Origin of the sequence: Mesorhizobium sp. M0496, assembly GCF_040321205.1 — a bacterium.
GTDB lineage: Bacteria > Pseudomonadota > Alphaproteobacteria > Rhizobiales > Rhizobiaceae > Mesorhizobium.
Window position 1 is genome coordinate 56,872 of sequence record NZ_JAMYRC010000010.1, and the last position, 56,051, is coordinate 112,922.

The 56,051-nt window shown below is 62.7% G+C and carries 55 protein-coding genes, 2 tRNA genes and 1 other RNA gene (2 of these 58 only partly in view); 31 read left to right on the plus strand and 27 right to left on the minus strand.

The window, feature by feature from the left end; genetic code table 11:
- From NKI73_RS12015 to NKI73_RS12035, 5 genes are all read right to left on the minus strand, one after another.
- Positions 1-414, minus strand: the 5' portion of a protein-coding gene (locus NKI73_RS12015; protein WP_352629771.1) for an imelysin family protein. It extends 666 nt beyond the left edge of the window; only the first 414 of its 1,080 coding nucleotides appear in the window; the start codon lies at positions 412-414; its stop codon lies off the left edge, out of view.
- Positions 414-2,015: a di-heme oxidoreductase family protein gene (locus tag NKI73_RS12020; protein ID WP_352629773.1), complete on the minus strand. Its 1,602-nt coding sequence runs from the start codon at positions 2,013-2,015 to the stop codon at positions 414-416. Before NKI73_RS12020 ends, NKI73_RS12015 begins: the two co-directional genes overlap by 1 nt.
- Before the next feature lie 12 nt (positions 2,016-2,027).
- Positions 2,028-2,513 carry a bacterioferritin gene (bfr, locus tag NKI73_RS12025; RefSeq protein WP_352629774.1) on the minus strand — a complete coding sequence of 162 codons (486 nt, stop codon included), beginning with the start codon at positions 2,511-2,513 and terminating at the stop codon, positions 2,028-2,030.
- The gene (locus NKI73_RS12030; RefSeq protein ID WP_352629776.1) at positions 2,479-2,790 is read right to left on the minus strand and encodes a (2Fe-2S)-binding protein; all 312 of its coding nucleotides are present in this window, start codon (positions 2,788-2,790) and stop codon (positions 2,479-2,481) included. Before NKI73_RS12030 ends, bfr begins: the two co-directional genes overlap by 35 nt.
- A 111-nt stretch (positions 2,791-2,901) precedes the next feature.
- Positions 2,902-4,191, minus strand: coding sequence for an imelysin family protein (locus tag NKI73_RS12035; RefSeq protein WP_352629777.1), 1,290 nt, complete (start codon positions 4,189-4,191; stop codon positions 2,902-2,904).
- Positions 4,192-4,626: 435 nt separating this feature from the next.
- Here NKI73_RS12035 and NKI73_RS12040 point away from each other — a divergent pair, with 435 nt between their 5' ends.
- Positions 4,627-5,880 (plus strand): NAD(P)/FAD-dependent oxidoreductase, encoded by a 1,254-nt coding sequence (locus NKI73_RS12040; protein WP_352629779.1) that lies wholly within the window; start codon positions 4,627-4,629, stop codon positions 5,878-5,880.
- 37 nt (positions 5,881-5,917) lie between these two features.
- On the plus strand, positions 5,918-6,148 hold the full coding sequence (locus NKI73_RS12045) for a ribbon-helix-helix domain-containing protein (RefSeq protein ID WP_352629782.1): 231 nt from the start codon (positions 5,918-5,920) through the stop codon (positions 6,146-6,148).
- A gap of 132 nt (positions 6,149-6,280) precedes the next feature.
- On the opposite strand, the gene NKI73_RS12050 is transcribed toward NKI73_RS12045, so the two are convergent.
- The gene (locus NKI73_RS12050; RefSeq protein ID WP_352629784.1) at positions 6,281-7,558 is read right to left on the minus strand and encodes a 4-aminobutyrate--2-oxoglutarate transaminase; all 1,278 of its coding nucleotides are present in this window, start codon (positions 7,556-7,558) and stop codon (positions 6,281-6,283) included.
- Between the two features lie 234 nt (positions 7,559-7,792).
- On the opposite strand from NKI73_RS12050, the gene NKI73_RS12055 reads away from it, so the two are divergent.
- From NKI73_RS12055 to NKI73_RS12065, 3 genes are read left to right on the plus strand one after another with little or no spacing between them, the layout of a single operon-like run.
- Positions 7,793-8,935 carry an efflux RND transporter periplasmic adaptor subunit gene (locus NKI73_RS12055; RefSeq protein WP_352629786.1) on the plus strand — a complete coding sequence of 381 codons (1,143 nt, stop codon included), beginning with the start codon at positions 7,793-7,795 and terminating at the stop codon, positions 8,933-8,935.
- Positions 8,932-10,005 carry an efflux RND transporter periplasmic adaptor subunit gene (locus tag NKI73_RS12060; RefSeq protein WP_352629788.1) on the plus strand — a complete coding sequence of 358 codons (1,074 nt, stop codon included), beginning with the start codon at positions 8,932-8,934 and terminating at the stop codon, positions 10,003-10,005. The genes NKI73_RS12055 and NKI73_RS12060 overlap by 4 nt, the downstream gene beginning before the upstream one ends.
- On the plus strand, positions 10,002-13,103 hold the full coding sequence (locus NKI73_RS12065; RefSeq protein WP_352629790.1) for an efflux RND transporter permease subunit: 3,102 nt from the start codon (positions 10,002-10,004) through the stop codon (positions 13,101-13,103). The genes NKI73_RS12060 and NKI73_RS12065 overlap by 4 nt, the downstream gene beginning before the upstream one ends.
- Positions 13,104-13,319: 216 nt before the next feature.
- On the opposite strand, the gene NKI73_RS12070 is transcribed toward NKI73_RS12065, so the two are convergent.
- The 12 genes from NKI73_RS12070 to ffs all read right to left on the minus strand — a co-directional run bounded on the left by NKI73_RS12070 (position 13,320) and on the right by ffs (position 25,169).
- Positions 13,320-14,066, minus strand: a complete 747-nt coding sequence (locus NKI73_RS12070; RefSeq protein WP_352629792.1) for an ABC transporter ATP-binding protein — start codon at positions 14,064-14,066, stop codon at positions 13,320-13,322.
- Positions 14,063-14,896 carry an ABC transporter ATP-binding protein gene (locus NKI73_RS12075; protein ID WP_352629794.1) on the minus strand — a complete coding sequence of 278 codons (834 nt, stop codon included), beginning with the start codon at positions 14,894-14,896 and terminating at the stop codon, positions 14,063-14,065. Before NKI73_RS12075 ends, NKI73_RS12070 begins: the two co-directional genes overlap by 4 nt.
- Positions 14,893-15,819, minus strand: a complete 927-nt coding sequence (gene nikC / locus NKI73_RS12080) for a nickel transporter permease (protein WP_352629795.1) — start codon at positions 15,817-15,819, stop codon at positions 14,893-14,895. Before nikC ends, NKI73_RS12075 begins: the two co-directional genes overlap by 4 nt.
- 196 nt (positions 15,820-16,015) lie before the next feature.
- Positions 16,016-17,077, minus strand: a complete 1,062-nt coding sequence (locus tag NKI73_RS12085) for an ABC transporter permease (protein WP_352629797.1) — start codon at positions 17,075-17,077, stop codon at positions 16,016-16,018.
- A gap of 18 nt (positions 17,078-17,095) precedes the next feature.
- Positions 17,096-18,739: an ABC transporter substrate-binding protein gene (locus NKI73_RS12090; RefSeq protein ID WP_352629800.1), complete on the minus strand. Its 1,644-nt coding sequence runs from the start codon at positions 18,737-18,739 to the stop codon at positions 17,096-17,098.
- Positions 18,740-19,001: 262 nt separating this feature from the next.
- Positions 19,002-20,279, minus strand: a complete 1,278-nt coding sequence (locus tag NKI73_RS12095; protein ID WP_352629802.1) for a lytic murein transglycosylase — start codon at positions 20,277-20,279, stop codon at positions 19,002-19,004.
- 194 nt (positions 20,280-20,473) lie between these two features.
- Entirely contained in the window at positions 20,474-21,079 is a 606-nt protein-coding gene (gene recR, locus NKI73_RS12100; protein WP_352629804.1) for a recombination mediator RecR, read from the minus strand.
- A 227-nt stretch (positions 21,080-21,306) separates the two neighbouring features.
- Positions 21,307-22,230: a cell wall hydrolase gene (locus NKI73_RS12105; RefSeq protein WP_352629806.1), complete on the minus strand. Its 924-nt coding sequence runs from the start codon at positions 22,228-22,230 to the stop codon at positions 21,307-21,309.
- Positions 22,231-22,364: 134 nt separating this feature from the next.
- Complete coding sequence (locus NKI73_RS12110) at positions 22,365-22,772, minus strand: hypothetical protein (protein ID WP_352629961.1); 408 nt, start codon at positions 22,770-22,772, stop codon at positions 22,365-22,367.
- A gap of 24 nt (positions 22,773-22,796) precedes the next feature.
- Positions 22,797-23,120, minus strand: coding sequence for a YbaB/EbfC family nucleoid-associated protein (locus NKI73_RS12115; protein WP_352629808.1), 324 nt, complete (start codon positions 23,118-23,120; stop codon positions 22,797-22,799).
- A 31-nt stretch (positions 23,121-23,151) separates the two neighbouring features.
- Positions 23,152-24,966 (minus strand): DNA polymerase III subunit gamma/tau, encoded by a 1,815-nt coding sequence (locus NKI73_RS12120; RefSeq protein WP_352629810.1) that lies wholly within the window; start codon positions 24,964-24,966, stop codon positions 23,152-23,154.
- Between the two features lie 106 nt (positions 24,967-25,072).
- Positions 25,073-25,169: signal recognition particle sRNA small type (gene ffs, locus NKI73_RS12125), an RNA gene on the minus strand.
- A gap of 172 nt (positions 25,170-25,341) precedes the next feature.
- Here ffs and NKI73_RS12130 point away from each other — a divergent pair.
- The 3 genes from NKI73_RS12130 to NKI73_RS12140 are packed head-to-tail and all read left to right on the plus strand — an operon-like array spanning position 25,342 to position 27,084.
- The gene (locus tag NKI73_RS12130; RefSeq protein ID WP_352629812.1) at positions 25,342-25,761 is read left to right on the plus strand and encodes an HIT family protein; all 420 of its coding nucleotides are present in this window, start codon (positions 25,342-25,344) and stop codon (positions 25,759-25,761) included.
- Between the two features lie 41 nt (positions 25,762-25,802).
- The gene (gene nudC / locus NKI73_RS12135; protein ID WP_352629814.1) at positions 25,803-26,747 is read left to right on the plus strand and encodes an NAD(+) diphosphatase; all 945 of its coding nucleotides are present in this window, start codon (positions 25,803-25,805) and stop codon (positions 26,745-26,747) included.
- A gap of 37 nt (positions 26,748-26,784) precedes the next feature.
- Positions 26,785-27,084 (plus strand): Dabb family protein, encoded by a 300-nt coding sequence (locus NKI73_RS12140; protein ID WP_352629817.1) that lies wholly within the window; start codon positions 26,785-26,787, stop codon positions 27,082-27,084.
- 1 nt (position 27,085) lies between these two features.
- Here the strand turns inward: NKI73_RS12140 and NKI73_RS12145 are convergent, their stop codons facing one another.
- A complete protein-coding gene (locus NKI73_RS12145) occupies positions 27,086-27,949 on the minus strand; it encodes a prephenate dehydratase (RefSeq protein WP_352629819.1) in 864 nt (287 codons plus the stop codon).
- A 43-nt stretch (positions 27,950-27,992) separates the two neighbouring features.
- Positions 27,993-28,745 carry a 3-deoxy-manno-octulosonate cytidylyltransferase gene (locus NKI73_RS12150; RefSeq protein ID WP_352629821.1) on the minus strand — a complete coding sequence of 251 codons (753 nt, stop codon included), beginning with the start codon at positions 28,743-28,745 and terminating at the stop codon, positions 27,993-27,995.
- Positions 28,746-28,938: 193 nt separating this feature from the next.
- Here NKI73_RS12150 and NKI73_RS12155 point away from each other — a divergent pair, with 193 nt between their 5' ends.
- The 9 genes from NKI73_RS12155 (at position 28,939) to NKI73_RS12195 (ending at position 39,400) form a co-directional block, all read left to right on the plus strand.
- Positions 28,939-29,637 carry a c-type cytochrome gene (locus NKI73_RS12155; RefSeq protein ID WP_352629823.1) on the plus strand — a complete coding sequence of 233 codons (699 nt, stop codon included), beginning with the start codon at positions 28,939-28,941 and terminating at the stop codon, positions 29,635-29,637.
- Between the two features lie 156 nt (positions 29,638-29,793).
- Positions 29,794-31,671 carry an extracellular solute-binding protein gene (locus NKI73_RS12160; protein ID WP_352629825.1) on the plus strand — a complete coding sequence of 626 codons (1,878 nt, stop codon included), beginning with the start codon at positions 29,794-29,796 and terminating at the stop codon, positions 31,669-31,671.
- Positions 31,671-33,539, plus strand: coding sequence for an extracellular solute-binding protein (locus NKI73_RS12165; RefSeq protein ID WP_352629826.1), 1,869 nt, complete (start codon positions 31,671-31,673; stop codon positions 33,537-33,539). The genes NKI73_RS12160 and NKI73_RS12165 overlap by 1 nt, the downstream gene beginning before the upstream one ends.
- A 30-nt stretch (positions 33,540-33,569) precedes the next feature.
- On the plus strand, positions 33,570-34,667 hold the full coding sequence (locus NKI73_RS12170) for a microcin C ABC transporter permease YejB (RefSeq protein WP_352629828.1): 1,098 nt from the start codon (positions 33,570-33,572) through the stop codon (positions 34,665-34,667).
- Positions 34,667-35,812, plus strand: a complete 1,146-nt coding sequence (locus NKI73_RS12175) for an ABC transporter permease (protein ID WP_352629829.1) — start codon at positions 34,667-34,669, stop codon at positions 35,810-35,812. The genes NKI73_RS12170 and NKI73_RS12175 overlap by 1 nt, the downstream gene beginning before the upstream one ends.
- A 157-nt stretch (positions 35,813-35,969) precedes the next feature.
- Positions 35,970-36,203 carry a hypothetical protein gene (locus NKI73_RS12180; protein ID WP_352629830.1) on the plus strand — a complete coding sequence of 78 codons (234 nt, stop codon included), beginning with the start codon at positions 35,970-35,972 and terminating at the stop codon, positions 36,201-36,203.
- The gene (locus NKI73_RS12185; protein WP_352629832.1) at positions 36,203-36,703 is read left to right on the plus strand and encodes a type II toxin-antitoxin system VapC family toxin; all 501 of its coding nucleotides are present in this window, start codon (positions 36,203-36,205) and stop codon (positions 36,701-36,703) included. The genes NKI73_RS12180 and NKI73_RS12185 overlap by 1 nt, the downstream gene beginning before the upstream one ends.
- Complete coding sequence (locus NKI73_RS12190) at positions 36,700-38,328, plus strand: ABC transporter ATP-binding protein (RefSeq protein WP_352629833.1); 1,629 nt, start codon at positions 36,700-36,702, stop codon at positions 38,326-38,328. The genes NKI73_RS12185 and NKI73_RS12190 overlap by 4 nt, the downstream gene beginning before the upstream one ends.
- Positions 38,329-38,458: 130 nt before the next feature.
- Entirely contained in the window at positions 38,459-39,400 is a 942-nt protein-coding gene (locus tag NKI73_RS12195; RefSeq protein ID WP_352629835.1) for a 2-hydroxyacid dehydrogenase, read from the plus strand.
- Here NKI73_RS12195 and NKI73_RS12200 read toward each other — a convergent pair.
- Together NKI73_RS12200 and NKI73_RS12205 are read right to left on the minus strand one after the other, a co-directional pair.
- Entirely contained in the window at positions 39,397-39,759 is a 363-nt protein-coding gene (locus tag NKI73_RS12200) for a hypothetical protein (RefSeq protein WP_352629837.1), read from the minus strand. The genes NKI73_RS12195 and NKI73_RS12200 overlap by 4 nt on opposite strands.
- Positions 39,760-39,878: 119 nt before the next feature.
- Positions 39,879-40,796 (minus strand): class I SAM-dependent DNA methyltransferase, encoded by a 918-nt coding sequence (locus tag NKI73_RS12205; protein WP_352629838.1) that lies wholly within the window; start codon positions 40,794-40,796, stop codon positions 39,879-39,881.
- A 106-nt stretch (positions 40,797-40,902) separates the two neighbouring features.
- Between NKI73_RS12205 and NKI73_RS12210 the strand changes: the two genes are divergently transcribed.
- Both NKI73_RS12210 and NKI73_RS12215 read left to right on the plus strand, forming a co-directional pair.
- Positions 40,903-41,913 carry a ligase-associated DNA damage response exonuclease gene (locus NKI73_RS12210; RefSeq protein ID WP_352629841.1) on the plus strand — a complete coding sequence of 337 codons (1,011 nt, stop codon included), beginning with the start codon at positions 40,903-40,905 and terminating at the stop codon, positions 41,911-41,913.
- Positions 41,914-41,917: 4 nt separating this feature from the next.
- Complete coding sequence (locus tag NKI73_RS12215; protein ID WP_352629843.1) at positions 41,918-43,519, plus strand: cisplatin damage response ATP-dependent DNA ligase; 1,602 nt, start codon at positions 41,918-41,920, stop codon at positions 43,517-43,519.
- 24 nt (positions 43,520-43,543) lie between these two features.
- Here NKI73_RS12215 and NKI73_RS12220 read toward each other — a convergent pair whose 3' ends face one another.
- Entirely contained in the window at positions 43,544-44,704 is a 1,161-nt protein-coding gene (locus tag NKI73_RS12220) for a hypothetical protein (protein ID WP_352629846.1), read from the minus strand.
- Between the two features lie 322 nt (positions 44,705-45,026).
- Between NKI73_RS12220 and NKI73_RS12225 the strand changes: the two genes are divergently transcribed.
- Positions 45,027-45,102 (plus strand) — tRNA-Thr (locus tag NKI73_RS12225).
- A 97-nt stretch (positions 45,103-45,199) separates the two neighbouring features.
- Here the strand turns inward: NKI73_RS12225 and NKI73_RS12230 are convergent.
- Positions 45,200-45,275: transfer RNA gene (locus NKI73_RS12230), tRNA-Cys, on the minus strand.
- 270 nt (positions 45,276-45,545) lie between these two features.
- Between NKI73_RS12230 and NKI73_RS12235 the strand changes: the two genes are divergently transcribed.
- From NKI73_RS12235 to NKI73_RS12275, 9 genes are all read left to right on the plus strand, one after another.
- Complete coding sequence (locus tag NKI73_RS12235; protein ID WP_352629848.1) at positions 45,546-45,734, plus strand: YodC family protein; 189 nt, start codon at positions 45,546-45,548, stop codon at positions 45,732-45,734.
- A gap of 174 nt (positions 45,735-45,908) precedes the next feature.
- Positions 45,909-46,343 (plus strand): EF-hand domain-containing protein, encoded by a 435-nt coding sequence (locus NKI73_RS12240; RefSeq protein WP_352629850.1) that lies wholly within the window; start codon positions 45,909-45,911, stop codon positions 46,341-46,343.
- A gap of 45 nt (positions 46,344-46,388) precedes the next feature.
- The gene (locus NKI73_RS12245) at positions 46,389-46,931 is read left to right on the plus strand and encodes an RNA polymerase sigma factor (RefSeq protein ID WP_352629852.1); all 543 of its coding nucleotides are present in this window, start codon (positions 46,389-46,391) and stop codon (positions 46,929-46,931) included.
- Positions 46,924-47,058, plus strand: a complete 135-nt coding sequence (locus tag NKI73_RS12250) for a hypothetical protein (protein WP_352629854.1) — start codon at positions 46,924-46,926, stop codon at positions 47,056-47,058. The genes NKI73_RS12245 and NKI73_RS12250 overlap by 8 nt, the downstream gene beginning before the upstream one ends.
- A gap of 22 nt (positions 47,059-47,080) precedes the next feature.
- The gene (locus NKI73_RS12255; protein ID WP_352629857.1) at positions 47,081-47,503 is read left to right on the plus strand and encodes a hypothetical protein; all 423 of its coding nucleotides are present in this window, start codon (positions 47,081-47,083) and stop codon (positions 47,501-47,503) included.
- Between the two features lie 35 nt (positions 47,504-47,538).
- Positions 47,539-47,961, plus strand: a complete 423-nt coding sequence (locus NKI73_RS12260; RefSeq protein WP_352629859.1) for a periplasmic heavy metal sensor — start codon at positions 47,539-47,541, stop codon at positions 47,959-47,961.
- Positions 47,962-48,074: 113 nt separating this feature from the next.
- Complete coding sequence (locus NKI73_RS12265) at positions 48,075-48,362, plus strand: GCG_CRPN prefix-to-repeats domain-containing protein (RefSeq protein WP_352629861.1); 288 nt, start codon at positions 48,075-48,077, stop codon at positions 48,360-48,362.
- Positions 48,363-48,516: 154 nt separating this feature from the next.
- A complete protein-coding gene (locus tag NKI73_RS12270; RefSeq protein ID WP_352629863.1) occupies positions 48,517-49,728 on the plus strand; it encodes an LTA synthase family protein in 1,212 nt (403 codons plus the stop codon).
- On the plus strand, positions 49,713-50,270 hold the full coding sequence (locus NKI73_RS12275; protein WP_352629865.1) for a hypothetical protein: 558 nt from the start codon (positions 49,713-49,715) through the stop codon (positions 50,268-50,270). Before NKI73_RS12270 ends, NKI73_RS12275 begins: the two co-directional genes overlap by 16 nt.
- A 72-nt stretch (positions 50,271-50,342) precedes the next feature.
- Here NKI73_RS12275 and pdxR read toward each other — a convergent pair whose 3' ends face one another.
- Positions 50,343-51,800 (minus strand): MocR-like pyridoxine biosynthesis transcription factor PdxR, encoded by a 1,458-nt coding sequence (pdxR, locus tag NKI73_RS12280; protein ID WP_352629867.1) that lies wholly within the window; start codon positions 51,798-51,800, stop codon positions 50,343-50,345.
- A gap of 75 nt (positions 51,801-51,875) precedes the next feature.
- Between pdxR and NKI73_RS12285 the strand changes: the two genes are divergently transcribed.
- Positions 51,876-52,499 carry an FMN-binding negative transcriptional regulator gene (locus NKI73_RS12285; protein ID WP_352439684.1) on the plus strand — a complete coding sequence of 208 codons (624 nt, stop codon included), beginning with the start codon at positions 51,876-51,878 and terminating at the stop codon, positions 52,497-52,499.
- Positions 52,500-52,544: 45 nt separating this feature from the next.
- Positions 52,545-53,231, plus strand: a complete 687-nt coding sequence (locus NKI73_RS12290) for a B3/B4 domain-containing protein (protein ID WP_352629870.1) — start codon at positions 52,545-52,547, stop codon at positions 53,229-53,231.
- Between the two features lie 115 nt (positions 53,232-53,346).
- Here NKI73_RS12290 and NKI73_RS12295 read toward each other — a convergent pair whose 3' ends face one another.
- Together NKI73_RS12295 and NKI73_RS12300 are read right to left on the minus strand one after the other, a co-directional pair.
- Positions 53,347-54,927, minus strand: a complete 1,581-nt coding sequence (locus tag NKI73_RS12295; RefSeq protein WP_352629872.1) for an indolepyruvate oxidoreductase subunit beta family protein — start codon at positions 54,925-54,927, stop codon at positions 53,347-53,349.
- Positions 54,920-56,051: the 3' portion of a thiamine pyrophosphate-dependent enzyme gene (locus NKI73_RS12300; RefSeq protein WP_352629874.1), read on the minus strand. It continues 1,022 nt past the right edge of the window; the window shows 1,132 of its 2,154 coding nt (coding positions 1,023-2,154); the start codon falls outside the window, past its right edge — the gene reads right to left on this strand; its stop codon occupies positions 54,920-54,922. Before NKI73_RS12300 ends, NKI73_RS12295 begins: the two co-directional genes overlap by 8 nt.

Genomic DNA, 56,051 nt, shown 5'->3' on the forward strand with positions numbered 1-56,051 from the left:
ACTCTTGCCGGCCAGCTGTGCCGGGTCGGTAGCGGTCGGATCCTTGGCCGCCAAGGCTGCCTGCACCTGCTTCAGGCCGATGCTCTTACGATCCGGCCAGAACAGCATGCGTTCCAGCCGGTTGTTCTCTTTGATCGGCCCGAAACCGATGATTTCGGCCGACGACCAGGCATAGATGGTGGCGGAAAATTCGGCGCGCGCCGCATCGAGTTCCCCTGGCGAGGGCGCTTCGCAGAGCTTGTGCATCGCTTTCGTCAGGGCTTCCGCATGCTCATGCAGGCCGGCATAGGCCGGGCGGACAAAGCCGTAGATCACCCTCTGGATGATTTCGGAGGCTTTGACCGCCGCAGACGCAGGGACGGCGCCCAGTAGAGCCAGTGGAAGAACGAGAAACAATGCAGAGCGCTTGAGCATCACAGAGACTCCAGGAATTTGAGCAGCGCATCGCGGTCGGCGACGTCGGCGGCGGCAAAGCGGTCGCGTGCCTTCCGCGCTTCGCCGCCATGCCACAGGATCGCCTCGGTCAGGCTGCGGGCACGCCCATCATGCAGGAAAAAGGAATTGCCGTTGACCGTCTCGGTCAGGCCGATGCCCCACAAAGGCGGCGTGCGCCATTCATTGCCCGCCGCTTCGCCCACGGCCTGGCCGTCGGCCAGATCGGGCCCCATGTCGTGCAGCAGGAAGTCGGAATAGGGCCAGATCAACTGGAAGGCCTGCGCCTTGTTGGGCGTGCCGCGACGGGTGACGAATTTCGGCGTGTGGCAGGCAATGCAGCCGATCTCATAGAAGACCTTCTTGCCGGTGAGCACATCTGGTTGGTCGAGGTCGCGGCGTGCCGGCACGGCCAGGTTCTGCGAATAGAAGGTGACGAGATCCATCACTGGCGGCGGCGCCTCGACCGGGCCGAGACGCTGCTGCACGCCGTTCGGCATGGTGAGGCATTTTTCCTGTGCGGCGGTGCAATCGCCCCAATGTTTCGGCACTTCCGGTGTCGAAATGCCGATATCGCCGCCAAAGGCATCCGCCGCCTGCTGGCGGATCGACGCGGTCTGCGCCTTCCAGCCGAAACGACCAAGCGTCAGTTCGCCGCTCGGGCCATCGCGCACGATGTTCGGCCGGCCAGAAATACCATCTCCGTCCCGGTCGTCCGGGTCGGCGTTGGCAAGAATGTCAGCTGGTGCGATCTGTTCGATCAGACCCAGACCGATCATCGGCGGCGTCAGGCGCGGCGACAGCGTGGTGCGCGGATCGAGTGGTCCATAGGCAGGATCGGCGACTGAATAGCTGGGTTTGCGCAAGGAAATCACGGTGTCGTCCGTCAGTTCTACCTTACGCTCCTGATAGTCGACATGCATCCGGCCTTCGCCGTGCAGGCCGGGCACCGCCAGTTCCTGCAATTGCGCACCATAGACCGGGTCGGGGAAGTTCAGCACCTTGTGATCGGCAAGCGCTGCTCTCTCTTCCGCTGTACCGGCATCGCGAGCCAGCCGCAGGAACATCGAGGTGGTGCCGGCATCGCCTTGCGGGGGACGGCCGCGACCGTCCTTCAGATGGCAGTTCTGGCAGGCGCGTTCGTTGAACAGCGGACCGAGCCCGTCCGAGGCCTGCGTCGAGGACGGCGACGAGACCCAGTTCTTGCGAAACAGGGCATTGCCGAGCTTGAAGTCGCCCTCTTCCTCGAAGGTGATGTTGGCGGAGGATTGCGAGAAGGAATCGCGGCTGACGTCCTTTCTTGACGTGCCGGCGCCGCCTTGCATCAATTCGAATTGCTCCGGCCTGGAGAAATCCGACGTCGGCCTGGTGATGGCGGTGACGCGCGCCTGATCGTTTGGATTGAGGTCGGTGCGCGTGGTGGCGAGGCCGGCAGGTTGAAGATCACCGGCCATCGCCGAAGAGGTGAGCGCCACCACGAGGACGATACAGCGCCGACGCGCCAATCTGGCTGGCGTCTTCCGAAGGAGCGGCGAGCCATGGGCCCGCCGCGAGCGGCGCACGAATTCTAGAAGGCGCCGCATTCCCGCATGCCCTTACTCCGCCTCGTCCGCCGATGCGGCGTTGAGCTGGCCGTATTTTTCCTCGCCAATCGAGGCAAGCAGGTCGAGCTGCGTCTCGAGGAAGTCGATGTGACCCTCTTCGTCGGCGAGCAATTCCTCGAACAGCTTCATCGTCACATAGTCACCGGCGTCGTTGCAGATCTCGCGTGAACGCTTGTAGGCGGTACGCGCGTCATATTCGCCGGCAAGGTCGGATTCGAGCACTTCCTTGACGTTCTGTCCGATGCGCAGCGGCGCCACGGACTGCAGGTTCGGATGGCCTTCAAGGAAGATGATGCGGGCCACGAGCTTATCGGCATGGTGCATCTCCTCGATCGATTCCGCCCGCTCCTTCTTTGCCAGCTTGGCGTATCCCCAGTCCTCCAGCAGACGGAAATGCACCCAGTACTGATTGACGGCCCCTAGCTCCAGAAAAAGGGCCTCGTTAAGCCGCTCGATGACCTGCGGGTCGCCTTTCATGATTTCTGCTCCCGTATTGGACGCGCAGGCTTCTGACGCGATCCAGGTGTGAAACGATATCCACGCCGCTCGCCTCCGAGCGGGCGTGGTAATTTTCGGTGACCCGAATGATCGTTTCCACCACATTTGGGAAGCAGCCGCAACAGCGACCGCGCTTTTGCATGGCATGATAGACCTTCGCCGGCACGATCAGCTGCCAGGGATCCTGATCCAGCAGCCCGACGATCGTCTGCTCGATCTCCTTCTCAGTGATGATATTGCAATGGCAGATCAGCATTAATTTGCTCGGATGGCTGACGGCGCCTCCCGCGCCGTGTGGCTTGATTTCCTACCGGAGCCCATTCCCAGCCGACTATCCGGCTTCGGATCAGGCTCCAGCCTTTCGACTTTACTTGAACACCTTGTCGGGTGCGTCGAGACTGTCGGACCCTTCGAAGGCGATGGTGCTGAGCTTCAGGGAGCCAACGGCGCGTTCGATCGACTTGGTCTGGTCGATCAGCGCGTCGATTGCCGCCTGAACGGTCGCATTGCCTTCCGTGTTGCCTTCGGCGATCTGCTGGTCATAGGCCTCGCCGGCCAGTGCCCGTGCCTTGATCGCTTCCATCTTGGCGACCGTGACATCGAGCTTGTCCGACAATTCCTTGTCGATCGCCGGATCGGCTGCCTTCACCATATCGGCCACCGAGGGACCCGAAACGACGGTGCCGTCGAGGCTGGTATAGCTGGCGTGATAGGCAGCGCGAATGCCGATGGCGTCGTAGAGATGCGAGTTGTAGGTGTTGTCGGAAAAGCAGTCGTGCTCCTCTTCCGGATCGTGCAGCAACAAGCCGAGCTTCATGCGTTCGCCCGCCAGTTCGCCGTAGGACAGTGAGCCCATTCCGGTGAAGATGGTCGAGATGGCGGCGTTCGGCTCGCCATCGACGAGGCTTTTGCGGGCAGCGCCGTCTTCCTTCCAGTTGCCGACCATCTCCTGAAGATCGGAGACCAGAAGGTCGCTGGCCGACTTCAGATACTGGGCGCGTCGGTCGCAATTGCCGCCGGTGCAGTTCTTGAGGTCGTAATCAGTGTAGGGGCGCTCGCCGGCACCCGGTCCGGTGCCATGCAGGTCCTGGCCCCAGAGCAGGAATTCGATGGCGTGGTAGCCGGTGGCAACGTTGGCCTCGACGCCGCCGGCTTCCTGCAGCGTGCCGGAGAGGAATTCCGGCGTCAGGTTCGAAGCATCGACCTTCTTGCCGTTGATCTCGATCTCGTTGTTGGCGATCACATTGGCCGTATAGAGCGCGTTCGCGTCCGATTCGGTGCCATAACTCTTGGCGACATAGTCGATCAGGCCTTCGTCCAGCGGCCAGGAATTCACTTTGCCTTCCCAGTCGTCGACGATCTTGTTGCCGAAACGGTAGACCTCGGTCTGCTGGTAGGGAACGCGCGATGCCTTCCAGGCGTCGCGCGCTGCATTGAGGGTTTCCGCCGAGGGGTTGGCGAGCAGCGCGTCGACTGCCTTGTCGAGCGCCTGCGCGGTGGTCAGCGAATCCTCATACTTGGCCAGAGCGATGTCGGAATAGGTCTTGATGACCGCCTTAGCATCGGCCTCCGCCTTGGCCGGCAACACGAACACCGCCGCCGTCAGCAGGGCCGTCGCGCCAATCGCGGCAAACCTGCCGCCATATCGTGCTGTCATAATCACTCTCCAGTTTCTCGGAAATTCTGTAAACGGCGCGCGCGGCAACGGGCGCATGGCCATCTGCAAGCCATTGGGCGCAAGAGATGCCGCGCCATCGCGCGGTTCGCGGAAGAAAGACACCAAAATGCCTCCAATCGAAAGGGTTCAAGGCCCAGACATTAAAGGGATGCGCTGACGCGCGAGCCTCCATAAAGCTGCGACATCGTCGGATGTCAATGGAGATCGGCAAGAAAAATCAATTGAAACAATAGTTTAGAATTATTCTAAACTGCAACTGTCAACTTTATGCATCGGCCCTGCACCGGTCTTGCCGCCGAACTGTACGATTGACAGCCGCCATCCCGAGTGCGACCCGCAAAAGCTCTCTTGCGGCGGCGCCAGACAATTGCCACTTGGCGAGACATCCTAGGATAGAAGCGGGATTGGAATGCGATGAAGAACGGTGTGGTCATTGTCGGCGCGGGTCATGCGGGCGTGCAAGCGGCCGCGAGTTTGCGTGAGGACGGCTATGACGGGCCGGTGATCCTCGTCGGCGACGAGAACGAGCTGCCCTACCACAAGCCGCCGCTGTCGAAGACCTTCATCAAGGATGCCGAAGCCAAACCACAACCCTTGCGCGGCGAGGCCTTCTACACGGGCAACGCCATCGACTACCGGCCGGGCGTCAGGATCGATCGCATCGACGCCACGCGCCGCAGCCTTGATATTGCCGGCGGCGGCACACTTGCCTTCGATCACCTGATCCTGGCGACCGGCTCGCGGCCGCGCGTCCTGCCGCTGCCCGGTTCGGACCTGTCCGGCGTGCTGTCGCTGCGCTCGCTCGCCGATGCGCGTCTGATCCGGGAACTCAGCGCACAGAGCGGCGAGGTCGTCATCCTCGGCGGCGGCTTCATCGGGCTGGAGATCGCGGCGACGCTGCGGGCAGCCGGCCGCACGGTGACCGTGGTCGAAGCGGTCGACCGGCTGCTTGGCCGCGCCGTGGCGCCGGTGGTGGCGAGCCACGTCCGCCAACGGCTGGAAGCGACAGGTGTGCGCATCCTCACCGGCACCTCGATTGCAAGGCTCGAAGGCGAAAACGGCCATGTCGCAGCCGCGATCACGTCTAGCGGCGAAAGGCTGCCGGCGCGCATGGTCATCGTCGGCATAGGCGCCGTGCCTAACGTCGAACTGGCGCAGCAAGCCGGCCTCAGCATCGCCAACGGCATCCGCGTCGATCACCAGATGCGCACTTCGGCGCCTGAAATCCTGGCCATCGGCGACGCCGCCTCCTACCGGCACTGGTTCACCGGCGGCGACGTACGGCTGGAATCGGTGCAGAACGCCACCGACCAGGCACGGCTTGCCGCACGTACCATCACCGGCCATGCCGATGCCTATTCAGCGGTGCCGTGGTTCTGGTCCGACATCGGCGACATGAAATTGCAGATGGTCGGCCTGACCGCCGGCGGCGACAGCCATGTCGTGCTCGGCGACCTGCCCGACAACAAATTCTCGATCTATCACTATGCCGGCGACCGGCTGCTCGGCATCGAATCGGTGAACCGTCCCGGCGACCACATGCTTGGCCGCAAGATGCTCGGCGCCGGCTTCTCGCCGACGCCGCAAACGGTGGCCATGGGTTCCGAAGGGCTAAAGGCGGCACTGGCCGCGTTTCAGATCATGGAGCCAGCCAAGGCCAGTGCGTAGGGTTGCCAATTTTTGCCATACGCAACAAAATGCCTGAATGAGCGTCATCAAGATCTCACTTCCCGACAGTTTAAAGCATTTTGTCGATCAGCAAGTGACGGATCGCGGCCATGGCACGAGCAGCGAGTATGTACGTGAATTGATCCGCCACGATCAGGATCGTCAACTTCTGTGCGGTTTGCTCCTCGAGGGCGCATCATCGGCGCCGGGCGCTCCCACTGATGATGACTATTTTGCCACGCTGCGAAAACGAGCGCAGGGCCAATAATCAAGCGCTGTCGACATCTGATCTTCGGGTCCTGCACGCCAAGATGGACATTCCAGCCTGGTTACAGAATCCGGGCTCCTGACGGCACGTTTACCGCTCGCGTAGGCCGTCAGGAGAAATGGGCGCCGCCGATCAGGCGGCGCAGACTTCGCGGATCGAGCTTTCCAGAATGTCGAGCGCTTCGTTCATGACGCTGTCCTGGATGGTGATCGGCGCCAGGAAGCGGATGACGTTGCCATAGACGCCGCAGGTCAGCAGGATCAGGCCCTTGTCGAGCGCCTTCAGCCTGATCGCGTTGGCGATCTCGGCTGACGGCAGGCCCTTCTTGACGTCGTTGAACTCGACCGCGTTCATGAAGCCGAGGCCTCTTATGTCGACGATCTCGGGCACGTCGTCGCGGATCGACTGCAACCGCTGCTTCAGCCTTGCACCCAGCGTGTTGGCGCGGTCGCACAGCTTTTCGTCATCGATCACGTCGAGCACGGCGTGCGCCGCGGCGACACCGATCGGGCTGCCGCCATAGGTACCGCCGAGCCCGCCGGGGCCGGGCGCATCCATGATTTCGGCGCGGCCGGTGACCGCGGCCAGCGGGAAACCGCCGGCCAGGCTCTTGGCCATGGTGGTGATGTCGGCGGCCACCTCATGGTGATCCATCGCGAACATCTTGCCGGTGCGAGCGAAGCCGGTCTGCACTTCGTCGGCGATCAGAAGCATGCCGTGCTGGTCGCAAAGCTTGCGCAGCGCCGTCAGAAACTCGCGTGGCGCGTCGTAGAAACCACCCTCGCCCTGAACCGGTTCGATGATGATGGCAGCGACGCGGGCCGGGTCGACATCGGCCTTGAACAACCGGTCGAGTGCGGCCAACGAATCGGCGACCGATACGCCATGCAGCGGCACCGGGAACGGCGCGTGATAAACGTCGCCCGGCATGGCGCCGAAGCCGACCTTGTAGGGCACGACCTTGCCGGTCAGCGCCATGCCCATGAAGGTGCGGCCATGGAAGCCGCCGGCAAAGGCGATGACCGCCTGGCGGCCGGTGGCGTTGCGAGCGATCTTGATGGCGTTCTCGACCGCCTCGGCGCCGGTGGTGACGAAGATCGTCTTCTTCTCGAACTTGCCAGGCAGCATGCCGTTCAGCCGTTCGGCCAGCCGCACATAGCTCTCATAGGGCACGACCTGGTGGCAGGTGTGGGTGAAGCGGTCGAGCTGCGCCTTGACCGCCTCGATCACCTTCGGGTGGCGGTGACCGGTGTTGACGACGGCAATGCCCGACGAGAAGTCGATGTAGCGACGGCCTTCGACATCCCAGATCTCCGAATTCTCAGCCCGATCGGCATAGATCTGCGTGGTCATGCCGACGCCGCGCGAGATCGACTGGTTCTTGCGTTCGGAAATGGCTGAATTCTTCATGGTGTCCTCATCGGGCCGGCGCCCGTTCTAGTTTGATGTCGCTGACAGGTCTTCTGACCTTATTTCACGTTTTCCTCAAGTCGGCACCAGCGGCAGGCGATTGGGCCTGTGATCCCACCTTAACCAGTCGCCCGATACGCGGACGAGGGAGGTTCCCTTTTCCAAGGGATCGATTATCTTCGAGCAGCCCGCGAGGCTCCGCAGTGGGAACGTCCCACGCAGGCAGGGGAAGCCATGACAAGGAACGCGACATCGTCCGCCTTGCAACCGTTGCCCTCCAACCTTTTGCCGTTTCGAAATGCCCCGATCCTTATCGCCTGCGCGATGGCCGGCCTGTTTCTCACCGGTTGCCAGAAGCACGAGGCGGCCGAACACAAGCTGCCGATCATGGTGCGCACCGCGGATGTCGAGATCTCGAGTTACGCCCCGACGACGTCGCTGACCGGGGTCATCGCCGCGCGCACGCTGAACAACCTCGCCTTCCGGGTCGGCGGCCGCGTCGCCGAACGGCTGGTGGAAATCGGCCAGCATGTCGACAAGGGCACGCTTTTGGCCCGCATCGATCCACAGGAGCAGGAATCGGACCTGCGCTCGGCGCAGGCCGATCTCGACGCGGCACAGGCGCAATTGACGCAGGCATCCGCCGCCTTCGAGCGCCAAAAGACGCTGCTTGCTCAGGGTTTCACCACGCGCCGGGACTATGATCAGGCAGCACAGGTGCAGAGCGTTGCACAAGGCAGCGTCCAGCAGGCGCAGAGCGCGTTGGACAATGCGCGGGAGAGCTTCACCTTCACCGAGTTGCGGGCCGGCGCGCCGGGTGTCGTCACCGCCCGCGCGGTCGAGGCCGGCCAGGTGGTGCAAGGGGCACAAACAGTCTTCACCATCGCCGAGGATGGCGACCGCGACGCGGTCTTCAATGTCCACGAAACGCTGGTTGCCGGCAGCTCGATGGCACCACCACCGGTGTCGATCACGCTGGTGTCGGATCCGTCAGTGAAGGCGACAGGCAAGGTGCGAGAGATTTCTCCGGTGGTCGACGCCGCCTCGGCCTCGGTTCGGGTCAAGGTCGCCATTCCCGAGACCCCTGCCGCCATGCCGCTTGGCGCCGCCGTCACCGGCACGGTCAGCGCTCAGCCGGTGAAAGCCGTGATCCTGCCCTGGCAGGCGCTGACCTCCAGCAACGGTCAGCCTGCGGTCTGGCTCATCGACCTTGCTTCCAAGAAGGTCACCGTCGCGCCGGTCGATATTCTCGCTTATGGTTCCGGTGTCATCGTCGTCGACAAGGGGCTGGAGCCCGGCCAGCACGTCATCACCGCCGGCGGTCAGTTGCTCAGCCCGGGCCAGACGGTCGAGATCGCCGGAGGGGCAACGCAATGAACCGGCAAGCGCGCATAATCGCCCTGTCGGCGCTGGTTGTTGTCGGCGCCTGTTCGGCCGAGCCGGAAAAGGCGCCCGAGATCATACGGCCGGTGCTTTCGGTGGTGGTCGAGCCGCGCACCAGCCAGACGCTTGGCTTCGCCGGCGTCGTCGAGCCGGAATTCAGTGCCAACCTGGCCTTCCGCCTGCTTGGCCGTGTCGTCACCCGCGACGTCGATGTCGGCGACCTCGTCACCAAGGGTACGACGATCGCCACGCTCGATCCGACGGCGCTGGAATTGGCCGTTCAGGCAGCCAAGGCTGGCCTCTCCAACGCACAGGCCGAATTCACCAATGCTTACGCCAGCGAGGAGCGCCAGCGCGCATTGCTGGCAGACAGGAACACCTCGCAGGCCACCTATGAGGCAGCCCAGCAGGCGCGGCAAGCCGCGCAGGCCAATGTCGAGCGCGCCAAGGCGGCGCTGGCCAAATCGCAGGAACAACTCGGCTATGCCAGGCTGTTTTCGGACTTCGACGGCGTCGTCACCGCGACCGGCGCCGAAGTCGGGCAGACCGTGTCGGCCGGCCAGACGGTGGTGACGGTGGCTCGCTCGGATGTGCGCGAAGCCGTCGTCGACATTCCAGACCAGTTAACTGGCGACCTGGCTGACGGAACCGGCTTCGATGTCATACTGCAATCGCTGCCGGCGATCCGCACCGAGGCCAAGCTGCGCGAGATCGCGCCGCAGGCCGATAGTTCGACCCGCACACGCCGCGTGCGCCTGACGCTGCTCAATGCGCCGACCGCGTTCCGGCTCGGCTCGACCGTGACGGCGACACGGGTGACGGCGATCGACCCGACGATCGAGCTGCCGCTGTCGGCTCTGCTCGAAAAGAACGGCAAGCAGCAAGTCTGGATCGTCGACGCGCAATCGAAGGTCGCTTTGTACGATATCCAGGTCGGAGCCAAACGTGCCGGCAGCTTTATTGTTGCCGGCGGACTTGATGCGGGCATGCGCATCGTCACCGCCGGCGTGCACAGCCTGACAGCGGGCGAGGCGGTCAAAATCCTGGAAGGAGCCGCCAAGTGAAGGGCTTCAACCTCTCCGACTGGGCGCTCAGCCATCGTTCGCTGGTCTGGTATTTCATGCTGGTATTCGTCGTCGCCGGCGTCTCGGCCTATCTCAATCTCGGCCGCGAGGAAGACCCGGCCTTCACCATCAAGACCATGCTGATCCAGGCCAATTGGCCGGGCGCCTCGGTCAACGAGACAGTCCGGCAAGTAACCGACCGCATCGAGAAGAAACTGGAGGAACTCGATAGCCTCGACTACAGCAAATCCGTCACCACGGCCGGCAAGACCGTCGTCTTCGTCAATCTCAAGCCGTCGACCAAGGCACGCGACGTGGCCCTGACCTGGGTACGCATCCGCAACATGATCAACGACATCGGCGCCCAGTTTCCGGAGGGCGTGCAAGGTCCGTTCTTCAACGACCGTTTTGGCGACGTCTATGGCAATATCTACGCCTTCACGGCGGACGGCCTGACATCGCGCCAGCTGCGCGACTATGTCGAGCAGGCGCGCACCCAGATCCTGGCTGTGCCCAATGCCGGCAAGGTCGACCTGATCGGCGCCCAGGACGAGGCGATCTATCTCGAGTTTTCGACCCGCCAGATCGCAGCCCTTGGCCTGAACCAGCAGGCGATCGTCGCTAGCCTGCAGGCGCAGAACGCGATCGCACCATCGGGCGTTATTGAGACCGGCCCCGAACGCGTCAGCGTGCGCGTCTCGGGCCAGTTCACTTCGGAGGAAAGCCTGCGCGCCATCAATTTGCGCGTCAACGACCGCTTCTTCCGGCTGAGCGATGTCGCCACCATCACCCGCGGCTATGCCGATCCGCCGACGGCATTGTTCCGTTTCAACGGCGAGGATGCGATCGGGCTCGCCATCGGCATGAAGCCCAACGCCAACCTGCTCGACTTCGGCAAGGCGCTGAAGGTCGAGATGGACAAGATCGTTGCCGACCTGCCGGTCGGCGTCGGCGTGCATCTGGTCGCCGACCAGCCTGTCATTGTCGAGGAGGCGGTTTCGGGCTTTACCCGCGCGCTGTTCGAGGCGGTCGCCATCGTGCTTGCCGTCTCCTTCATCAGCCTCGGCATGCGCGCCGGCTTCGTCGTGGCGCTGTCGATCCCGCTGGTGCTCGCCATCACCTTCCTGTTCATGGACTATCTCGGCATCTCGCTGCAGCGCATTTCGCTGGGCGCGCTGATCATCGCGCTCGGCCTGCTGGTCGACGACGCCATGATCGCCGTCGAGATGATGGTGGCGAGGCTGGAGGCCGGCGACAATCTGCGCAAGGCGGCGACCTATGTCTACACCTCAACCGCGTTCCCGATGCTGACCGGAACGCTGGTCACGGTCACCGGCTTCATTCCAATCGGCCTCAACAATAGCGCGGCCGGCGAATACACCTATACGCTGTTCGTCGTCATTGCCGTGTCGCTTCTGGTGTCCTGGATCGTGGCGGTGCTGTTTGCGCCGCTGCTCGGCATCACTATCCTGCCTGCGGTGATGAAGCAGAAGCAACACGACAAGCCCGGCCGTTTCACCTCGCTGTTCCGCAGCGTGCTGGTCGGGTCGGTGCGCCGCCACTGGCTGACGATCATCGCGACAGTGCTGTTGTTCGCCGCCTCGGTCGTCGGCATGGGCTTTGTCCAGCAGCAGTTCTTCCCGTCCTCCGACCGGCCGGAACTTATCGTCGATTGGAACCTGCCGCAGAATTCATCGATCGCCGAGACGCGGGACCAGATGGAGCGCTTCGAGAAGGCAGCCCTTGCCGGCAATCGCGACATAGACCACTGGAGCTCCTATATCGGTCAGGGCGCGGTACGCTTCGTGCTTGCCTATGACGTGCAGCCGGCCAATCCCTATTTCGGCCAGACCGTCATCGTCACCAAGAACGTCGAGGCGCGTGACAGGGTAAAGGCGGCAATCGAAAAAATGCTGCGCGACGACTTCGTCGGCACCGACGCCTTCGTCAAAACGCTCGAACTTGGTCCGCCCGTCGGCCGGCCGGTGCAATACCGCGTCAGCGGCCCCGACATCCAGACGGTGAGGACGCTGTCGCAACAACTGGCAGGCGTTATCTCGGCCAATCCCAAGCTTGGCGCGCCGATCTTCGACTGGAATGAACCGTCGCGGGTGCTGAAAGTGGACGTGCTGCAGGACAAGGCGCGCCAGCTTGGCGTCACCTCGTCGGACATCTCCAATGCGCTGAACAGCATCGTCGGCGGCGTCACCATCACCCAGGTGCGCGACGCCACGTACCTCATCAACGTCGTGGTCCGCTCGCGCGATGCCGAACGCGGCTCGATCGAGACGCTGCGTAACATGCAATTGCCGACCGGTGCCGGTGAATCCATCCCACTCGCCGCCGTCGCCAACTTCCACTACGAGTTGGAGCAGCCGACAGTCTGGCGACGCAGCCGCGTGCCGACGATCACCGTGGGCGCCGGGCTCGTGGGCGATGCGCTGCCGGCGACGGTGGTCGACGAGCTAAAACCCTCGGTCGATGCCTTCATTGGCAAGCTGCCGGTCGGCTACGCCGTCGCCACGGCCGGCTCGGTCGAGGAAAGCGCCAATAGCCAGGGGCCGATCGCGGCGGTGGTGCCGCTGATGCTGTTCATCATGGCGACGATCCTGATGATCCAGCTGCAAAGCTTCCAGCGGCTGTTCCTGGTCGTGGCCGTCGCGCCGCTTGGGTTGATCGGCGTGGTTGCTGCACTGTTGCCAAGCGGCGCTCCGCTCGGCTTCGTCGCCATCCTCGGCGTGCTGGCGCTGATCGGCATCCTGATCCGCAACTCGGTCATCCTGATCGTGCAGATCGAGGATCTGGTCGCCGAGGGCAAGGACCGCTGGGCGGCGGTCATCGAAGCCACCGAACATCGCATGCGGCCGATCGCGCTGACGGCGGCGGCCGCCAGCCTGGCGCTGATCCCGATCGCACGCGAGGTGTTCTGGGCGCCGATGGCGTTCGCCATGATGGGTGGCATCATCGCCGGCACGGCGATCACGCTGCTGTTCCTGCCGGCGCTTTATGTCGCCTGGTTCAGGATCAAGGAGCCGAAGCAAGCGCCGGACAACACTGCGCCGACCGGTGATGCCATCGCGGAAGGGGGAGCGGCTTGAGGGCAAGTTGCGAGTAGCGCCGCGTTCCGTCGCGCCCCCCTCTGGCCTGCCGGCCATCTCCCCCACGAGTGGGGAGATTGGCGGCTCCAGTGCCCCGCTCCCATTGCAACGTTGGTAATTGGCGCAAGCCGCGATGACAGCCAATCTCCCCACTCGTGGGGGAGATGTCCGGCAGGACAGAGGGGGGCGTGAAGGAACGCGACGCAGAAAATTCAGCTACGCCCTCACAAACCCGTCGCTCGCTCTCAGCAGGTTGCGCGTATAGTCCTTCGAGACGCGGCGCTCGACAAGATCGTTGGCCGCCAGATTCTCCACCGCCTCGCCGCTTTGCATCACCATCAGCCGCTCGCACATATGGGTGATGATGGCGAGGTCGTGGCTGACCATCAGGAATGTCAGCTTGCGCCGCCGGCGGACTTCTTCCAGAAGGTTGAGCACTTCGGCCTGCACCGAGGCGTCGAGCGCCGAGGTCGGTTCGTCGAGCAGCAGGATCGACGGTTCGAGAATGAGCGCTCGGGCAATCGCCACACGCTGGCGCTGGCCGCCCGACAATTGATGCGAGTAGCGGAACCGAAAGCCGTTGCCGAGACCAACCTCGTCGAGCGCCCGCTGGATGCGCTTTTCGCCGTCGGCGAAGCCATGGATGGCAAGCGGCTCCTGCAGCAGCCGGTCGACGGTCTGGCGCGGGTGCAGGGAGCCGTAGGGATCCTGGAAGACCATCTGGACTTCGCGATAAAAGGCTTTGTCGCGGTGCGCGCCGAGCGTCTTGCCGTTGACGGCGATGCTGCCCGAAGCGACTGGCGCCAGACCGGCGATGGCCCGCAGCAGCGTCGATTTGCCGGAACCGGATTCGCCGACCAGGCCGAAGGATTCACCGGGCTGCACGTCGAGGCTGACGCCCTTCAGCGCGCGAAAACGGTCGAAGATCACTTCCAGCCCGTCAACGGCAATCGCTGACGTCATGCCGCCCACTCCGGCTTGCGGTCGAGCACCGGCAGCGGGTGACGGTCGGCACCTATCTTGGGCATGCAGTTGAGCAGGCCGCGCGTGTAGGGATGCTGGGCATGGCCGAGTTCCGAGGCCTTGAGCTGCTCGACCACCTTGCCAGCATACATGACGATGACGCGGTCGCAGAAGGATGAGACCAGGCGCAGATCGTGCGAGATGAAGATCAGCCCCATACCGCGCTCGCTGACCAGCCGATCAAGGATGCCGAGTACGTCGAGCTGCACGGTGACGTCGAGCGCCGAGGTCGGCTCGTCGGCAATCATCATCTCCGGCCCGGCGATCAGCATCATGGCGATCATGGCGCGCTGGCCCATGCCGCCGGACACTTCATGCGGATGCAGGTCGAACACGCGGGCCGGGTCGCGGATCTGCACCGCCTCCAGCATTGCCAGTGCGCGGTCGCGTGCCTCGGCCTTGCCGACCTTTTCATGCGTGCGCAGCGTTTCGACGATCTGGCGGCCGATGCTCATCACCGGATCGAGCGAATATTTCGGATCCTGCAGGATCATGGCGATGCGCTTTCCGCGCAGCGACCGGCGTTCGCGTGGCGAGACGCTGAGCAGGTCGATGCCGTCGAAGGAAAGCTTGTTGGCCGATATCCGGGCCTGCGGCGGCGTCAGGCCCATGATGGCACGGCCGGTCTGCGATTTGCCCGAGCCGGATTCGCCGACGATGCCGAGCCGTTCGCGGCCGAGCGAAAAGGAGACGCCGCGCACCGCCTCGATCAGCCCGGTGCGGGTCGGGAAGGTGACGCGCAGATCGTCGACATCGAGAAGCGTGCTCATTGGTCACCACTGCGGGGATCGAGCGCGTCGCGCAGGCCGTCGCCAAGCAGGTTGAAGCCGAGGCTGACGATGAGGATGGCGAAGCCCGGCGCACCGGCCACCCACCACTGATCGAGCACGAAGCGGCGACCCGACGCGATCATCGTGCCCCATTCCGGCAGCGGCGGCTGCGCGCCAAGGCCGAGGAAGCCGAGACCGGCGGCGGTCAGGATGATGCCGGCCATGTCGAGCGTCACCCTGATGATCAGCGAGGAGATGCACAACGGCATGATGTGGCGCAACACGATGCGGAAGGGCGAGGCGCCCATCAGCTGCACCGCCTTGATGTAATCGGAATTGCGCACGGTCAGTGTTTCGGCGCGCGCAATACGGGCGTAAGGCGGCCAGGAGGTGATGGCGATGGCCAGCACCGCGTTCTCGATGCCTGGCCCAAGCGCTGCGACAAAAGCCAGTGCCAGGATCAGCTTGGGGAAGGCGAGGAAAATATCGGTGATGCGCATCAGGATGGCATCGGTCCAGCCGCCGGCATAGCCGGCGACAGTGCCGACCAGCAGGCCGATCGGTGCGGCGATGATCGCAACCAGGATGACCACATAAAGCGTCCAGCGCGAGCCGTAGAGAATGCGCGAAAGGATATCGCGGCCGAGATCGTCGGTGCCAAACCAGTGCACGGCGCTCGGCGCCAGCAGACGTGCGTTCTTCAGGTCGCCGAACGTCGGCGAATAGGGCGCCAGCACGCCGGCAAAGGCGGCAACGACCAGCAAGGCGATGATGATGAGCAGGCCGAGAAACGCCAGCCGGTTGGCGGAAAAGCGTCGCCACGCCACATAGGTGCGGCCGAGCCTTGCCTGCATGCGCGAGACCGGCCGCTCGCTGAGCAGCCAGTCGCGACGAGAGAGAGGACGGGCGTCGGAGGCGGTCATGACGATGCCTCTTGGAGCTGTCGACCCCCACTCCGGTCTGCTTCGCAGACCACCTCTCCCCCGCTCGACGGGGGAGAGGAAAGGCGCCAGGCGTGCGACCGGCTTTTCCTCTCCCCCGGGCAGGAGGAGAGGTGGCCCGAAGGGCCGGAGTGGGGGTGATTGGGGGCAACTGAGCCCGAAAGTGGGATGCCTCTGCTCATCTTACCTTCGTCCTCGGATCGAGCACGCGGTAGAGCAGGTCGGAGAGCAGATTGATGGCGATGAACACCGAGCCGATGACAATGGTGCCGCCGAGCACGGCATTCATGTCGGCGTTCTGCAGCGAATTGGTGATGTAGAGACCAATGCCTGGCCACGAAAAGACAGTCTCGGTCAGCACCGAACCTTCAAGCAGGCCGGCATAGGACAGTGCGATCACCGTCACCATCGGCACGGCGGCGTTGCGCAATGCGTGGCCCCAGATGATGCGGGTTTCCGACAGGCCCTTGGCGCGCGCCGCGACGATGTATTCCTGCGACAGCTCGTTGAGCATGAACGAGCGCGTCATGCGGCTGATATAGGCGAGGGAGAAATAGCCGAGCAGCGAAGCCGGCAGGATGATGTGGCGGAAGGCATCGTAGAAGACATCCCACTGCCGCTGCCACAGGGAATCCAGCAGGTAGAAACCGGTGATCGGCGTGAAGGTGTATTCGTAGACGACGTCGAGTCGGGCCGGAAAAGCGACCCATTGCAGCTTGGCGTAGAACAAAACCAGCGCCAGCAGTCCGAGCCAGAAGATCGGCACGGAATAGCCGATCAGGCCGATGATGCGCACGATCTGGTCGATGAGACTGCCGCGCCTGACCGCCGCCAGCACGCCAAGCGGCACGCCGAACAGCGCACCGATCAACGTCCCAAGTGTCGCCAGTTCCGTCGTTGCCGGAAGCGCGCGGCGAATGTCGGTCATGACCGGGTTTGTGGTCAGCACGGAGACGCCGAAATTGCCGTTCAGGGCATTTTTCACATAGATGTAAAACTGCTCGATCAGTGGCAGGTCGAGGCCCATCTCACGGCGCGTGCGCTCGACGACATTGGCCGGCGCCCGGTCGCCGAGCACCGCCAGCACCGGGTCGATCGGGATGACACGGCCGATGAAGAAGGTCACCGCGAGCAGACCAAGATAGGTCGTGATCGCGATGACCAGGAAGCGGCCAAGCGATGATGCAATGGCGACGGCGCGGGCGCTGCCGCGCCCGCCCTGGTTTTCAATCGCGCTCATGCGGCGCGTCCGCAGACGCTACTCTTTCGAAATCGGCCCGACGAAATTGGTGTCGAAGCTCGGACCGAGCGCGAAGCCCTTGAGGTTCTTGCGCAGGCCGGCCACTTCCAGCTGCTGGTGGATGACGACGAAGGGGCTGGTGTCGAGGATCTTCTTCTCGAGATCCTTGTACATATCGGCGCGCTTGCCCGCATCTTTCTCGAGCAGCGCCGCTTCCGTCTGTTTGGTCAGGTCCGGAATGTCCCAGGCATTGCGCCAGGCCAGCGTCTTGGACTTGCCTGCATCCGAATTGTCCGGGTTCGAGGCAAAAGTCTGGGCATTGGAGTTCGGATCGAAATAGTCCTGGCCCCACTGGCCGATATAGATGTCGTGGTTGCGGGCGCGATACTTGGTCAGCGTCTGCTTGCCGTCGCCCGGAATGATCTCCAGCTTGATGCCGGCCTGTCCGAGCGTCTGCTGGATCGATTCCGCCATGCCGGTCGTCGGCTGGCCGGTGCGTACGTCCATGGTTACGCTGAAGCCGTCGGCCAGGCCGGCCTTGGCCAACAATTCCTTGGCCTTGGCGACGTCGAGCTTGAACGGATTCTCATCCAACTCGCCGAGCACGCCCTTCGGCAGGAAGGTCTGGTGGATCTCGCCGATGCCCTTGAGGATAGTCGAGCTCAGCGCGTCGTAATCGACCAGATATTTGAAGGCCTGGCGGACTTCCGGCTTGGCGAGGTTCGCGTTCTTCTGGTTGAGGCTGATGTAATAGACCGTGCCCTTCGGCGCGCTGGTGGTGGTGAGGTCGGCGTTCTTGGCGATGGCGTCGAGGTCATTCGGCTCGAGATTGCGGGCCACGTCGATGTCACCGGCTTCGAGCGCCAGGCGCTGGCCCGAGCTTTCCTTCATGTTGCGGTAGATGACGCGGGCAAGCTTGGCCTTTTCACCGTAATAATTGTCGTTGCGCTCGAGAACGACGGCTTCGTTGGCGCGCCATTCGCGCAGCTTGAAGACGCCGGAGCCGGCATAGCCGGTCTTCAGCCAGGCATTGCCGAAATCATTGTCCCATTTGTAGTCGGCGGTGGGTGCCGCGGTGACGACATGTTCCTTGACCAGCTTGGCATCGACGACCGAGGCGACCGTTGCCGACAGGCAGTTCAGCACGAAGCTCGGCGCATAGGCCTTGTCGACGGTGAACTGAAAGGTGCTGTCGTCGACCGCCTTGGCCTTTTCAGTGACGTTGTCGCCGCTGATACCGAACTGGCCGATGATGAAGGCCGGGCTCTTGTCGAGCTTGACGGCGCGCTCGAACGAATAGGCGACGTCGGCCGCGGTGATCGGATTGCCGGAGGCGAATTTGAGACCGGGCTTGAGTTTGAAGGTGTAGATCAGGCCGTCGTCGGAGACGGCCCAGCTTTCGGCAAGGTCGCCCTTGACCTTGGAGGTGTCGCTAAGGTCGAGACGGACAAGCAGATCATAGGTGTTGCCGGTGACCTCGGCGGTCGACAGCTCGAACGCCTCGCCCGGATCCATGGTGATGATGTCGTCGATCGCGAAACCTTCGACCAGCGTGTCGGCGGGCGTGACCGCACCGGCTGGAGCGCCTGCCAGAAGCAGCGCGGACATGGCTGCGCCCGCGAGCAAGACGCGGGAGCGTAGAGCAAACTTTTCCATCATCATCGTGATTGTTCCCTATTTTGTTGTTTGTTGACCTGAGTTCCCGGCTCAGGGTTGCGGAATTCTTTTCGGGCCTGGAGACGACCCCCTCTGAGCTCTTACCGTTGCGGTTTTTGTCCAGTTGGTCAACACCATATCCGGCAGCCTCGTGGCGGGCAACGAGCATTTATACGACGACTCATTGGGCCAGAAAGGCCGGCGGCCTGTCGACACCCAGGCCAGCCAATCGAGGCTGCCGATCAAGAAAAATTTGCTAATTTCGGAGCTATTTCAGCGCGGCTACCAGGCCGGCGTCGGGAAAGCAGGTTGCGGCCTGGCCACTCTTGACTTGCCACTTGCCGATCGAGCGGCGGGTCTTGAAACCGGGCAGCCCGTCGGCGCTGCCGACATCATAGCCCTTGGCTTCCAGCGCCCGCTGCAGGGCGGCGATGTCCGAACGGTGGAGCCCGCCCACCGCGCCCCAGTTGCCGGCAAAATTCTGATCGCCATGGGCAATGCGATCAGCGCCATGGCCGATGAACAGCGCGTAGAGGTCGCTGGTGTTGTATTCCTTCAGCACGTAGAAATTGGGCGTGGCGATGAAGGCCGGGCCGCTGCGCCCGGCCGGCATCAGCAGAAATCCCTCGGCCTTCAGTTCACTCGCCGGAAACGGTTTGCCGCCAACGCGCTTGATGCCCATTGCCGCCCACTCGGAGATCTTCTTGCCCTGGTCCGGACCTTCCAGCGCGCAGGAAACCGTCTCGGGCACGGTCACCTCGAAACCCCAGCCGCGGCCCTTCACCCAGCCATAGTGGACGAGGTAGTTGGCGATCGAGGCCAGGACATCCGGCGTCGAGTTCCAGATGTCGACGCGGCCGTCGCCGTCGAAATCGACGGCATGTTTCAGGAACGAGGTCGGCATGAATTGCGGCTGGCCGAGCGCCCCGGCCCAGGACGATTTCATCGCGCCGACCGGGGCCAGACCACGCTCGACGATTTCGAGTGCGGCCAAGAGTTCGGTGCGGAAGAAATCCTTCTTGGTTGACATGAACGCCTTGGTGCCCAGCACCTCGAAGGCGTCGTAGGGCATCTTCGCCGCGCCGTAGCCGGTCTCGCGGCCCCAGATCGCCAACAGCACTGCTCCCGGCACGCCGTAGCGCTTCTCGATCGCTGTAAGTGTCCCGGCATTGGTGGCTTCACGCGCGCGTCCGCCTGCCGTCACCGCGCGAACCGTCTTCTCGGCGAAATAGGCGCCGGGCGAGCCGAATTCGGCCTGGTGCTGCTTCTGCGGCGTGGTCGCCTTCTCGCCCGGTTTGACCAGGTCGGGCAGCTTCAGATTGGGCTTGATACCGTCGAAGGCGGCATCGAAGGTGTGCTTGGAAATGCCCTTCACCTTGGCTTCCGGCCAGAGGTCGTTCTGGAGCCAGACACGGAACTGGTCATCGATCTTTGCGGCGGAGGCGGGGGTGGAAAAGACGAGGAAGGCAAGCGCAGCCAGGAAAAATGGGAGACAAGACTGGCGAAGTCTGCGTTCCTTGGCGCCCCCCTCTGGCCTGCCGGCCATCTCCCCCTCAAGGAGGGAGATCGGCTGTTGTCTTTGCTTTCGCCAATCGCCGACGTTGCAGGAAGAGCGCCGCCAATGAAGCGGCCAATCTCCCCCCTTGAGGGGGAGATGTCCGGCAGGACAGAGGGGGGTGTTTGGCACCGAACTGAAAGGACGAGCAACAGTCATGACCCGCATCCTCTCCCGTAACTTTGTCAAAACGCCGTTCGCGAGCGCAGCGCCGCGGCCAGCGTGCCTTCGTCGAGATAGTCGAGTTCGCCGCCGACCGGCACGCCATGTGCCAGCCGTGTCACCTTGATGTCGAAGCCGGAGAGCTGGTCGGTGAGGAAATGCGCGGTGGTCTGGCCCTCCACCGTCGCGTTGACCGCGAGGATGATCTCCTTGACCTCGCCACCGGCGACGCGGTCGACCAGCGAGCGAATGTTGAGCTGGTCGGGGCCGATGCCGTCGAGCGGCGACAGCGTGCCGCCGAGCACGTGATAGCGCACATTCATCGCCGCCGCGCGCTCCAGCGCCCACAGGTCGGAGACGTCCTCGACGACGATGATGGTGCCCGCGTCACGGCGCGGATCGGTGCAGATCATGCAAGGGTCGGATGTATCGACATTGCCGCAGGTCGAGCAGATGCGCACCTTGTCGGCCGCTTCGGCCATGACGGCGGCGAGCGGCGACAGCAGCTGTTCCTTCTTCTTGATCAGATGAAGGGCGGCACGCCTGGCTGAACGGGGACCCAACCCCGGCACCTTGGCCAGGAGCTGGATCAGGCGTTCGATCTCGGGACCGGCGATTCGCTTGGACATCGCTCTGATCTAGAGCAATTCCAGGAAAAGTGCGAAGCGGTTTTCCCGGGAAAAGCGCGTAGAGCTTTCCCTTGGGAGTTGCGTCAAAACGAAAAGCTGGAGCGGTTCACCGTTTCCGCGAAACGGTGAACCGCTCCAGGATTTTTCAGAGCGCTTTGGAATATCCCGCATCCGCATCAGCCGCCATATTGGCTTGGTGGACCAGTGGGCGGACCATGGACCGCAGATCAGTTGGTTTCGAGCGGCCGGCCCTGGCTGACGATCATCGCGCCGATGGCGTCGGTGTTCTCAGGCGTCGACTGGAACCCCATCGACGCCTCTTGCGGCGCGCTTTGAACCGAGGAGATGACCCTTGTGTTCAAGGTTCCGCCAAAACGTGCGGCATCCGGTTCCTCCATCGGCTCCTGCATCGCCACCACCGTCGGCTCCACCGAGACGCGCGCGGATTTCGCGGGCGGCGCAGCGGCTGCGGTCACATAGGTCTGTTGGGCAGGAGCGGATCGAACGGTCGCTGGCTTGATCGGAGGTACCGGCTCGGCGGAAGCAACCATCACCGGTGCGGCTGACTTCTGGGGCGCCGCCGAGGCAATGGCGACCTGTGGCTCATCCGGCAGCGGCTGCCAGTTGCGGCCGCGCTTCTCATAGAAGGCATTGCCGCCGGCAACCATGGTGTAGTGCATGTTCTTGTAGGGGAAGCGCAGCCCGGCGGTGTGGAAAAACATCGTATTCTTCAGCTTGGACTTGCGTTCGCCCTTGAGCACGGCGTCGGCTGCTTCCTCGACATCGGGCAGCGCTCGCGAATTCATCGGCCTTGTCATGACGCCAGGCGCGAACTGCCCAGGCTCGCCCACCACTTGGCAGATGGTGCTGCCATGGTTGCCGGAGCGAAGCCGGTTCATCACCACCGTGCCGACAGCGATCATGCCGTCGCGGCTTGAGCGGTTGGATTCAAAGAACATCGCCCGCTCCAGGCATTCCTTGTCCTTCGGCGTATGGCTGTAGGCCCGGGAGCTCAGGAAACTCGGCGTGATGGCGTCGGTCAGGCTGGCGACAGACATGCCGTGTGAAGTGGTCTGGCTGCAGGCAGCCAAAAACAAGGGTGAAATGACGGCGCCGAGCAACAGCGGCGTCTTCCATCGCGTGGCAATCAACAGGTAACCCTCTCACTTCCATGCCCGCCCCCAGGCTGCGGCAAGAATGAGACACTTTCGGGCAAAAAGATGGCCAAAACGTTATTAATGAGGCGCTGTTGCCAAATTGGCACAGTTGCGTGGCTTTCAGCGGGCTAGCGCCCGGCTGCAATCACCGCCGGCTGGCCAGGTTCAAGCTCTTCGACTTTTTCCGAAAACAAGCCGCGCCGGAGGAACAGCGTCCGCGCATCCCTGGCCGTCGGCGCGATCCTTGCCGGCCAGTCGCTTTCGATGAACTCGGCCTTGGTGAAGTCCGGATTTGTCTCGCTGGCCGCCTCCAGGAACTCGGCGATCTCCAGCACGATCGCGCGCTCGTCTTTCGAAAGCGCAGATGTGCCGACCTCGATCGACGGGCGATGGACGAAGTCCTCGAACAGGTTGAAGTAACCCTTGATACCGACGAGATCGACGCCGTCGTCGCAGTCGGCGAGAATTTCCAGGATCTCGTAGATCCTGTTGCGGATACGCTGCTCGATCAATCTTTCGGTGGGCTCTTCGGTCATGTCGAACATGGGGCGCGCGGAACGCTAGAAGGGCAGTTTCATTCCCGGCGGGATCGGCAGACCGGCGGTCAGCGCCTTGGTCTTTTCCTGCATGATCTGCTCGACCTTGGTCTTGGCGTCATTGTGAGCGGCGACCACCAGGTCTTCCAGGATTTCGACATCGTCCTCCTTGAATAGGGACGGGTCGATCTTCAGCGACTTCATCTCGAATTTTCCGGTCAGCGTCACGTTGACCAGGCCACCGCCGGCCTGGCCGGACGCTTCCAGCGTGGCGATCTCGTCCTGCATGGCCTGGAACTTGGCCTGCATTTCCTTCGCCTTGCCCATCAGGCCGAGAAGATCTTTCATGGTCTGGTCCTTTGCGGATTCGTGGCTGTGGTCAGGTTTCGTCGTCGTCAGCCGGCGGCTCGACCGGCACTTCTGCCTCGGTCGTTTCGGCTTCCGGCGCGTCTGGAATGCGCACGTCGATGATCTTGGCACCGGGAAAGCGCGCCAGGATGGCGGCCACAGTCGGATCGCTCTTGGCATCGAGGAAGGCGTTCTCGCGCTTGGCCGATTCCATTTCGGCAAGCGTCTGGCCACCCTCTTCCTTCGACAGCGAGACCAGCCAGCTGCGGCCGGTCCAGGCGCGCAACTTCGTCGTCAGGTCGTTGAGCAGCATCTTGGGCGCATCGCTGGTCAGGCCGATGTCGATCCGACCGGGCTCGATACGCACGAGACGGATGCAGCTCTTGACCAGCACCTTGAAGGCGATGTCGCGCTGCGCGTCAGCCAGGGCAATGATGTCGGCCAGCGATTTCAGCGGTGCCGATTGCGTCTCCACGACCGGTTCCGGCGGAGCAACGAAGGCGGGGGCAGGCGTGGCTTCGACCAGCCGCATGGTCTGTGCGCCGCCCGACCCGGCAGGCATGCGCGCCTGCGCCACCGCGCTGGCGCCGGCGCCATTGCCGGAACCTGCGGGGGCGCCATTCGGGCGTGGCGCGCCATTTTGCACCGGCGCTGCACCCTCAAGCGATCTCAACGCCTCGTCCAGCGTCGGCAGATCGGCGGCGTGCGCCAGCCGGATCAGCACCATTTCGGCGGCACTGACCGGCCGGTTGGAGGACTGCACCTCGGGAATGCCCTTGAGCAGCATCTGCCATGTCCGCGACAGCACCCTGACCGACAGCGTCCTGGCGAAATCCGCGCCGCGCTGCCGCTCGTCCTCGGAGAGCGAGGCGTCCTCGATGGCCGTCGGCACGAAACGCAGCCGGGTGACGAGATGGTTGAACTCGGCAAGATCGGTCAGCACGGCAGCCGGATCGGCGCCGGTATCGTACTGCGCGCGGAATTCGCCAAGGGCGGCCGCCACATCGCCCTTCATGACATGTTCGAACAGGTCGACGATGCGGGCGCGGTCGGCGAGCCCCAGCATCGCCCGAACCGCATCGGCGCTGACCGAGCCGGCGCCATGCGCTATCGCCTGATCGAGGATGGAGAGCGAATCACGCGCCGAGCCTTCGGCGGCACGGGCGATCATCGCCAACGCGTCGTCGTCGACCGAAATGCCTTCCTTGGCCGAGATCGAAGCGAGATGCGCGACCAGCGCGCCGGCGTCGATGCGCCTCAAGTCAAAGCGCTGGCAGCGCGACAGGACGGTGATCGGAACCTTGCGGATTTCGGTGGTGGCGAAGATGAATTTGACATGCGGCGGCGGTTCTTCCAGCGTCTTCAACAGGCCGTTGAAGGCCTGCGTCGACAGCATGTGCACTTCGTCGATGATGTAGACCTTGTAGCGGGCCGAGACCGGCGCATAGCGCACGCGCTCGATGATGTCCCTGATATCGTCGATACCGGTGTGCGAGGCGGCATCCATCTCGATGACATCGACATGACGGCCTTCCATGATCGCCTGGCAATGTTCGCCGAGCACGGCAAGATCCACCGACGGCTGGTCGACGGTTGAAGTCTTATAGTTCAGGGCACGCGCGAGTATGCGCGCCGTCGTGGTCTTGCCGACGCCGCGCACGCCGGTCAGCATCCAGGCCTGGGCGATGCGGCCGGTGGCAAAGGCGTTGGTGAGTGTGCGCACCGTTGGCTCCTGGCCGACCAGTTCGGAGAAGTTCGAAGGACGGTACTTGCGCGCCAGCACGCGATAGGCGGCGGCCTTGCCATTCTCCAGGCTTTTTGGTCCCGAATTTCCGGCTTCGCTCATTCGCCCGTAAAGCTCCAAATGGCCCGCGCCCGAAGGCGGCCGATTCCTGCGCATAGTCTCGCCCGCGCTGCAATGCGTCGTCAATGTCGCGAGAGGAGCCGATGAGGTGGGAGGCTGGAACAATGACCCGTTCCGGGCTCGTTAGGGCTGCTTCCTTCCGGACCTGACCCGGTTGGCGAGTGGATCGTCCACCACCAACCTCCCGCTGTCCATATCGGCAATTGTGCGACGAAATGCAAGTGCGCCGAATAAATCGTAAGAATATGGAATTGGCGCACCAAACCGTGAGGGGCGCAATGATTCGCTTGCAGCCCTCTTGCCGCCGCTCTAGCGTTCCTGCGTTTGAGGAAAACAAGAAAAGCAAGGGAAACGCCGATGTTGCCGGGCCAGAAGGCCGGATTCACGCTGGACACCCGGCTGGAGGCGGACAGCGAGCAGTTGATGTGGCTTGGGCTATGCGAACTGCGCGTGATGAACGACCGCCGCTGGCCATGGCTGCTCCTGGTGCCACAGCGGCCGGGCGTGGAGGAAATCCACGACATGACGCCGCTCGACCAGGCGATGCTGACCTTCGAGACCAATATGGTGGCGCAGGCGCTGAAGAAAGCGACTGGCTGCACCAAGATCAACACCGGCGCGCTCGGCAACATCGTGCGCCAGTTGCACATCCATATCATTGCGCGTTCGGAAGGCGATCCGGGCTGGCCAGGCCCGGTGTGGGGTCACGGCCTGCGTGAGCCCTATCAACGTTCCGATCTGCGGCGGTTTGCCGAAACGATCAAGGCGGCGCTATAAGCGTCCCCCGTGTCCATCCCGCAACGTACCCCAGAGTCTCCATGAGCTTCCGCCTGTTTGACGCGCCTTTGCGCGAGCCGAGCCAGTTCGTCGGCTTTGCCGGCAACACCATCGACCGGCAGTCCGAAAACCGCGCCGACGATTCGGTCGACAAGGCGCTCGCCGACCCGGCGACGCGACTGCTTCTGATGAATGGCGGCCGGCTCTATCTGAAGCTCGGTGATGGCGGCGGTCTCGACCCCTGGTTCGGCGCCGCCGAGAGCGAGCCCTTCAAGGTTTCCCTGGCGCAAGGCATCCTGCTCGGGTTTTCCGAACAAGGACCAGTGCTGGCCGTGCTGGCCGGCATCGATGCGGAACAATTGTCAGAAACCATCAAGGCCATCGACTATCGCTCGGTCTACACGCAAGGGCTGATCGATGAGGCGGCTGCGGGCGCGATGGCGCAAGGGGCGGCCCTGCTTGCCTGGCACGCCAGCCATCGCTTCTGCAGCAAATGCGGCACCGAATCGCAGATGCGAGCCGGCGGCTACAAGCGCCATTGCCCAAATTGCGGCACAGAGCATTTTCCACGCACCGACCCGGTGGCGATCATGCTGACGGCGACGCGGGAGAAGTGCCTGCTCGGGCGCGGCCGTCATTTCGCCCCGGGCATGTACTCCGCCCTTGCCGGCTTCATCGAGCCGGGCGAGACGATCGAAGCGGCGGTGCGTCGCGAGACGCTGGAGGAAGCCGGCATCCGGCTTGGCCGTGTCGTCTACCACGCCAGCCAGCCCTGGCCGTTTCCCTATTCGCTGATGATCGGCTGCTTCGGCGAGCCGCTCAATGACGATATCCAGGCCGACCTCAACGAACTGGAGGACTGCCGCTGGTTTGCCCGCGACGAGGTGCGTTTGATGCTGACCAGGGAGCATCCCGGCAATTTGGTCACGCCACCGAAAGGCGCCATTGCGCATCACCTCATCCGCGCCTGGGTCGATTCAGAATGATGGCAGCGAACACTGAAAGACATCGCAGGAGCAGGACATGATCCGTCACACCGTCGTTTTCACACTGAAGCATCCGCCGCATTCGCTGGAGGAAAAGAGGTTCCTGGTCGACGCCAAGAAAATCCTGACCGCGATCAGGGGTGTCACGCATTTCGAGCAATTGCGGCAGATCAGCCCCAAGAACGACTATCACTTCGGCTTCTCGATGGAGTTCGCCGACCAGGCTGCCTACACCAGGTACAACGACCACCCAGACCACGTCGCCTTCGTACGCGACCGCTGGGTGCCGGAGGTCGAGACCTTCATGGAAATCGACTACGTGCCGCTGGGCTGGTGATTTAATCAGCCACCTTCCACTGTTCACGCGACTCGCTGGCCGGGTAGACGCCCAGGATCCGCACTTCGCGTGAGAAGAAGCGGAGTTCGTCCAGTGCCAGCTTGACCAGCGGATCGTCGGGGTGGCCCTCAATGTCGGCGTAAAACAGCGTCGCCGTGAAGGCGCCAAGCTGGTAGCTCTCCAGCTTGGTCATGTTGATGCCGTTGGTGGCGAAACCGCCCATCGCCTTGTAGAGCGCTGCGGGCACGTTGCGGACGCGGAAGATGAAGGTCGTCATCATCTTGACGTCGGGTGACGGGCGCTCGGCCCATTGCTTGTTCTTGGTCAGTACGACAAAGCGGGTGACGTTGCTGTCGGTGTCCTCGACATTTTGCTCGATGATGTCGAGCCCATAGAGCGTCGCGGCCAGCGCCGGCGACAGCGCCGCCATGGTGCGGTCCTTGACCTCGGAGACCATCTTGGCGGCGCCGGCCGTGTCGCCGGCGACGATCGCCTTCCAGCCGTTCTTGCGGATGTATTTGCGGCACTGGCCAAGCGCGTGAATGTGGCTGTGCACCGTCTTGATCTCTTCACGCCTGACGCCCGGCAGCACCATCAACTGGAAATGGATAGGCAGGAAATATTCGCCGACGATGTGCAGCTTCGATTCCGGCAGGAGATGATGGATATCGGCGACGCGCCCGGCGATCGTGTTCTCGATCGGGATCATGGCGAGATCGGCCTTGCCGGTCTCGACCGCGTTGAACGCATCCTCGAAGGTCGGGCACGGCAACGGCTCCATCGATGGATAGACGTTACGGGAAGCGGTGTCGGAATTGGCACCCGGCTCGCCCTGGAAGGATATTCTGTTGGTCTTTTCAGGCATGGCCAATTCTCGATTCAAGGGGTCTCAGCTTCGAAGGATTTTCTCAGTTTGCAAGGATGGTTCTGGCGCGTTCGAGGTCTTCCGGCGTGTCGACGCCAAGCGGCAGCGAGCGCACGATCTCGGCGTCGATGCGCATGCCGGCCTCCAGCGCCCGCAGCTGTTCCAGCCGCTCGCGCCGCTCCAGCGGCGACGGCTTCAGAGCGACGAAACGCTCGAGCGCGGCGCGGCGGTAAGCATAGAGGCCTACATGATGATAGAGCGGCCCCTCGCCCCAGGGCGCAGTGGCGCGAGTGAAATAGAGCGCCTTGAGCCGCATACGATGCGAACCGACGATCTCAAATTCTGGCCGTGGCGAACCGACGATCTTGACGACGTTGGGATTGGTCTTCTCCTCGTCACGGACGATCTCGACACCGAGGGTAGCGATGTCCACCGCCTCGTCCTCGAACGGCCTGAGCGAGGCGACGATGATGCCGGGATCGATGGTCGGCAGGTCGCCCTGCACATTGACGATGGTTTCGATCTTTCGCTCGGGATCGAGCGCGACCAGCGCCTCATGGATGCGGTCGGAGCCGGATTCGTGGTCCATGCGCGTCATCACGGCCTCGAAACCATGCGCGCGCACCGCTTCGGCCACGCTTTGCGTGTCGGTTGCCACCACCACCCGGCCGAGGCCAGCCTCGGCGGCGCGGCGGGCGACGTGGACGATCATCGGCGCGCCGGAAATGTCGGCCAGCGGCTTGCCCGGCAGGCGGGTCGAGGCCATGCGGGCCGGGATCAGGATCAGCGTGGACATGCGCGGTGCAGGGCATCTCAAAAGAGGACAAGGAAAGTGGCAAAAGGTCTCACTGGAAGCGCCCTTATAGGTGTTGCAACGCCGCAGCAAAAGACCTAGTTTCCGCCCGATTTGACCGCCCTGGCAGGGCGTATCACGATACCGACGGACGGAGTGGACGGTTCGGTCCGCCGGAAAAGGGAGCAAGGGGCGTATGGATTCTACCGAAGTCAACAAGCTGCTCGCCGGATTGCTCGGAACCGTTTTCGTGGTCTTCTCGGTCGGCATTGTGTCCGATGCGCTGTTTGCCTCGCCGGCGCCGGAAAAACCCGGCTTCGCCATCGAGGCCACCGAGCCCGCCGAAGGCGGCCCAGCCGCGCCTGCCGCCGAAGCCAAGCCTATCGCCGACCTGCTGGCGACCGCCAATGTCGAGCAAGGCGCTGCCGTCTTCAAGAAATGCCAGGCCTGCCATTCCGGCGAAAAGGGCGGACCCAACAAGGTCGGCCCGGATCTGTGGGATCTCATCGACCGCCCTGTCGCCGAACATGAAGGCTTTGCCTATTCGGCCGGCATGAAGGAATTTTCCAAGGGCGGCGCCGAGAAGTGGACCTACGACAACATCAACCACTTCATCACCTCGCCGAAGAAATTCGTGAAGGGCACCGCCATGGGCTTCGCCGGCCTGCCCAAGGACGAGGACCGCGCCAACGTCATCGCCTATCTGCGCACGCTGTCCGACAATCCCAAGCCGCTGCCGGCGCCAGGTGCCGCCGCCGACGCAACCGCGCCCGCCAAGCCGGCCGATGCAGCCGCTCCGGCGAAGCCGGCTGAAGGTGCAGCGCCCGCGAAACCGGCTGATGGCGTCGCGCCAGCCAAGCCGGCAGCGCCGGCCGCGCCCGCACCTGCCCAATAGCCGGATATCATCTCGACGACCTTGAAAAAGCCGGGTTCAGCCCGGCTTTTTCGTTAGGAAAGCCGCATAGGCGGCGACAAAGCCGCGCATGGCGGTTTTCACGAGCGCCAAATCATCTAGATTGTCCATGAACGGGCATTGCGAAGAGGATAGTGCATGACGGTTGGCCGAACGCTTCTCAAGTCGATGCTGGCGGCAGTCCTTCTGGCGACGGGATTGCAGGCTGCCCGCGCCGATGAATGGCGCACCACCTCATCGCTTATCGGCGAGTCCAAATACGGCGACAATTTCCAGCACTACGACTACGTCAACCCGAACGCGCCCAAGGGCGGCACGCTGAATTCGGTAGTGCCCGGCACATTCGACAGCTTCAATCCATATATCGTGCAGGGATCGCCGGCCGCCGGCCTCGTCGGGTTCGGTGGCGGCCTGCTCTACGACACGCTGATGGAGCAGGCGACCGACGAAGGCAGCACCAGCCATCCGCTGATCGCCGATGCCTACAAATATCCCGCCGACTATTCCTCGGCGACCTATCGGCTCGACCCGCGCGCCAAATGGCATGACGGCCAGCCGATCACCGTTGACGACGTGATCTGGTCGTTCCAGGTGCTCAAGGCCAACAGCCCGCAATACAGCCGCTATTTCGACAACGTCACCGATGCGGTGGCGATTTCGGACCGCGAGGTCGAGTTCCATTTCAACCAGAAGGGCAACCGCGAGCTGCCCAAGATCATCGGCGATCTCGCTGTGCTGCCAAAGCATTGGTGGGAAGGCACCGATGCCAACGGCAAGAAGCGTGACGTCACCAAGCCGACGCTGGAAATTCCGCTCGGTTCGGCCGCTTACAAGATCGCCAGCTTCAAGCCTGGCTCGGAAATCATCTGGCAACGCGTGCCGGACTACTGGGCGGCCAAACTGCCGGTGAAAATCGGCCGCGAGAATTTCGATACGCGACGCTACACCTATATCCTCGATGACAACGCTGCCTGGCTCGCCTTCACCAAGGGCGGGCTGGAGGATATCAACCGCGAATACAGCTCCCGCAAATGGGCGACGGCCTACAATTTCCCGGCATTCCAAGCCGGCGACGTCATCAAAAAGGACTTCCAGACCAAGGCGCCGCAACCGATGCAAGGCTTCGCCCTCAATCAGCGGCGGCCGCTGTTCCAGGACAGGCTGGTGCGTGAGGCGCTGACCATCCCATTCGATTTCGAGAGCATGAATCGCACGCTGTTCTTCGGCTTCAACACCCGCACATCAAGCTATTTCCAGGGCACCGAACTGGCGTCGAGCGGATTGCCGCAAGGCAAGGAATTGGAGATCCTGGAAAAATACCGCGACAAGCTGCCGCCCGAACTTTTCACCCAGGAATTCAAGCTACCGGTTTACGATTCGCCGCAAGCGGAACGGAAGTACCTGAAACAGGCGGTCGATCTTTTCGCCAAGGCGGGCTGGGTGATCAAGGGCGGCAAAATGGTCAATGCAAAGACCGGGGCACCGTTCAAGTTCGAGATCCTCGGCTGGAACGACACCGACCAAGTGATCGCCAGCCCCTACATCGCCAATTTGCGCAAGATCGGTGTCGACGCCACTTTGCGCATCATCGACCAGACGCAGTACATCAACCGCGTCAACAATTTCGATTTCGATGTCGTCACCGGGATTCTGCAACAATCGGAATCGCCCGGAAACGAGCAACGCGATTTCTGGAGTTCGAAAGCCGCCGACTCGCCCGGCTCGCGCAATCTGATGGGCATCAAGGATCCTATCGTCGACGCGCTGGTCGACCGCATCATCTTTGCCACCGATCGCGACGACCTCGTCGCCGCCACGCACGCGCTCGACCGCATCCTGCTGTGGAACTTCTATGTCGTGCCGCAATATTACCGTTCCGCGGTCTGGCTGGCCTACTGGAACAAGTTCGGTTTTCCAGACAAGCAGCCCGCCTATGTCGGCGCCGATATCGATTCCTGGTGGATCATTCCTGACAAGGAAAAGGCGCTGGCAGCCAAGTACAAGGGCGGCAATTGATGGCAGTCCTGCCCCGCCGCGATTTTCTCGCCCTCGGCGCGGCTGCCGCAGCCACGACCCTGTTGCCCGGCAAAGCCTTCGCCGAAATTGCGACCGGCACCAAGCTGCATGGCCTGTCGGCCTTCGGCGACCTCAAATACAAGCCTGACTTCACGCATTTCGACTATGTCAATCCGGATGCCCCAAAGGGCGGCCAGATGAATTTCGCACCGCCGAATTCGACCCTCAATCAGAGCTTTCTGACCTTCAACACATTGAATTCGCTGGTGTTGAAGGGGGACGCACCGCCGCGCACCGAACTCTGTTTCGATTCGCTGATGACAAGCGCGCTCGATGAGCCGGATGCGGTCTATGGCCTGCTTGCAGAGTCCGTTACCCTGTCACAAGACCGCAACGGCTTCCGCTTCGTGCTTCGACCGCAAGCGCGTTTCCACGACGGTTCGCCGCTGACCGCCGAGGACGTTGCCTTCGCGTTGAAGCTTTACAAAGAGCAAGGCCATCCGAACCTTTCCCAGGCGTTGCGGTATATGGCGGAAGCGGTCGCGGTCGATCCCGCCACTCTCGACCTGACCTTCAATGGCGAACAGTCGGCGCAAAACATACTAGTGGTCGTGGCAATGCCGATCGTCTCCAAGGCCTTTTACACGGCCAATGATTTCGATGCCTCGACGATGACGCCACCGCTTGGATCGGGACCCTACAAGATAGGGCGCGTGGCGGCCGGACAGACTGTCGAATATGACCGCGTGGCCGACTATTGGGGCCGTGACCTCCCAGTGAACCGGGGGCTCTACAATTTCGACCGCATCCGCATCGACTTCTATCTTGATCGGCAAGCGGCATTCGAAGCCTTCAAGAAAGGCGACACGCATTTTCGTGAGGAATTCACCGCGCGGGTGTGGGCAACCGGATACGACTTTCCGGCGCTGAAGGAGGGCAGGGTTCTCAAACGGGAATTTCCGGGCGAGAAGACGCCGGACATGCAGGCTGTCGCGCTGAACCAGCGTCGTCCGCAATTCCGCGACGAGCGGGTGCGGCGGGCAATCGCCAGATGCTTCGATTTCGAATGGATGAAGCGGGCGCTGTTTTACGGCTCTTACGAGCGCGCTCAATCGAACTTCGAACGGTCGGATTACAAGGCCGAAGGCCTGCCCTCGCCCGCAGAATTGGCCCTGCTGGAACCGTTTCGGGCCGAATTGCCGCCAGAGGTCTTTGGCGAAGCGGTGACGCAGCCTGCCTCCGACGGTTCGGGCCATGACCGCAAGCTGCTGGGCGAAGCTTCGAGATTGCTTGCGCAAGCCGGCTGGAAGCGCGCGGGCAGTTTCGTCGTCAACGACAAGGGTGAGCGGCTGCGGGTCGAAATGCTGGCGGAGGATGACGGCATCGTTCGCATCTATACCCCATGGTCCGAGAATATGAAGGCGATCGGGATCGACGCATCGATCCGGCAAATCGATTCGGCACAGTATGAACAGCGGCACAGTGATTACGACTTCGATCTTGCCCTGCTGCACTGGTCGATCGGGGCGACGCCAACCGACGACGGCCTGGAGATGCTCTATGATTCCCGGATGGCGAAAACGCCGGGGCAGCGCAACTATCCCGGTACGGAGAGCAAGGCCATCGACGCGTTGATCGTGGCAGCCGGCAAGGCGAAAAGCCGTACAGAACTGGTCACCGCGCTCAGAGCGCTCGACCGGGTCTTGCGCGCGCGGCTGGACTGGATTCCAACATACTATCTGGCGAATCACCGCGTCGCCTATTGGGACATGTTCGGCTTTCTCGAACAGAAGCCCGATTTCGGCTTTCCGGCCGAGACGCTGTGGTGGTTCGATAAGGGCAAGGCGGCAAAAATTGGCAAAGGCTGAGATGTTCGCTCAAGCAGGGCAAAAGGCCTGATGGGCGCTTATATCCTGCGCCGCATCCTTTTGATGATCCCGACGCTGTTCGGCATCATGGCGATATCCTTTGCCGTCATCCAGTTCGCCCCCGGCGGGCCGGTCGAGCAGGTGATCGCCAGGCTGACCAATCAGGGTGGCAGCGATCGCCTCGGCGGCGGCGGTGGCGACGCAGGCGGCGGCGCGAACGTCGATGCCGCCGGCGATGTCAGTTCGAAATATCGCGGCGCGCAGGGCCTCGATCCGGAATTCATCAAGAAGCTGGAGAAGCAGTTCGGCTTCGACAAGCCGCCGCTCGAGCGCTTCGGCATGATGCTGTGGAACTATACCAGGTTCGATTTCGGCGACAGCTATTTCCGCGACATTTCGGTGCTCGACCTGATCCTGGAAAAAATGCCGGTGTCGATCTCGATCGGGCTGTGGATCACGCTTCTGTCCTACCTGATCTCGATCCCGCTCGGCATCCGCAAGGCGGTCAAGGACGGCACCCCCTTCGATGTCTGGACCAGTGGCGTCGTCATCGTCGGCTATGCCATTCCGGGCTTCCTGTTCGGCATCATGCTGATGGTGCTGTTTGCCGGCGGGTCCTTCTGGGACTGGTTTCCGCTGCGCGGCCTCACATCGGACAATTGGGATCAGCTTTCCTGGTCGGGCAAGATCATCGACTATTTCTGGCACATGACCTTGCCCCTGACGGCGCTGGTGCTGTCGGCCTTCGCCACCACGACGCTGTTGACCAAGAACTCCTTCCTCGAGGAAATCCGCAAGCAGTATGTGGTGACGGCGCGGGCCAAGGGCCTGTCGGAACGGCAGGTGCTCTATGGCCACGTCTTCCGCAACGCCATGCTGATCGTCATCGCCGGCTTTCCAGGCGCCTTCATCTCGGCCTTCTTCACCGGCTCGCTGCTGATCGAGAACATCTTTTCGCTCGACGGCCTCGGCCTGCTCGGCTTCAGGTCGGTGGTCGAGCGCGACTATCCCGTGGTGTTCGCCAATCTCTACATCTTCTCGCTGCTCGGGCTGTTTGTCGGACTGCTGTCCGACCTGCTCTACACCTGGGTCGATCCGCGCATCGATTTCGAGCGGAGAGACGTCTGATGTCGGAGGCCACAGTCCCTGCGGAAGCGGCACCGGAGCGGATCGCCCGGCCGTTTCTGTCGCCGCTCAACAAGCGCCGCCTGCAGAACTTCAAAGCCAACCGGCGCGGCTACTGGTCGCTGTGGATCTTCCTGGTCCTGTTCGTGCTGTCGCTGTTTTCCGAATTCATCGCCAACGACAAGCCGATCATTGCCTCATACAAGGGCGAAATCCTGTTTCCGGTGCTGGTCGCCTATCCCGAGGAAAAATTCGGCGGCTTCTATGCCGTCACCGACTATCGCGACCCGGTCATCCAGGACGAGATCAACGCCAATGGCTGGATGATCTGGCCGCCGGTGCGCTACTCCTATCAGACGGTCAACAATGCCATTCCGGAGGCCGCACCGGCCAAGCCGTCCTGGCAATATGACGCCAAGACGCGCTGCAACCAGTATCCGCAAGGTGCGGCCGACCCTGCCTGCATCGTTGGCAACTGGAACTGGCTCGGCACCGACGACCAGGCCCGCGACGTGCTGGCGCGTGTCATCTACGGCTTCCGCATTTCGGTGCTGTTCGGCCTGATCCTGACTGCCGGCTCGGCCTTGATCGGCGTCGCGGCGGGCGCCGTGCAAGGCTATTTCGGCGGCTGGACGGATCTCTTGTTCCAGCGTTTCATCGAAATCTGGTCGGCGATCCCGGTGCTCTATCTACTGCTCATCGTCGCCGCCATCCTGCCGCCGGGCTTCTTCATCCTGCTCGGCCTGATGCTCTTGTTCTCCTGGGTGGCGCTGGTCGGCGTGGTTCGGGCCGAGTTCCTGCGCGCCCGCAATTTCGAATATGTCAACGCGGCCCGTGCACTCGGCGTGCCCAACCGCACCATCATGTTCCGGCACCTGTTGCCCAACGCCATGGTGGCGACTTTGACCTTCATGCCCTTCCTGCTCTCAGGCTCGATCTCGACGCTGACCTCGCTCGACTATCTCGGCTTTGGCCTGCCGCCCGGCTCCGCTTCGCTCGGCGAACTGCTCAAGCAGGCGCAGCGCAACCTCAACGCGCCGTGGCTCGGCATTTCCGGCTTCATCGTCATCTCGCTGATGCTGTCGTTGCTGGTCTTCGTCGGCGAGGCGACGCGCGATGCCTTCGATCCGCGCAAGACGTTCAGATGACAACGATGCGGATCGGCATTCGGCATGATATATTCTCAGTGAGGCAGCTCGAACGAAAATGAGCGTCTGCATTAATTGCCGAGATGACTGATGGCCATGGTCAATGACGGATCAGAATCGGCAGATCCTCATATCGAACCAACGGAAGGACAGAGGTGTGAATAAGGTCATCCTTGAGCACTACCCCGCATCCAAACTCCCGGATGAACTGCGAGAGGGTATAGCTTTGAGCGCCTCGGTTAAGGTGACGATAGAAGAGGAAGCCAAACAGCCTCTCGGCCGCAAACAATTGCTTGAACTTATGCGGAATGCGCAGGCCAACGCGGCGGGAACAAGTCTCGACGAGGCTGTTGCGCGTGTTCGTGCCCTCCGCGATGAGTGGGAGGATTGATGGCCGCCTTCCGGCTTTACGTCGATACGAACATTTTCATCTATGCTTTCGAAAATAACGATGCTCTGGCAAAAAAGCTGCTTCAGCTCATTTCAATGAACGAGGGCAGAAAGCAGCCTTTCCTCGCGACAAGCGAACTCGTGCTGGCGGAGTTGATGGTTGACCCTCTGAAAAAGAGCAATGAGCCGCTTGTCGAGCTCTATGACAATGTTTCGATTGGCAACGCTTTTGTCTCGATTGGGACGGTAACTCGCGAGGTTCTCTGGCACGCAGCACAGCTTCGCTCGCAATTCATTTCTCTCAGACTGCCGGATGCCATTCATCTTTCAACGGCGATGCATTTCGGATGCACGCAATTTCTGACTGCCGATACCAGATTGAAGGATGCCTATTCCATCGCACCAAATCGGCTTGTCCCTCCCCAATTGACAGCGCAAATTTCGATCATACGACCGGAGATTTCTGCCCTTGATAAAGTTATAGCGGAAATTGATACATGACTGCTTCCTTGCTCTCCGTTCGCGACCTCAGCGTCGCCTTTGCGCAAGGCGGACAGCCGTCGACGGCGGTCGACCATATCTCGTTCGACATCGCCAAGGGCGAGACAGTGGCGCTGGTCGGCGAATCCGGCTCCGGCAAATCGGTCTCGGCGCTCTCGGTGCTGAAGCTGTTGCCCTATCCCAGCGCCAGCCACCCCTCGGGAAAGATCCTGTTCCAGGGCGCGGACCTGCTTGCGATGAGCGAGAAGCAGCTTCGGCAGGTGCGAGGCAACAAGATTACGATGATCTTCCAGGAGCCGATGACCTCGCTCAATCCGCTGCACACGATCGAGCAGCAGATCGTCGAGATCCTGAAGCTGCATCAGGGCATGGCCGATCGCCCGGCCAAGGCGCGCACGCTGGCCTTGCTCAACGAGGTCGGCATCCGCGATCCGCAAAAACGGCTCGACGCCTATCCGCACCAGCTGTCCGGTGGCCAGCGCCAGCGCGTCATGATCGCCATGGCGCTGGCCAACGAGCCCGAATTGCTGATCGCCGACGAGCCGACGACAGCGCTCGACGTCACCGTGCAGGCGCAGATCCTCGAACTGCTGGCCGGCTTGAAGAGCCGCAAGGGCATGTCGATGCTGTTCATCACCCACGACCTCGGCATTGTGCGCAAGATTGCCGACCGCGTCTGCGTGATGACCAAGGGCAAGATCGTCGAAACCGGGCCGACCAAGGAGATTTTCGCCAATCCGCAGCATGCCTATACAAGGCATCTGCTGGCGGCCGAGCCGAAGGGCAAGCCGCCGGCCGCCAATGCCGCGGCCAAACCTGTCATGACCGGCAAGGACATAAAGGTCTGGTTCCCGATCAAGCAGGGCTTTTTCCGCCGTACCGTCGACAATGTGAAGGCGGTCGACGGCATCGATGTCACCGTGCGCGCCGGCCAGACGCTGGGCGTGGTCGGCGAATCCGGTTCGGGCAAGACGACGCTCGGCCTGGCGCTGGCACGCATGATCTCGTCGACCGGGACCATCCAGTTCAACGGTCGCGACATCAACCAGCTGACCTTTAACGCCATGCGGCCGCTCAGGCGCGAATTGCAGATCGTCTTCCAGGATCCGTTCGGCTCGCTCAGCCCGCGCATGTCGATCGCCGAGATCATCGAGGAAGGCCTGAAGATCCACGAGCCGAAGCTGTCGCCGGACCAGCGCGACGACAAGGTGGCCGCCGTGCTGAAGGAAGTCGGCCTCGATCCGGCGACGCGCAACCGCTACCCGCACGAGTTTTCCGGCGGCCAGCGCCAGCGGGTAGCCATCGCGCGCGCCATGGTGCTCAATCCGCGCTTCGTCATGCTGGACGAGCCGACATCGGCGCTCGACATGAGCGTGCAGGCGCAGGTCGTCGACCTGTTGCGCAGCCTGCAGGCCAAACACGACCTGGCCTATCTCTTCATCAGCCACGATTTGAAGGTCATCCGCGCGCTCGCCAACGACGTCATCGTCATGCGCAATGGCAGGATCGTCGAAGCCGGTCCTTCCCAGCAGATTTTTGAAAATCCGCAAACCGACTATACTCGGGCACTGATCTCGGCCGCCTTCAAGATCGAGACGGCGCCGGTTGGCATCGTCAGCGAGTGACTTAGAGCAATTCCAGGAAAAGTGTGAAACGGTTTTCTGTCCGGAATTGCGCCAAAACAAACAGAGAGAGCGGTTCGGCGTTTCCGTGAAACTATGAACCGCTGGCGTAAAAAGGGACTAAAAGACCGCAATGGAAAAAGGCCGCATCCTGCTTTCGGTCACCGGCTTTCACCCGCAGCGCTGGCGCGACCTTTTGTCGGCAGAACGCGAGGTGGTGCTGGAGCCGGACGGCGCCAGCGACCCGTCGATCACCTATGCCGTGGTGTGGAAGCAGAAGCCGAACATCCTGGCGTCGCTGCCCAATCTGCGCGCCATCTTCTCGATCGGCGCCGGTGTCGACCATATCTTCGCCGACCCCGGCCTGCCCGAGGTGCCGATCGTCAAGGTCGTCGCCGACAACCTCACCCAATACATGACCGAATATGTCGTCTGGCGGGTGCTCGACCATCATCGCCAGGGCCTGCTCTACCGGTCGCAGCAGCTGAAGAAGATCTGGCACGAGCCGCAGCAGAGGCCGGCCGGTGACATTTCGGTCGGCATCATGGGCCTCGGCAGTCTCGGCCGCGCCGCGGCCTCGGTGCTTTTGTCGCTCGGCTTTGCCGTCAACGGCTGGTCGCGCAGCGACAAGGCCATGGAAGGCGTCGCGACCTATTCCGGCGAGGCCGGACTGATCCCCTTCCTCAAGGCGACCGATATTCTGGTCGTGCTTTTGCCGCTGACGCCGGACACCAAGGGTATCATCAACTATGGCGTGCTGAAGGAATTGAGGAAGCGTAACGGCCTCGGCGGTTCGGTGCTGATCAATGCCGGACGCGGCCGCCTGCAGAAGGACGCCGACATTTTACGGGCGCTGGATGACGGCACGCTGAAGGAGGCGAGCCTTGACGTGTTCGAGGTCGAACCGCTGCCGAAGACCAGCCCGCTGTGGCGACATCCAAAAGTGTTCGTGACGCCGCACGCGGCGGCGACCTCCGATCCTGTCCATTTGGCGCCAATCATGCTGCGCCAAATGGACGCTTTCGAGCGCGGCGAAAAGCTCGACAATCTGGTGGACCGTAAGGCGGGGTATTAACCAGGCAGAGCGAGCTTCTTCTGCTTGTCCGGCTGGCCGCATTCGCGGCGATCGATCGACCGGTTCATGGCATCGATCTGGCCGGTCGCCTGATCCGTATCGCGCTTGGCCTTGGAGCGCATGTCCGGCGTGAACGGGCCAAAGCCCATCGCCGGATTGGAGAAGGTCGGTTTGGCTTTCGTTGGAAGATTGTATTGCTGCGCCAGTCCGTTGCGCTGCGCCAGCAGTTGGTCGCACGGCACGCTGTCATACTGCAGGGAGGACTGGATGTTGGCGTCCTGCCGTTCCGACATCGAATTGCCGCCAACGCAGCCAGCGGTCAGCAGGCAAGATGCCAAGACAATCATGTTGCAGCGCATCGACTATGCTCCTCCTGATATCCCGCCTTGATGCGACCAGATCGCAAATATCAGTCGCGCATGCAAATCGGACTTTTTCGCAGCACGGATGTCTGTAAGGCCGACGAGAGATTGCAGCCTCAAGCCGCCGGCAGCTTGCCCGCCACAACGACCAGCCCTCTGACCGGTTCCCGCCGGTCCAGCCGGATCACGGTCGTTTCCAGCGACAGGACCGAAAATCCGTTGGCGGCCAGGACGTCGCGCACATAGTGTTCCGCATGCGCGTAGCGTCGCGATGGCTGCAAGACAAAATAGCCATTGCCGACCAACCTCTCGACGGAAAACGCGAACAGGCCATCGCTAGCCAGCAAGCCGGCAATCGTCCTCACCACGCTGTCCAGCGCGCCGACATAGATGAAGACATCGGCCACCGCCACAAGATCGGCTTTCGGACCGGCATGGACAAAATCACGCAGATCGGCCTTATCGAGGAAATCATAGTCGCCCTTGGCCCGCGCCCTTCTCAGCATCTTGGCCGAAATGTCATACCCCTCCAGCCGATCGACGATCGGCCGCAGCCTCTGCCCCATCAGGCCGGTGCCGCAGCCGAGATCGAGCGCCAGCGGGAAACGGCCCGGCCTTGCCGTTCGAACGGCTTGATCGAGCATCTCAGGCAGCCGGTAGCCCAGTCTGCCGACCAGCGATTCATCGAAGCTCTCGGCATAGTGGTCGAACAAGGTCTCGACGAAGGCGCTGGAGAGCGCGTCGACCACCGGCGCCTTGCCGATCAGTTGCAGATTCAGTGCGGCGCCTTGACGATCCGATGGATCGAGCTGCAGCGACATCGTCCAGGCCCGTGCTGCCAGATCCGGCGCGCCCGCCGCCTGCTGCATCTCGCCGAGGCGAAACCAGCCCATCGCCCATTGTGGTGTCATTTCCAGCGCACCGAGCAGCAATTCCGCCGCTGCCGCATGATCGCCATCCGCATGAAGCATCTCGGCATAATCGGCACGGCGATCGGCGTTCAAATCGCCGGACGAGGCCTGAAGCGGTTTCATGGCGATGGGTCCTGCCGGCGGATCGAGCCGGCGGTGCTGTATGCGGGAGTCAGCAGTCACTTACAACAGGCTTCCCGCAGCGGAATTATATCCTATCTTGGGAATCATGCGCGCCAGCGACCTGCTCCATCCCCGGCCCGAGGGCCTTTATTGCCCGCCGGGTGATTTCTTCATCGACCCGGTGCGGCCGATCAACCGCGCGCTGATCACGCATGGCCATTCCGACCATGCGCGTTCCGGCCACCGCTCCGTGCTGGCGACGCAGCAGACGATCGACATCATGGGCCTGCGCTATGGCGAGGATTTTGCGGGAGCGACGCAAGCAACCCGGCTCGGCGAGACGATTGACCTCAACGGCGTCAGCGTCAGCTTCCATCCAGCCGGCCATGTGCTGGGCTCGGCGCAGATATCAGTCGAGCATCAGGGCATGCGCATCGTCGCCTCCGGCGACTACAAGCGGCAGAGGGACGCAACCTGCGCGCCGTTCGAGCCGATCCAGTGCGATGTGTTCATCACCGAAGCGACCTTCGGGCTGCCGGTGTTCCGTCATCCACCCGACACCGAGGAGATCGCTCGCCTGCTGAAATCGGCGGCACAGTTTCCCGAACGCTCGCATCTGGTCGGCGCCTATGCGCTGGGCAAGGCGCAGCGGGTGATGCGGCTGTTGCGCGACGCCGGCTACGACCGGCCGCTCTACATCCATGGCGCACTGGCCAAACTCAGCGAATACTATCAGAGCCAGGGCATCGACCTCGGGCAGTTGGAGCCGGCAACCGTCGAAAGTGGCGGCAAGGATGATTTCAGTGGCGCCATCGTCGTCGGCCCGCCATCGGCCTTCGCCGACCGCTGGGCACGGCGCTTTCCCGATCCGATCTCGTGCTTTGCCTCGGGCTGGATGCGCATTCGCCAGCGTGCCAAGCAAGGCGGCGTCGAACTGCCGCTAATCATCTCCGACCATGCCGACTGGGACGAACTGACCGCCACCATCAAGCAAACCGGCGCTGAGGAAATCTGGGTGACGCATGGCCGCGAGGAAGCGCTGGTACGCTGGTGCGAACTCGAAGGCATCGCCGCCCGGCCACTGCACCTGGTGGGGTACGAGGACGAGGGCGATTGATGGCATGAACCGCTTCGCCGAACTTCTCGATCGACTGGTGCTAACGCCGTCGCGCAACGGCAAGCTGACCTTGCTGGCCGACTATTTCCGCACCGTGGAGGATCCCGATCGCGGTTTGGCGCTGGCGGCCATCACCGGCGATCTCCACATCGCCGCGGTCAAGCCGGCGATGCTGCGCACACTGGTCACCGAGCGCATGGATCCGGTGCTGTTCGGCTATTCCTACGACTATGTCGGCGATCTTGCCGAAACGGTCTCGCTGGTCTGGCCGCAGACGCCCGGAAACATCCCGAACCGCGAGCCGACGCTTGGCGAGGTCGTCGCCAAACTGCAGGCGGCAAGCCGTTCCGACGGACCGAAGGTGCTGGCAGGGCTGCTCGATAGCGCCGGCATCTCGGCCCGCTTCGCCATCATCAAGCTGGTCACCGGCGGCCTGCGCATCGGCGTGTCGGCGCGGCTGGCCAAACAGGCGCTGGCGGATTTCGGCAAGGTCGATGTCACCGAGATCGAAGAGCTTTGGCACGGGCTGTCGCCGCCCTACACAGCACTATTCGCATGGCTGGAAGGCAAGGCCGAAAAGCCCCGGAAAACGGCGATGGCGTTGTTTCGCCCGGTAATGCTGTCGAACCCGGTTGGTGACGGCGATCTCGAAAAGCTCGATCCGGCGGATTATGCGGCCGAGTGGAAATGGGACGGCATCCGCGTCCAGGCGGTGGCCGAAGGCGGCATCCGCCGGCTCTATTCGCGCACTGGAGACGATGTTTCGGGCGCTTTTCCGGATCTTGCCGACGCCATGCATTTTTCCGCGACGCTCGACGGCGAACTGCTAGTCGGCGATCCCCGAGAGGCGACAGGGACCTTCTCGGATCTGCAGCAGCGGCTGAACCGCAAGACGGTAACCACGAAGATGCAGCAGCAATACCCGGCCTTCATGCGCTGCTATGATGTGCTGCAGATCGGCGACGAGGATTTGCGCGCGCTGCCATTTCGCGAGCGCCGCGGCCGCCTCGAAAACTTCGTGAAAACGCTCGACCCAAGCCGGTTCGATCTGTCGCCGTTCGTCGAATTCTCAGACTGGCATGCGCTGGAAGAAATGCGGCGGGTACCGCTGCATCCAATCATCGAAGGCGTCATGCTGAAGCGCTGGGACTCAGCCTATGTCGCCGGACGGCCGAAAGGCCCCTGGTTCAAGTGGAAGCGCGATCCGCACACTGTGGACGCGGTGCTGATGTATGCGCAACGCGGTCATGGCAAGCGCTCGAGCTTCTATTCGGATTATACGTTCGGTGTCTGGTCAGGTGCCGAAGGCGAGGAGGAGCTGGTGCCGGTCGGCAAGGCCTATTTCGGCTTCACCGACGAGGAGTTGAGGCAGATCGACAAATATGTCCGCGACAACACGGTCGAGCGTTTCGGCCCGGTGCGCTCGGTGCGGGCCGACCGTGACAACGGCCTTGTGCTGGAAGTCGCGTTCGAGGGGCTCAACCGCTCGACCCGGCACAAATCCGGCGTCGCCATGCGCTTTCCCCGTATTTCACGGCTGCGCTGGGACAAGCCGGCCAACGAGGCCGATCGTATCGAGACGCTGCAGGCATTGCTCGATCGCTAACTCGCCCTTTCATCGCCTGATGCTTTACGGCTCGACCGAAACACGGATTTCGTAAATGTCGGCGGCCTTGCCCTGCTTGTCGAAGTCGGAATTGATGGCGATGGTGCCCGCAGAGCCGGGACGCTTGTCGGGAAACTGCACGTCGAACAGATATTCGTTCTGCTGCTGGCCGACAGCGTAGCGCTTGCGGCCGCAGTCGCCGAGTTCGCCAAAATTGCAATCGACGGAAATCTGCGTCTCCTTGCCTTCCTCCGAGCGGGCGATGATATCGAACACGGCATGTTTGCCGGCGAGCTTCTCCAGAACGCCCTGCCCGACATCGAAGCTGATCGCCGAACCGGAGGCGCCGGAACGGATGCGCAGGAACGAACCGGTATCGTCCTTCATCACCTCGGCCTTGGCGTCCGACGGGGCGCTGACATGCGACGCATCGGTCGGCGAAAACACGTTGATCCAGTCGCGCGTCTGGTCCGCGGCACCGGGTTTTGCCAGGCCGCCATCGGCCGGTGTGAAATCGTCGTCGTCGACGGTCGGCGGCGCTTGCGGCGGGGCGGTATCGAGTTGCGCCGACGTCTTGAACACGCCGGTCTGCACGGCGAAAAACAGGCCAATGCCAACAGCGGCAAGCAGCGTCACGGTCAGGAAGATGGCGGTCAGCGGCAGGCGACGCCCTCTTATGCGCCGTTCATCGCGATCGGGCGCCACTTCCGTCGCCGCGTCGGCCGAGGCCGGAGCCGACATATCGATGGACGGAGCGTCGGGAAGGGCAGCGTCCGGCATGATGTCGGGAACCACCGGCAGCACGCGCGAGCGCGGCGCCTCTGAGGCAGAGCGCGGCGCATCTGAGGCGGATTGCGCAGGCCCATCGACGACGACAGCGGGTGACGGTGTCTGTTGGCCCGTTTCGACCGCGGGAGCGGAGTTAGCCCCAAGCTCGACCGCCGGTGCATCGCCCTGCGGGCCGACATCCGACACCGCCGGCAGGAACTCGGATTCGATTTCGGTGATTTTCGCCTGGATCGCCTTGCGGCGCTTTATGGCGAGCTCCACGGTTACGTCCGGATTGGCCTTTAGCGCGCGGTCAAGCGCGGCAAAAGCCGCGCGATAGACCCTTTCGCGGAACGCGCGGTCCTCGGCATTGCCTTTCTCCAAGGCGTTCCGGATCGCTTTTTCGATCGCGTCCAAGCGGGTCCCTCTGTCCGTTCGCCAACCTTGCCGTGATCGTTAGCCGCAGGCGGCCAATCAATCAACGGGCGAGCAGCGCATTCTGCCTTGGAGAGGTGTGCAAAGTCCATTGCGGCGCTGTTCCGGCAACGAAATCAGCACGTTTCATCGATTTTCACACTCCGGAAGCGCGCGCACCGTGCGCAGCGTGACTTCGCGACGATTGGCGAACAACGCGGTGGCCGGCTTTCGACAACGGCATGAGGAATTGCCAAGTCCCATCTTGAATTCGCGGCCGGTTGCGTCTATCACCCCCGCATCTTGGAGGCCTTGGCCCTCCCGGGCCGCTTTAGCTCAGTTGGTAGAGCACCGCATTCGTAATGCGGGGGTCGCGTGTTCGAGTCACGCAAGCGGCACCATTTTCCCAAGAAAACAACCAATGGCGCCATCACTGGACCAAGCCCGTTGCTTCCGTCGGCTATCTCCGCCGATACCTTGTCGGATAGGGAAGTGAAGTGGAGGCCTCGCCTCGGGATCGAACCGAGGCTTCAGAGATTTGCAGTCTCCAGCGTAGCCGCTCCGCCACGAGGCCATCACTGTCCAAGTAACGGCCAAATCTTTACGGAAAGGTTAAGGCCGGGCAGATCGATAGAAACACCGCGAACCATGCCGACCAGAACGATCGGCGACCCTCTCGACCTCACCCGCGATGCATCGCCTTCGCATCCGATCGTGCTCACGACATCCTGGCCGTCGTCGAGCTGCTGGAGCAAGGGATTTGCGACGCCGGCGAAGCACATCTGCCATTGTCGAGACCCCGGTTTGATGTGAAACTCGTGGCCTCAGCATGGGAGGTCAAAAAATGCCCAACATTTTCAAGACCGGAGACGTCGTCAAGCTGAAATCTGGAGGCCCCAGGATGACGGTCAGCGATGGCGCGGCCTCGGGCATGTATATGTGCCACTGGTTCAATCGCGAGGGCGAAGTGTGGACCCCGCAACATGCCGGGTTCAAGTCTGAACAACTGATTGCGGCCGAACAGTCGGACTAGAGCCAATTCCTTCCGTATGGAATCGGTCCCATGGAATCGGGACGGCTCAATTGTTTGTTCGAGCGTGAACGGATCAGCACGCGACCGACGGATTTTCCGGGTCGCCGCGTTTAACGGTTGAAGCGTGATGACGGCAAGGGCTGTCTGCAGCGCGCCAACCCGGAGACGCATAGCATGATCAGCCGTTTTATGTCAGTCGTTGCCCTGAGTTTGCAGACCGTTGCGGCTCTCGCCCAGACAACACCACCGCCCCCTGCACCGCCGACCTCCGCGCCGGCTGCCGCACCCAGCGCCTCGGAGGCCAGGCCCGACGTCACGCTGGCCAAGTTCCAGAAGCGGCGCGAAAAGGCGATCATGGCGGCCGACACGGACGGCGACGGCAAGATCAGCCTGCTGGAGTGGACCGCCGTGCAGGCCAAACGCAACGTCAAGGGCGACCTTGCCATATCCTTTGCCCGTCTCGATTCCAACCATGACGGCTTCATCGATCGAGCCGAACTCGATGCATTCTTCGCCAAGCGCTTTGCCCGGCTGGACAAGAATGCCGACGGCATTCTGACGGCCGACGAGCTGCCGGGCCACAAAACCGCTCCCAAGCAGGAGCAATGACCAAGAGGCAATGACGCGCGATGGACATTGGGAGTGCGCCGACTAATGGTTGCGGATCCGGACGAGGAGCTGGTTCGCCATGTCGGCGCCGGCGATCCGGCAGCCGTGCAAGCCCTGGTCGCGCGCAAGCTGCCGCGCATCCTGGCGCTTGCCGCGCGCATGCTCGGCGATGCGGCAGAGGCCGAGGATGTCGCGCAGGAAACCTTCGTGCGGATATGGCGCCATGCCTCGAGTTGGCGGCGCGGCAATGCGCGCTTCGACAGCTGGATCCACCGGGTGACGCTGAACCTGTGCTACGACCGGCTGCGCCGGCGCCGCGAATGGGTGACCGACGAGGTGCCGGACGTCGCCGATCCTGCGCCGCTTCCCGATGCTCATCCCGGGGAAGAAGCTCATCGGGTCGAACAGGCGCTGCAACGCATCGCGCCGCGTCAGCGCGAAGCGATTATCCTGGTCTACTATCAGGAGATGTCCAACATCGAGGCGGCTGCGACCCTGGAGATCAGCGTCGATGCCCTAGAAAGTCTGCTTGCGCGCGGCCGGCGGTCGCTGCAGACGATCCTGACCAGGGATGGCGCCGATGAGTGAGAACCGGGCCGGCACCAATGCACAACGGCCATCGCGCCTTGCAGGCGCTGCCTGGTGGTGGGTTGTTGTCGTTCCGACACCGCGCGGGCACGCGGTGCTGACGGGCAAGGGAAAGACACATGGCTGAAGGGTCCAGGAACGAACCGGCAATGGATGCCAAGCGCTTTGCCGCCCTGGCGGCGGCCTATGGCGGTGAACTGCGGCGATGGCCCGAGGCTGAGCGGATAGCCGGCACGGCGTTTGCCGCAAGCAAAGCGGGCAAGGCCATTTTGAAGCAAGCCGGGACCCTGGACGTCCTGCTTGGCAGCTACCGCGTCGACGCTCCCGGCCAAGCCCTGCACGGCAGCATCCTGCAGGCCGCCGGCCGGCATCTCGTCCAGCGCCGGCGTCAGCAGTTCTGGTGGCTGGGGCTGGGACTTGCCGGAATTGGTCTGGCCGGCGCCGTGGCAGGACTGGCCCTGGTGACCGTCGTCACGCCCGAGGTCCAGCCGGACCACTATGTGCTGGATGCCAATGTGACGGCGTTTGGCGACGCCGACCCGGATGCCGAGAACGGTGAGGAAAACCTATGAGCCCGCGTTGGATCCGAGGTCTGGTCATTGCTTCCGTGGTGCTGAACGTCTTTCTTGCAGGCGCATTTGTCGGTGGTGCGGTCTGGCTGAGAAATGCCAAAGCCGGCGCGGGTGTCTCGCTGGAATCGGCTGGCCGACAGCTTCCCAACCAGGACCGCCAGGCGTTCCGCCAGGCGCTGCGCCAGGTTCGCGTGGAGGCCCGGCAGAACATTCTCGATGGCCAGCAGGCCAGGCAGGAGGCGGCGGACCTGTTGCAGCAACCTGTCATGGACAAGGCAGCATTGTCGGCTGCCCTGGAGCGGGCACGCAATGCCGATGTGACGGTGCGCGCGCGGCTTGAACAGGCCATTGTCGATTTTGCGGCGAACGCATCACCCGAAAACCGGAGCGTGCTGGCACAGGCATTGCTGCGCCATATGGAACGCCGCGCCGCTGTTGCGCCAAAAAAATCGCCGTGACGACCGACGGAAAAGGTCGGAGACGCCGTTTAACGAAGAGAAGGGACAGGCCTGCCCCGATCGCACCATGCGGGCGGCCAATCTTCAAACTCGAAAGCACTCGGAGTCCAATTATGAGTCGCCTGAAAAACTATGCAGCAGCCGCTATGCTGGCCCTCAGCGGAACGGTCGTGACAGCCACCGCGTCCAGCGCAATGCCCATCGTGTCCGTTACGCAGCCGGCCGCCCCGGCACTGGTCGAGCATGTCCGCTGGGGCTGCGGCATTGGCTGGCACCCGAACCGCTGGGGCCGCTGCGTGCCGAATGGCGTCGTCATCGTGCGCCCGCGCTACCACTACTGGCACGCTTCGGTCTACGTCTGGCACCCGCATCATCACTGGCGCCACTGGCACCATTACTGATCATAGCGCCGCGGGGCCAGGCACTTTCAGGCTGGCCCCGCGTGAGCGCTGACGCGCACCGGACCAGCCCACAGTTAAGGTTAAATTCACTATACATTTGTTCTTGCCGTGCAAATAATCGAAGAGTTTCCCGAAACTATGCTCAGGCATGTTCATGGGAAAATCTGCGATTCAGCTTCGAATCCTTGGGCGGGTGCTCTGCCATCCGCTGACGCTGGCCGTGGTCGGCCTTGCCGGCGTTTTCGCCGCCGGACAGGCCGAGCACGAATGGCTGTCGGTGCCGTTCTCGCTGGCGCTTGTGGCAGCCCTCGCCGGACTTCTGTTCCTGGCTACGGGGCGCCTCGCCTTTTCCGTCTATCTCGCCTGGATGAGCATTGCCTTCGTCACCGTGGTGTCAGCGATCAAATTCAGGATGAAGGGGTTTTCGCTGCATTTCTACGACGCGGTCTTCGTGTCGAGGGATCCGGAAGTGTATCGCTTCCTGCTCGGCTCCTACCTCCATCTGATCGCGCCGGTCGTCATTGCCTTGGTGCTCGGCATCGCGGCGGCGATCCTCCTGTTCCGGATCGATCGAAAAATTGGCTGGCCTGTGTTGGCACGCGTCCTGATCATGGCGGTGCTCGTCGTTCTGGTTCCGCTGACCTTTCCGGCCGAGGCATCGAAGGACCGCTATTTCTACTACATGCAAGGCCGGCATATGTCGGCCTTCTTCGTCTCGCTGCTGGATCTGCGCAATTTGGTCGTCGAGCCGGCCTTCGAGAAGCGGCTGCAGGCCGTCGCGCCGCAGCCGCCTTTTGCCGACACGGTCGATTGCGGCGACCGCACGAACCTTCCCGATGTCTTCTTCGTGCTCAGCGAAAGCCAGTCCGATCCCGGCTATTTTCCCCAAGTGCGCAATGGCGTCGGCTTCCTGCAGGGATTCGCACCGGGGGCCGGCACGTCGCATCCGATGCAGGTCGAGACGTTTGGCGGCGGCACCTGGATCACCAATCTGTCGCTGATGACCGGCCTGTCGGCCACCGATTTCGGCTGGCGAAGCCCCTATCTGACGATCACCCTGCAGGACAAAGTCGCCGGAGCTCTACCGGAGGTGCTGGCGCGCTGCGGTTATCGAACTGTCGTGATGACGCCGATGGACTTTTCGTTCGTCAATGAAGGCCCGTTCCTGAAGTCGATCGGCGTCGAGACCGTGCTCGACATCAAGGACATCGCCGCGCCCTTCTATCACCTGCGCGACAACTTCTACTATCACGCAGCCGAGGTATTCATCGCCAGGCACCGCAAGGAGGATGGCCGCCGCTGTTCCTTGAGATCCAGACCATGTTCCCGCACTCACCCTATGAGGGGCGGATGGAGCCCGACCTGAAGGTCGAGGGCGAGCCTTTCTCGGGTGATTTCCAGGCCAATGAATATCTGCGCCGGATGGCGGTGGCGCGCGGCGATTTCCAGGATTTCCTCGACAACAGGCAAGCGGATGCCGGCTCGCGCGGCGCCGTCGTGCTCGAATTCGGCGATCACCAATCGTCGGCGACAAAACCGTTCGTCGACGCCGTCGCCGGTGACGAGGCATTGGCAACACCCGGCTCGCTTGCCTATCGCACCTTCTACACGCTCACCACCTTCAACCATAAGCTGCGCCATCCGATGCCTGACCTGGCGCCGCTCGACATCGGCTTTCTCAGTGCAAGCCTGCTCGACGCTGCCGGCCTGCCGATGTCGCCTGTCATGGCCGATCTCGTGCGCCTGCGCGACCATTGCGGCGGCAGGTTTCATGGCTGCAAGGATCGGGCCGAAGTGGACGCGCATCTGCGCCGGCGCGTCGATTCAGGCCTGCTGCATCTGTTCCCGCAGGAGGCGCCGCTGCGTGTCCATGCGGATCCGTTGCAAGCGGTGAATGCCAGCCGTTGACATGAGTGCCCGCGCCGTTTCCAACGCGGGTGTTCGAATGCCCCCAAAGACTTCGGACAGTCGAAACCCCGGTCATGCCGACCGGAATTTGGATCGATAGACCTGCACCAGGTCATCTATGCCCTTTCCAATCAGCGCAACGGGCATGGAGGCGTATCCGAAGATGAACCCCGCACGTTGATCTGTCGGGACCGCGAACAGACGCGAGATTGGATAGATGCCCACACCATCCTGCCTCGCGCAGTCGGCGAAACGCTCTTCATCGCCGGCGGTGAGGTGGTTGAACCACACGACAACATGGAGGCCAGCCGACGTTCCAACGATGTCGACCTCATCGCCAAACGCTTCAGCCATTGCGTTCAGGAACACCGCACGCCTGTCGGCATTCAGTCGCCGCATCCTTCGAACGTGGCTTTCATATGCGCCCGTTTCGATCATTGAAGCGAGCGCCTCTTGCTCGAAGCTCGAGCTGTGTCGATCGGCGATCTGCTTGCATCGGACAAAGGCCTCCACAAGCGTGCCGGGTACAACCATGTAACCAAGGCGGAGCGTTGGCGACAGCGTCTTGGATACGGTGCCGACATAGATGACCCGACCTTGACCGGTCACCCACAGTGGTGGAATTGGGCGTACGTCATACCGGTACTCCCCGTCGTAGTCGTCTTCGATGATGTAGCTGTTCCCGGCGATCGCCCATTCGATCAGGGCCTTGCGACGGCCGAACGGCAGGACGCCGCCCAGCGGAAACTGATGGCTGGGCGTCACAAATGCCAGGGCAACATCCCTGGGATCGGGAAGCCGGGAGGTGTCCATTCCATCCTTGTCGCACGGGATGGCCAAGGGTATTGCTCCTGTAGCAAGCATGACGTTGCGGGCCATCGCATAGCAGGGCTCCTCGAGCACAACCCGGCCTCCCGGATCAACAAGCGCCCGCGCGCACAGGTCCAGCGCCTGCTGGGAGCCGCTGACAATGATGATCTGGGCGACGTCGCATTCGATGCCACGGGCTCGCCAGAGGTAGCCTTGCAGGACACGGCGAAGTGCCAGATTGCCGGCTGGATGCTGATAGCCAAGGCGTTCCCGGTGCGCTAGGACCGCCGCGCTCAGCGCGCGCCGCCAGGTGAGCTTGGGAAAGTCCGACGAAGCGATGTCGCCGTACCGGAAATCGTATCGAAGCACTGCCTGTTCCGCGCTGATGTTCTTCGGCAATGCCATTGCACGCGCGGCATAGGCGGACAGCTGGGGAGTGGATTCCTGTGCCTGCGATACCGGTCTGGTATACGGGTGTCGTCCTTCGGACGTGACTGTCGGCTTGGCGCCCTGCCGCACCTGAATGTAGCCCTCGGAGATCAACTGGTCATAGGCGGCCGTCACCGTGGTCCTGGATACGCCGAGTTCCTCCGCAAGCGCGCGGCTCGAGGGCAATCTCCCACCCGCATCATAAACGCCGGACTTAATCTGCTCGCGCAAGGAAAGGTAGATGCGACGGGTCGCGCCGCTCTTTCGTGAGCCCTTCACCAACTGGACCAATGAAACATTCCAAAACTGGCGGTGTATCTTGTGCCACCTTGAGGTGAACAATGCGCTCACGTCAAGGAGATGCTTATGTACACCCCGCCAGCCTTCGCCGTGGAGGACACGACCGAGCTTTACGAAATGATGCGGCAATGTCGCCTTGCCAATTTCGTGACGGCTACGCCCGATGGTCCGATGGCCACCCCTTTGCCTATGTTCCTCAATGAGACGGAGGGAGAAAGGGGCGTCCTCTATGCGCATCTGGCGCGACCGAACCCGCATTGGCAGACTCCTGTCATCGGCCATGGACTTGCAGTTTTCATGGGACCGGACGCCTATGTGACGCCGTCCTGGTACGCCTCGAAAGCCGAACATGGGAAGGTCGTCCCGACGTGGAATTATACAGCCGTCCATGCGAGTGGGCCGGTGGAGTTCTTCGAAGATGCCGAACGCCTGTTTGAGGTGGTGTCGCGCCTCACGGGCATTCACGAGGCGTCACGTTCGCCGCCTTGGGCAGTCACCGACGCTCCTGAAGCCTACATCAAGGCTCAGCTCCGCGGCATTGTCGGTATTCGCATGCCCGTCGTTTCGCTGCAGGGAAAGCGCAAGATGAGCCAAAACCGCCCTGAGGCCGATCGCAAAGGGGTGAAACAGGGACTTGGCGATAGCGGCAGGCTTACCGATCAGATCGTTTCCGAGATGATTCCGGGCTGAGACGGGCAACTGGGTGCCTGAGTGGAATTCTGGAGTTGGCAACAGATGTTCGAACAACCGGTGATCGACGAACGGATCAAGGAAATCGCCCCCGGCTTCAGAGCGATGAGCATTCATGTCGATGCGGCAAATGCCGGAGAAGGAAGCCTTCCCACAGGGCTTCTGACAGATGCCTGCGATTACGTCCTGCGGGAGGGCGGCCCGTCATGGGCCGACGCCCATTTGACCAGCTGGGCCGACACCTATGCCCGGTTCGGAGCCAAGTCCAATCGGACACCCTGTTCGGCGCAAGCACTGAGAAAGCGGGTGTTGGAGGACGGAATGATTCCTTCGATCAATCCTGTCGTCGATCTCTATAACGCCGTCAGCCTCAAATATGCGATTCCCGTCGGCGGCGAGAACTACGATGCCTATGCCGGGCGTCCGCTTCTGACCGTGGCCGACGGACGCGAACCGTTCGAAACAGTCATGAACGGCGAAGTGGTGATCGATAACCCCCTCCCCGGAGAGGTCATCTGGCGAGACGATGCGGGCGTCACATGCCGGCGTTGGAACTGGCGGCAAGGTACGCGCACCCGACTGGAGACAACCGATGATCGCATCTGGTTTGTGTTGGAGAGCCTTGAGACAATGCCGGAAGGCGCGCTTGCGGATGCATCGGACATGCTGGTTGAAGGGCTGAATATGTTGATGCCCGATTGCTTGGTGTTCGCTCGGAGAATTGCAGTCTGAGGATGACTGGTCCGCTGCCAGCGCAAAGTTGCCACAGCGGTGCAGGGTTGGTGACATTTGAAACCGGATCCCGGAATTGTCTCGCTCAGGTGTGAGTGACACACTGCGGCGCGGATCAGCGGGCGACGTGTTCGGAGAGCGTCGCCACCGTCTTCAAGGCACCATCGAGCATGTCGCCCTTTTCGTCCTTCAGCGCCATCTCGCGCAGGCGGCGGATCCAGTCGGCGGCGTCCGCCCGACCCTTGAGCAGATCGAGCGCGGACAGCACCCGGTCGAATTTCGACTGGGCGCGGACATGGGTATCGCTGTAGCCCTTGATCAGCCGGCGGCAATTGAGGATTTCGACGGCCAGCGCATAGTCAGTCGGCACATAACCAAGAGCCAGCGCGTACCAGCGATCGAGATGCGCGACCTCGACCTTGTGGCGCAGCAGGCTGCGGCGCCAGCGGCGCAGGCCGCCGATGAACCACAAAGCGGCAAAGCCGGCAAAACTGTCGGTGCGGATACGACGGCCATGATTGATACGGCGGTCGAGAAAGGCGGCGAGCTTCGGCCGGTTCTCGATGTAGCTGCCCAGACTTGCCGGCAGTGTGCCGCAGAACTCCTCGATGCGCGGATGGAAATATTCGGTCACCTGCAGGATCGAGCCGTCCTTGACACCGACCTCGCGGCGCACGCGTTTGTCGCGTGTGGAGCGTGTCTTCAGATCGGCGACGCGGATCATGTCGTCGTAGCATAGCGCATTAGCCAGATGCTTCGCGGCAGCGATGGACAAGCCATATCCGCGATCCGGCCCGTCCAGTGCGACTGCCTTGTCCAGCCGGTCGAGATACTCGCGCCCGTAAGCGATGTCCTGATAGTCGACGACCTTTCGCAGGCCCCGAAGCGCCATGTCGCGCACCGCCACCGGCATCAGCTCGATGCGGGCGGCCAAGGCCTGCCAGCCTTGCAGCAGGTTTTGCGGGCCAGTGACGCGCCCGGCGCCCAGGGCAGATTCGACAAGCGCGGACTCAGCTTGCTTCTGCGCCGGCGCTGCCGTACCGCGCGCGCGATCAAACGCAGCACCGAAGGCGGCGAGGCTGGCCTTGACGCCCCGACCGCCGGCACCGATCGCCTGTTCGTAGCTCTCGCGAGAGAACGGCAGGGCGTCGGACCCCGCCAGCGCGCCAAGCAGGCTGGCCGAGATCATCGAGCCATTGTCGGCGGCGATCTTCTCCATGTCGAAAGCGATGAAGCGCTTCGATGCGGCTTCCGCCGTCGCGTGCACCTTGGAGGACGACGCCCGACCATCACCCGGCTCGATCTTTTCCGAGACGGCGGCGATGCGATGCGACGAGGCGATCAGCGTCGTGCGCTCGGGCGTGACGAAGCCGCGGATGATGGCGCGGCCGGCTTCCATCAGTTCCGCGGCGATCAGGATGTCGACATCGCCTTGCGAGGGCGACAGCGCGAAGACCGGCAGGCGGCCGGTGTCGCAGGCCATCTCGACATAATAGATGGTGGCGCCGGTGCGCTGGGCGACGCCGGCGACCGAGGTCGACTGCGCGACATAGCCGTTGCGCTCCGCGACATCGGTGATCCAGTCGGCCAGCACGCCGCCGCCCTGGCCGCCGACCGCAAGCACGGCAAGCTTGATGACGCGCTCGTCATCCTGAGCACTGGGCCGGGCGCGAAGTGGGGGGACAGCGTCAAGCATCGGCGAAAGTCAGGCGCCGGCTTTCGCGGCGGCGCTGCAACAGGCTGATGGTGGCGCGGCGCACGGATTCCAGGAAACGGTCCCAGCGGCTCGGATTGTGCACGACGTCGGCGCGGTAGAAGGATGGGCACAGCACCGCCGCATCGGCGACCTCGCCGCAATTGCCGCAGCCGACACAGCTCTGGTCGATATGCGCCACCGGATCGTCGCGCAGCGGATCGTCGAGCGACTTCACAGACAGCGACGGACAACCCGACAGCCGCATGCAGGCATGGTCGCCGGTGCAGATGTCCTCGTCGACGCCGAACTTCGGTTTTATCACCCGCTCGCCGCCCTTGATCGCCTTGTCGACCAGCGGCTTTTCGCGGCGCTGGCGGTTGAGCATGCATTCGGACGAGGCGACGATGACCTTCGGCCCCTTCTCCTCGGTGGTCAGTGCCTCGCGCAACGTGTCCTGCATCTTGGTCACGTCGTAGGTGCGGTCGACATGGCGCAGCCATTTGACGCCCATCCCTTTCACCGCCTCGGTGATCGGATGCTTCGTCGACTTGGTCTTGTTGCCCGCGCGGGACGAGAGGATGTCTTGGCCGCCGGTGGCGGCCGAATAGAAATTATCGACGATGACGATGACACCGTCATTCTTGTTGAACACCGCGTTGCCGATCGAGGAGGTCAGGCCGTTGTGCCAGAAGCCGCCATCGCCGACGAAGGAGATCGAACGGCGCTTGGCATCGGGCGAGTTGAATGCCGAGGCCGAGGCGGGCCCCAACCCGTAGCCCATGGTGGTGGCGCCGAGCTCGAAAGGCGGCATGATCGAGAACAGATGGCAACCAATATCGGAGGCGATGTGATGCTTGCCGAGTTCCTGCTCGACCAGCTTGGTCGCGGCAAAGATCGGCCGCTCCGGGCAGCCGATGCAAAAGCCCGGCGGGCGACCCGGCACGACATTGATCAGGTCCGCTGTGTCGACGCCGTCGCCCACCTTGTTGGGGGCACGCACTTCGCCCGGCAGCAGATGCGGCGCCTCGGCACGCAGGAAGGCACCGATGCCGTCGAGCATGACTTGGCCGGTATATTCTCCGGCCATCGGCAGATGCTCCTTGCCGACCAGCCTGGTGCCGCGC

Coding starts and splice junctions, on each gene's coding strand:
- NKI73_RS12215 (WP_352629843.1), top strand. CDS start 41,918: ATGAACCGCTTCGCCGAACTTCTCGATCGACTGGTGCTAACGCCGTCG.
- NKI73_RS12270 (WP_352629863.1), top strand. CDS start 48,517: ATGGGAAAATCTGCGATTCAGCTTCGAATCCTTGGGCGGGTGCTCTGC.
- NKI73_RS12170 (WP_352629828.1), top strand. CDS start 33,570: ATGGGCGCTTATATCCTGCGCCGCATCCTTTTGATGATCCCGACGCTG.
- NKI73_RS12075 (WP_352629794.1), bottom strand. CDS start 14,896: ATGAGCACGCTTCTCGATGTCGACGATCTGCGCGTCACCTTCCCGACC.
- NKI73_RS12160 (WP_352629825.1), top strand. CDS start 29,794: ATGACGGTTGGCCGAACGCTTCTCAAGTCGATGCTGGCGGCAGTCCTT.
- NKI73_RS12060 (WP_352629788.1), top strand. CDS start 8,932: ATGAACCGGCAAGCGCGCATAATCGCCCTGTCGGCGCTGGTTGTTGTC.
- NKI73_RS12055 (WP_352629786.1), top strand. CDS start 7,793: ATGACAAGGAACGCGACATCGTCCGCCTTGCAACCGTTGCCCTCCAAC.
- NKI73_RS12110 (WP_352629961.1), bottom strand. CDS start 22,772: ATGACCGAAGAGCCCACCGAAAGATTGATCGAGCAGCGTATCCGCAAC.
- NKI73_RS12050 (WP_352629784.1), bottom strand. CDS start 7,558: ATGAAGAATTCAGCCATTTCCGAACGCAAGAACCAGTCGATCTCGCGC.
- NKI73_RS12165 (WP_352629826.1), top strand. CDS start 31,671: ATGGCAGTCCTGCCCCGCCGCGATTTTCTCGCCCTCGGCGCGGCTGCC.
- NKI73_RS12175 (WP_352629829.1), top strand. CDS start 34,667: ATGTCGGAGGCCACAGTCCCTGCGGAAGCGGCACCGGAGCGGATCGCC.
- recR (WP_352629804.1), bottom strand. CDS start 21,079: ATGTCCAAGCGAATCGCCGGTCCCGAGATCGAACGCCTGATCCAGCTC.
- NKI73_RS12150 (WP_352629821.1), bottom strand. CDS start 28,745: ATGTCCACGCTGATCCTGATCCCGGCCCGCATGGCCTCGACCCGCCTG.
- bfr (WP_352629774.1), bottom strand. CDS start 2,513: ATGAAAGGCGACCCGCAGGTCATCGAGCGGCTTAACGAGGCCCTTTTT.
- NKI73_RS12030 (WP_352629776.1), bottom strand. CDS start 2,790: ATGCTGATCTGCCATTGCAATATCATCACTGAGAAGGAGATCGAGCAG.
- NKI73_RS12070 (WP_352629792.1), bottom strand. CDS start 14,066: ATGACGTCAGCGATTGCCGTTGACGGGCTGGAAGTGATCTTCGACCGT.
- nudC (WP_352629814.1), top strand. CDS start 25,803: ATGAGCTTCCGCCTGTTTGACGCGCCTTTGCGCGAGCCGAGCCAGTTC.
- NKI73_RS12250 (WP_352629854.1), top strand. CDS start 46,924: ATGAGTGAGAACCGGGCCGGCACCAATGCACAACGGCCATCGCGCCTT.
- NKI73_RS12130 (WP_352629812.1), top strand. CDS start 25,342: ATGTTGCCGGGCCAGAAGGCCGGATTCACGCTGGACACCCGGCTGGAG.
- NKI73_RS12265 (WP_352629861.1), top strand. CDS start 48,075: ATGAGTCGCCTGAAAAACTATGCAGCAGCCGCTATGCTGGCCCTCAGC.
- NKI73_RS12140 (WP_352629817.1), top strand. CDS start 26,785: ATGATCCGTCACACCGTCGTTTTCACACTGAAGCATCCGCCGCATTCG.
- NKI73_RS12295 (WP_352629872.1), bottom strand. CDS start 54,927: ATGCTTGACGCTGTCCCCCCACTTCGCGCCCGGCCCAGTGCTCAGGAT.
- NKI73_RS12235 (WP_352629848.1), top strand. CDS start 45,546: ATGCCCAACATTTTCAAGACCGGAGACGTCGTCAAGCTGAAATCTGGA.
- NKI73_RS12040 (WP_352629779.1), top strand. CDS start 4,627: ATGAAGAACGGTGTGGTCATTGTCGGCGCGGGTCATGCGGGCGTGCAA.
- NKI73_RS12035 (WP_352629777.1), bottom strand. CDS start 4,191: ATGACAGCACGATATGGCGGCAGGTTTGCCGCGATTGGCGCGACGGCC.
- NKI73_RS12095 (WP_352629802.1), bottom strand. CDS start 20,279: ATGGCCGGCAGGCCAGAGGGGGGCGCCAAGGAACGCAGACTTCGCCAG.
- NKI73_RS12275 (WP_352629865.1), top strand. CDS start 49,713: ATGGAGCCCGACCTGAAGGTCGAGGGCGAGCCTTTCTCGGGTGATTTC.
- NKI73_RS12085 (WP_352629797.1), bottom strand. CDS start 17,077: ATGAGCGCGATTGAAAACCAGGGCGGGCGCGGCAGCGCCCGCGCCGTC.
- NKI73_RS12020 (WP_352629773.1), bottom strand. CDS start 2,015: ATGCGGCGCCTTCTAGAATTCGTGCGCCGCTCGCGGCGGGCCCATGGC.
- NKI73_RS12205 (WP_352629838.1), bottom strand. CDS start 40,796: ATGAAACCGCTTCAGGCCTCGTCCGGCGATTTGAACGCCGATCGCCGT.
- NKI73_RS12045 (WP_352629782.1), top strand. CDS start 5,918: ATGAGCGTCATCAAGATCTCACTTCCCGACAGTTTAAAGCATTTTGTC.
- NKI73_RS12255 (WP_352629857.1), top strand. CDS start 47,081: ATGGATGCCAAGCGCTTTGCCGCCCTGGCGGCGGCCTATGGCGGTGAA.
- NKI73_RS12290 (WP_352629870.1), top strand. CDS start 52,545: ATGTTCGAACAACCGGTGATCGACGAACGGATCAAGGAAATCGCCCCC.
- NKI73_RS12285 (WP_352439684.1), top strand. CDS start 51,876: ATGTACACCCCGCCAGCCTTCGCCGTGGAGGACACGACCGAGCTTTAC.
- NKI73_RS12240 (WP_352629850.1), top strand. CDS start 45,909: ATGATCAGCCGTTTTATGTCAGTCGTTGCCCTGAGTTTGCAGACCGTT.
- NKI73_RS12115 (WP_352629808.1), bottom strand. CDS start 23,120: ATGAAAGATCTTCTCGGCCTGATGGGCAAGGCGAAGGAAATGCAGGCC.
- nikC (WP_352629795.1), bottom strand. CDS start 15,819: ATGACCGCCTCCGACGCCCGTCCTCTCTCTCGTCGCGACTGGCTGCTC.
- NKI73_RS12190 (WP_352629833.1), top strand. CDS start 36,700: ATGACTGCTTCCTTGCTCTCCGTTCGCGACCTCAGCGTCGCCTTTGCG.
- NKI73_RS12120 (WP_352629810.1), bottom strand. CDS start 24,966: ATGAGCGAAGCCGGAAATTCGGGACCAAAAAGCCTGGAGAATGGCAAG.
- NKI73_RS12185 (WP_352629832.1), top strand. CDS start 36,203: ATGGCCGCCTTCCGGCTTTACGTCGATACGAACATTTTCATCTATGCT.
- NKI73_RS12245 (WP_352629852.1), top strand. CDS start 46,389: ATGGTTGCGGATCCGGACGAGGAGCTGGTTCGCCATGTCGGCGCCGGC.
- NKI73_RS12145 (WP_352629819.1), bottom strand. CDS start 27,949: ATGCCTGAAAAGACCAACAGAATATCCTTCCAGGGCGAGCCGGGTGCC.
- NKI73_RS12155 (WP_352629823.1), top strand. CDS start 28,939: ATGGATTCTACCGAAGTCAACAAGCTGCTCGCCGGATTGCTCGGAACC.
- NKI73_RS12210 (WP_352629841.1), top strand. CDS start 40,903: ATGCGCGCCAGCGACCTGCTCCATCCCCGGCCCGAGGGCCTTTATTGC.
- NKI73_RS12195 (WP_352629835.1), top strand. CDS start 38,459: ATGGAAAAAGGCCGCATCCTGCTTTCGGTCACCGGCTTTCACCCGCAG.
- NKI73_RS12090 (WP_352629800.1), bottom strand. CDS start 18,739: ATGATGATGGAAAAGTTTGCTCTACGCTCCCGCGTCTTGCTCGCGGGC.
- NKI73_RS12200 (WP_352629837.1), bottom strand. CDS start 39,759: ATGCGCTGCAACATGATTGTCTTGGCATCTTGCCTGCTGACCGCTGGC.